Source organism: Polaromonas sp. P4_F9 (genome assembly GCF_056401235.1).
In genome coordinates this window covers 1-55203 of the sequence record NZ_JBFUJT010000007.1, presented here as the reverse complement: position 1 = coordinate 55203, position 55203 = coordinate 1, and the positions used below count along the sequence as shown (strand labels likewise).

The 55203-nt window shown below is 64.3% G+C and carries 53 protein-coding genes, 1 other RNA gene and 2 pseudogenes (1 of these 56 only partly in view); 33 read left to right on the top strand and 23 right to left on the bottom strand.

The genetic code is table 11. The features are described from left to right. Positions 1 to 67 carry the 5' portion of a tripartite tricarboxylate transporter substrate binding protein gene (locus tag AC1DUB_RS08205; protein ID WP_477729129.1) on the bottom strand. 935 nt of this gene lie to the left of the window's left edge, so only the first 67 of its 1002 coding nucleotides appear in the window; it begins with the start codon at positions 65 to 67; its stop codon lies beyond the left edge, outside the window. A 161-nt stretch (positions 68 to 228) separates the two neighbouring features. Between AC1DUB_RS08205 and AC1DUB_RS08200 the strand changes: the two genes are divergently transcribed. Further along, positions 229 to 1881 carry an MBL fold metallo-hydrolase gene (locus tag AC1DUB_RS08200; RefSeq protein ID WP_477729128.1) on the top strand — a complete coding sequence of 551 codons (1653 nt, stop codon included), beginning with the start codon at positions 229 to 231 and terminating at the stop codon, positions 1879 to 1881. 18 nt (positions 1882 to 1899) lie between these two features. Here the strand turns inward: AC1DUB_RS08200 and AC1DUB_RS08195 are convergent. Next, a pseudogene (locus AC1DUB_RS08195) lies at positions 1900 to 2189 on the bottom strand (ATP-binding cassette domain-containing protein); the annotation flags it as partial. Between the two features lie 324 nt (positions 2190 to 2513). Here AC1DUB_RS08195 and AC1DUB_RS08190 point away from each other — a divergent pair. The 4 genes from AC1DUB_RS08190 to AC1DUB_RS08175 all read left to right on the top strand — a co-directional run bounded on the left by AC1DUB_RS08190 (position 2514) and on the right by AC1DUB_RS08175 (position 5936). Further along, positions 2514 to 3440: a polysaccharide deacetylase family protein gene (locus AC1DUB_RS08190; RefSeq protein ID WP_477729127.1), complete on the top strand. Its 927-nt coding sequence runs from the start codon at positions 2514 to 2516 to the stop codon at positions 3438 to 3440. Next, entirely contained in the window at positions 3437 to 4189 is a 753-nt protein-coding gene (locus AC1DUB_RS08185) for a GntR family transcriptional regulator (protein ID WP_477729126.1), read from the top strand. Before AC1DUB_RS08190 ends, AC1DUB_RS08185 begins: the two co-directional genes overlap by 4 nt. A 108-nt stretch (positions 4190 to 4297) precedes the next feature. Further along, positions 4298 to 4939, top strand: a complete 642-nt coding sequence (locus AC1DUB_RS08180) for a flavin reductase family protein (protein ID WP_477729125.1) — start codon at positions 4298 to 4300, stop codon at positions 4937 to 4939. A 133-nt stretch (positions 4940 to 5072) separates the two neighbouring features. After that, positions 5073 to 5936 carry a basic amino acid ABC transporter substrate-binding protein gene (locus tag AC1DUB_RS08175; protein ID WP_477729124.1) on the top strand — a complete coding sequence of 288 codons (864 nt, stop codon included), beginning with the start codon at positions 5073 to 5075 and terminating at the stop codon, positions 5934 to 5936. A gap of 60 nt (positions 5937 to 5996) precedes the next feature. Here AC1DUB_RS08175 and rnpB read toward each other — a convergent pair. Next, positions 5997 to 6337, bottom strand: an RNA gene (gene rnpB / locus AC1DUB_RS08170) — RNase P RNA component class A. A gap of 86 nt (positions 6338 to 6423) precedes the next feature. Here rnpB and AC1DUB_RS08165 point away from each other — a divergent pair. From AC1DUB_RS08165 to AC1DUB_RS08115, 11 genes are all read left to right on the top strand, one after another. After that, complete coding sequence (locus AC1DUB_RS08165) at positions 6424 to 8121, top strand: NAD(P)/FAD-dependent oxidoreductase (protein ID WP_477729123.1); 1698 nt, start codon at positions 6424 to 6426, stop codon at positions 8119 to 8121. 431 nt (positions 8122 to 8552) lie between these two features. Further along, positions 8553 to 9521, top strand: coding sequence for an ABC transporter substrate-binding protein (locus AC1DUB_RS08160; protein WP_477729122.1), 969 nt, complete (start codon positions 8553 to 8555; stop codon positions 9519 to 9521). 16 nt (positions 9522 to 9537) lie between these two features. Further along, positions 9538 to 10374: an ABC transporter permease gene (locus tag AC1DUB_RS08155; RefSeq protein WP_477720540.1), complete on the top strand. Its 837-nt coding sequence runs from the start codon at positions 9538 to 9540 to the stop codon at positions 10372 to 10374. Further along, positions 10374 to 11153: an ABC transporter ATP-binding protein gene (locus AC1DUB_RS08150; RefSeq protein WP_011482000.1), complete on the top strand. Its 780-nt coding sequence runs from the start codon at positions 10374 to 10376 to the stop codon at positions 11151 to 11153. The genes AC1DUB_RS08155 and AC1DUB_RS08150 overlap by 1 nt, the downstream gene beginning before the upstream one ends. Positions 11154 to 11192: 39 nt before the next feature. Further along, the gene (gene hutC / locus AC1DUB_RS08145; protein ID WP_477729234.1) at positions 11193 to 12002 is read left to right on the top strand and encodes a histidine utilization repressor; all 810 of its coding nucleotides are present in this window, start codon (positions 11193 to 11195) and stop codon (positions 12000 to 12002) included. A gap of 98 nt (positions 12003 to 12100) precedes the next feature. Next, positions 12101 to 13645, top strand: coding sequence for a histidine ammonia-lyase (hutH, locus tag AC1DUB_RS08140; protein ID WP_477729121.1), 1545 nt, complete (start codon positions 12101 to 12103; stop codon positions 13643 to 13645). A 58-nt stretch (positions 13646 to 13703) separates the two neighbouring features. Continuing rightward, positions 13704 to 15431, top strand: coding sequence for a urocanate hydratase (hutU, locus tag AC1DUB_RS08135; RefSeq protein WP_477729120.1), 1728 nt, complete (start codon positions 13704 to 13706; stop codon positions 15429 to 15431). A gap of 4 nt (positions 15432 to 15435) precedes the next feature. Then, positions 15436 to 16032, top strand: coding sequence for a HutD/Ves family protein (locus AC1DUB_RS08130; RefSeq protein WP_477729119.1), 597 nt, complete (start codon positions 15436 to 15438; stop codon positions 16030 to 16032). A gap of 133 nt (positions 16033 to 16165) precedes the next feature. Next, on the top strand, positions 16166 to 17443 hold the full coding sequence (hutI, locus tag AC1DUB_RS08125) for an imidazolonepropionase (protein WP_477729118.1): 1278 nt from the start codon (positions 16166 to 16168) through the stop codon (positions 17441 to 17443). Further along, complete coding sequence (locus AC1DUB_RS08120) at positions 17440 to 18891, top strand: formimidoylglutamate deiminase (protein ID WP_477729117.1); 1452 nt, start codon at positions 17440 to 17442, stop codon at positions 18889 to 18891. The genes hutI and AC1DUB_RS08120 overlap by 4 nt, the downstream gene beginning before the upstream one ends. A gap of 169 nt (positions 18892 to 19060) precedes the next feature. After that, on the top strand, positions 19061 to 19825 hold the full coding sequence (locus AC1DUB_RS08115) for a ProQ/FINO family protein (protein WP_477729116.1): 765 nt from the start codon (positions 19061 to 19063) through the stop codon (positions 19823 to 19825). Between the two features lie 115 nt (positions 19826 to 19940). On the opposite strand, the gene htpX is transcribed toward AC1DUB_RS08115, so the two are convergent. Together htpX and AC1DUB_RS08105 are read right to left on the bottom strand one after the other, a co-directional pair. Further along, on the bottom strand, positions 19941 to 20816 hold the full coding sequence (gene htpX, locus AC1DUB_RS08110) for a protease HtpX (RefSeq protein ID WP_477729115.1): 876 nt from the start codon (positions 20814 to 20816) through the stop codon (positions 19941 to 19943). A 147-nt stretch (positions 20817 to 20963) separates the two neighbouring features. After that, positions 20964 to 21767, bottom strand: coding sequence for a DUF3025 domain-containing protein (locus AC1DUB_RS08105; RefSeq protein ID WP_477729114.1), 804 nt, complete (start codon positions 21765 to 21767; stop codon positions 20964 to 20966). 169 nt (positions 21768 to 21936) lie between these two features. Between AC1DUB_RS08105 and AC1DUB_RS08100 the strand changes: the two genes are divergently transcribed. The 3 genes from AC1DUB_RS08100 to AC1DUB_RS08090 are packed head-to-tail and all read left to right on the top strand — an operon-like array spanning position 21937 to position 24024. Next, on the top strand, positions 21937 to 22650 hold the full coding sequence (locus AC1DUB_RS08100; RefSeq protein WP_477729113.1) for a GntR family transcriptional regulator: 714 nt from the start codon (positions 21937 to 21939) through the stop codon (positions 22648 to 22650). Between the two features lie 44 nt (positions 22651 to 22694). Next, a complete protein-coding gene (locus tag AC1DUB_RS08095) occupies positions 22695 to 23558 on the top strand; it encodes an isocitrate lyase/PEP mutase family protein (RefSeq protein ID WP_477729112.1) in 864 nt (287 codons plus the stop codon). Continuing rightward, the gene (locus AC1DUB_RS08090) at positions 23548 to 24024 is read left to right on the top strand and encodes an HIT family protein (RefSeq protein WP_477729111.1); all 477 of its coding nucleotides are present in this window, start codon (positions 23548 to 23550) and stop codon (positions 24022 to 24024) included. The genes AC1DUB_RS08095 and AC1DUB_RS08090 overlap by 11 nt, the downstream gene beginning before the upstream one ends. A 161-nt stretch (positions 24025 to 24185) precedes the next feature. Here AC1DUB_RS08090 and AC1DUB_RS08085 read toward each other — a convergent pair whose 3' ends face one another. Then, entirely contained in the window at positions 24186 to 25340 is a 1155-nt protein-coding gene (locus tag AC1DUB_RS08085; RefSeq protein WP_477729110.1) for an ABC transporter substrate-binding protein, read from the bottom strand. A gap of 125 nt (positions 25341 to 25465) precedes the next feature. On the opposite strand from AC1DUB_RS08085, the gene AC1DUB_RS08080 reads away from it, so the two are divergent. Further along, on the top strand, positions 25466 to 26902 hold the full coding sequence (locus AC1DUB_RS08080) for an FAD-binding oxidoreductase (RefSeq protein ID WP_477729109.1): 1437 nt from the start codon (positions 25466 to 25468) through the stop codon (positions 26900 to 26902). A 46-nt stretch (positions 26903 to 26948) separates the two neighbouring features. Here AC1DUB_RS08080 and AC1DUB_RS08075 read toward each other — a convergent pair whose 3' ends face one another. The 8 genes from AC1DUB_RS08075 to AC1DUB_RS08040 form a co-directional block, all read right to left on the bottom strand. Next, a complete protein-coding gene (locus tag AC1DUB_RS08075; protein WP_477729108.1) occupies positions 26949 to 27731 on the bottom strand; it encodes an NYN domain-containing protein in 783 nt (260 codons plus the stop codon). Beyond that, positions 27731 to 28798, bottom strand: a complete 1068-nt coding sequence (pyrC, locus tag AC1DUB_RS08070) for a dihydroorotase (protein ID WP_477729107.1) — start codon at positions 28796 to 28798, stop codon at positions 27731 to 27733. The genes AC1DUB_RS08075 and pyrC overlap by 1 nt, the downstream gene beginning before the upstream one ends. Positions 28799 to 28906: 108 nt before the next feature. Further along, a complete protein-coding gene (locus tag AC1DUB_RS08065; protein ID WP_477729106.1) occupies positions 28907 to 29644 on the bottom strand; it encodes an amino acid ABC transporter ATP-binding protein in 738 nt (245 codons plus the stop codon). A 60-nt stretch (positions 29645 to 29704) separates the two neighbouring features. Continuing rightward, the gene (locus AC1DUB_RS08060) at positions 29705 to 30373 is read right to left on the bottom strand and encodes an amino acid ABC transporter permease (protein ID WP_477729105.1); all 669 of its coding nucleotides are present in this window, start codon (positions 30371 to 30373) and stop codon (positions 29705 to 29707) included. Position 30374: 1 nt separating this feature from the next. Further along, the gene (locus AC1DUB_RS08055; RefSeq protein ID WP_477721927.1) at positions 30375 to 31097 is read right to left on the bottom strand and encodes an amino acid ABC transporter permease; all 723 of its coding nucleotides are present in this window, start codon (positions 31095 to 31097) and stop codon (positions 30375 to 30377) included. A gap of 105 nt (positions 31098 to 31202) precedes the next feature. Continuing rightward, positions 31203 to 32102: an amino acid ABC transporter substrate-binding protein gene (locus AC1DUB_RS08050; RefSeq protein WP_477729104.1), complete on the bottom strand. Its 900-nt coding sequence runs from the start codon at positions 32100 to 32102 to the stop codon at positions 31203 to 31205. A gap of 557 nt (positions 32103 to 32659) precedes the next feature. Then, entirely contained in the window at positions 32660 to 33622 is a 963-nt protein-coding gene (locus AC1DUB_RS08045) for a LysR substrate-binding domain-containing protein (RefSeq protein ID WP_477721925.1), read from the bottom strand. A 99-nt stretch (positions 33623 to 33721) separates the two neighbouring features. Next, positions 33722 to 35578, bottom strand: coding sequence for an ABCB family ABC transporter ATP-binding protein/permease (locus tag AC1DUB_RS08040; RefSeq protein WP_477729103.1), 1857 nt, complete (start codon positions 35576 to 35578; stop codon positions 33722 to 33724). 67 nt (positions 35579 to 35645) lie between these two features. On the opposite strand from AC1DUB_RS08040, the gene AC1DUB_RS08035 reads away from it, so the two are divergent. Beyond that, positions 35646 to 36125 (top strand): acyl-CoA thioesterase, encoded by a 480-nt coding sequence (locus AC1DUB_RS08035; protein ID WP_477729102.1) that lies wholly within the window; start codon positions 35646 to 35648, stop codon positions 36123 to 36125. A gap of 277 nt (positions 36126 to 36402) precedes the next feature. Beyond that, positions 36403 to 36987: a YdeI/OmpD-associated family protein gene (locus AC1DUB_RS08030; RefSeq protein ID WP_477729101.1), complete on the top strand. Its 585-nt coding sequence runs from the start codon at positions 36403 to 36405 to the stop codon at positions 36985 to 36987. A 31-nt stretch (positions 36988 to 37018) separates the two neighbouring features. On the opposite strand, the gene AC1DUB_RS08025 is transcribed toward AC1DUB_RS08030, so the two are convergent. After that, entirely contained in the window at positions 37019 to 37462 is a 444-nt protein-coding gene (locus AC1DUB_RS08025) for a hemerythrin domain-containing protein (protein WP_477729100.1), read from the bottom strand. Between the two features lie 197 nt (positions 37463 to 37659). On the opposite strand from AC1DUB_RS08025, the gene AC1DUB_RS08020 reads away from it, so the two are divergent. The 9 genes and pseudogenes from AC1DUB_RS08020 (at position 37660) to otsA (ending at position 46622) form a co-directional block, all read left to right on the top strand. Beyond that, positions 37660 to 38616: a complex I NDUFA9 subunit family protein gene (locus tag AC1DUB_RS08020; RefSeq protein WP_477729099.1), complete on the top strand. Its 957-nt coding sequence runs from the start codon at positions 37660 to 37662 to the stop codon at positions 38614 to 38616. A 405-nt stretch (positions 38617 to 39021) separates the two neighbouring features. Next, on the top strand, positions 39022 to 39714 hold the full coding sequence (locus AC1DUB_RS08015; RefSeq protein ID WP_477729098.1) for a glutathione S-transferase family protein: 693 nt from the start codon (positions 39022 to 39024) through the stop codon (positions 39712 to 39714). Between the two features lie 22 nt (positions 39715 to 39736). Further along, positions 39737 to 40042 (top strand): NIPSNAP family protein, encoded by a 306-nt coding sequence (locus AC1DUB_RS08010; RefSeq protein ID WP_477718313.1) that lies wholly within the window; start codon positions 39737 to 39739, stop codon positions 40040 to 40042. Between the two features lie 24 nt (positions 40043 to 40066). Continuing rightward, positions 40067 to 40190, top strand: a pseudogene (locus AC1DUB_RS08005) (glutathione S-transferase); the annotation flags it as partial. A 67-nt stretch (positions 40191 to 40257) separates the two neighbouring features. Further along, a complete protein-coding gene (locus AC1DUB_RS08000) occupies positions 40258 to 40764 on the top strand; it encodes a hypothetical protein (protein ID WP_477729097.1) in 507 nt (168 codons plus the stop codon). A 59-nt stretch (positions 40765 to 40823) separates the two neighbouring features. Continuing rightward, positions 40824 to 42191 (top strand): multifunctional CCA addition/repair protein, encoded by a 1368-nt coding sequence (locus tag AC1DUB_RS07995; RefSeq protein WP_477729233.1) that lies wholly within the window; start codon positions 40824 to 40826, stop codon positions 42189 to 42191. Between the two features lie 138 nt (positions 42192 to 42329). Beyond that, positions 42330 to 43112: a trehalose-phosphatase gene (gene otsB / locus AC1DUB_RS07990; RefSeq protein WP_477729096.1), complete on the top strand. Its 783-nt coding sequence runs from the start codon at positions 42330 to 42332 to the stop codon at positions 43110 to 43112. Then, positions 43109 to 44965: a glycoside hydrolase family 15 protein gene (locus tag AC1DUB_RS07985; protein WP_477729095.1), complete on the top strand. Its 1857-nt coding sequence runs from the start codon at positions 43109 to 43111 to the stop codon at positions 44963 to 44965. The genes otsB and AC1DUB_RS07985 overlap by 4 nt, the downstream gene beginning before the upstream one ends. A 274-nt stretch (positions 44966 to 45239) precedes the next feature. After that, positions 45240 to 46622, top strand: a complete 1383-nt coding sequence (otsA, locus tag AC1DUB_RS07980) for an alpha,alpha-trehalose-phosphate synthase (UDP-forming) (RefSeq protein WP_477729094.1) — start codon at positions 45240 to 45242, stop codon at positions 46620 to 46622. A 60-nt stretch (positions 46623 to 46682) separates the two neighbouring features. Here the strand turns inward: otsA and AC1DUB_RS07975 are convergent, their stop codons facing one another. Together AC1DUB_RS07975 and AC1DUB_RS07970 are read right to left on the bottom strand one after the other, a co-directional pair. Beyond that, positions 46683 to 47189: a thioesterase family protein gene (locus tag AC1DUB_RS07975; protein ID WP_477729093.1), complete on the bottom strand. Its 507-nt coding sequence runs from the start codon at positions 47187 to 47189 to the stop codon at positions 46683 to 46685. Positions 47190 to 47200: 11 nt separating this feature from the next. Beyond that, a complete protein-coding gene (locus AC1DUB_RS07970) occupies positions 47201 to 47884 on the bottom strand; it encodes a TetR/AcrR family transcriptional regulator (RefSeq protein WP_477729092.1) in 684 nt (227 codons plus the stop codon). Positions 47885 to 48438: 554 nt separating this feature from the next. On the opposite strand from AC1DUB_RS07970, the gene AC1DUB_RS07965 reads away from it, so the two are divergent. Together AC1DUB_RS07965 and AC1DUB_RS07960 are read left to right on the top strand one after the other, a co-directional pair. Continuing rightward, positions 48439 to 48714 (top strand): DUF4242 domain-containing protein, encoded by a 276-nt coding sequence (locus AC1DUB_RS07965; protein ID WP_477729091.1) that lies wholly within the window; start codon positions 48439 to 48441, stop codon positions 48712 to 48714. Positions 48715 to 48757: 43 nt separating this feature from the next. Then, entirely contained in the window at positions 48758 to 50551 is a 1794-nt protein-coding gene (locus AC1DUB_RS07960) for a BTAD domain-containing putative transcriptional regulator (protein WP_477729090.1), read from the top strand. A gap of 301 nt (positions 50552 to 50852) precedes the next feature. Here the strand turns inward: AC1DUB_RS07960 and AC1DUB_RS07955 are convergent, their stop codons facing one another. The 6 genes from AC1DUB_RS07955 to AC1DUB_RS07930 all read right to left on the bottom strand — a co-directional run bounded on the left by AC1DUB_RS07955 (position 50853) and on the right by AC1DUB_RS07930 (position 54948). Further along, on the bottom strand, positions 50853 to 52154 hold the full coding sequence (locus AC1DUB_RS07955) for an RNA polymerase sigma factor (protein WP_477729089.1): 1302 nt from the start codon (positions 52152 to 52154) through the stop codon (positions 50853 to 50855). Positions 52155 to 52164: 10 nt separating this feature from the next. Continuing rightward, positions 52165 to 52587, bottom strand: coding sequence for a VOC family protein (locus AC1DUB_RS07950; RefSeq protein ID WP_477729088.1), 423 nt, complete (start codon positions 52585 to 52587; stop codon positions 52165 to 52167). Between the two features lie 77 nt (positions 52588 to 52664). Further along, positions 52665 to 53195 (bottom strand): SRPBCC family protein, encoded by a 531-nt coding sequence (locus AC1DUB_RS07945; protein WP_477729087.1) that lies wholly within the window; start codon positions 53193 to 53195, stop codon positions 52665 to 52667. 11 nt (positions 53196 to 53206) lie between these two features. Then, the gene (locus AC1DUB_RS07940; protein WP_011484809.1) at positions 53207 to 53632 is read right to left on the bottom strand and encodes a YciI family protein; all 426 of its coding nucleotides are present in this window, start codon (positions 53630 to 53632) and stop codon (positions 53207 to 53209) included. A 121-nt stretch (positions 53633 to 53753) separates the two neighbouring features. Further along, on the bottom strand, positions 53754 to 54110 hold the full coding sequence (locus AC1DUB_RS07935) for a YciI family protein (RefSeq protein WP_477729086.1): 357 nt from the start codon (positions 54108 to 54110) through the stop codon (positions 53754 to 53756). Between the two features lie 10 nt (positions 54111 to 54120). After that, positions 54121 to 54948 (bottom strand): SDR family oxidoreductase, encoded by an 828-nt coding sequence (locus AC1DUB_RS07930; protein WP_477721910.1) that lies wholly within the window; start codon positions 54946 to 54948, stop codon positions 54121 to 54123. Positions 54949 to 55203: the final 255 nt, after the last annotated feature.

The window sequence follows — 55203 nt, the reverse complement described above, 5'->3', positions numbered from 1 at the left end:
TGAGACTGCAGGCACACAGCGTGGTGGCGGCCAAGGCCAGTGCGGTCCTGAAAATGGGATGCGTCATGGGTTGAAACCTGCAAATTGAATGGCTGCCAGTATCAGGACCGCCCCGCCGCCGCGCCATTGCGGTTAACACTTAGCACGCTACCAATCGGACGCCGCTGGCCGGACCCGAAGTAAGCTGGCGGGACAGCGCCTTCCCCTCTTTCACTGCAAAATCAGGCCATGACCAGACCCACCCAACTCCTTTATCCCCAGCGCGACCCCGTCCCCACCCGCCCGGCGGCCACGGTGCTGTTGCTGCGCGACACAGCGCAGGGCATGGAAGTGCTGATGACACGGCGCTCGATGACCGCCAGCTTTGCCCCCGGCGCCTATGTGTTTCCGGGCGGCGGCATTGATGCGGCGGATGCCCAAGCGCATGGCCAGTCCACGCGGCGGCCCGGCCAGAGTGACCTGCACCTGACGCAGGCGATTGCCGCCATCCGGGAGAGCTTTGAAGAACTGGGCGTGCTGCTGGCGCGCCATGCCGACGGCCGCTATGCCAGCACGGCCGACATCGCTGCGCTGGACCGCAAGGCCCCGTTTGCCGCCCAGTGCGGCCAGCGCGGTCTCACGCTGGCCGGTGACCAGGTGTTTGTGCTGGCCCACTGGGTGACCGACCGCGATTTGCCGCGCCGCTTTGATGTGCCCTTTCTGGTGGCGCGCATGCCGGAGGGCCAGAGCCCGGTGGCGGACGAAACCGAGCAGTTCGAGCCGGTCTGGGTGCGCCCGGCCGAGGCACTGGCCCGGCACCACGCCGGCAGCTTCTTCATGATCTTCCCGACCCTGCGCACGCTGGAAAGGCTGCAGCATTACCCCGATGTCGATGCGGTGCTCCAGGCCTGCGCGATGGAGGCGCCGCTGTGGACATCCTGCCCGCGCGCCGGCTTGCTGGCCGGCAAGGAGGCGCGCTACATGGAACACGAAGCGCCCTATGGCGAACTGGCGCTCACCTCTCCCGACGGGCAGATCGTGCACACGCTGGACTGGCAAACGGCGCAGCCCGTGATGCTGTTGAGAAACCTGATGCGCCTGACCGCGCCCAACCCCGGCGTGATGACCGGCCCGGGCACCAACAGCTACCTCGTTGGCGAGCCTGCCACCGGCTACATCGCGATTGATCCGGGACCTGCCGATGCGGATCACCTGGACCGGCTGTACCGGGCAGCCGGCGGCGACATCCGCATGATTGTGTGCACCCATTCGCACCCCGACCACTCCCCGGGCGCGAAACCCCTGCAAGCCCTGTGCAACACCCGGCCCGCCATCCTCGGCTTGCCCTCGGAGCCCACCGCGCGCGCCCACAGCGCGTTCACGCCGGACCGAGCGCTGGAGCATCAGGAGTTGCTCGCGCTGATGGCGCCCGGGCCCGAGGGCGACATAACACATACCCTGAAAGTACTGCACACCCCCGGCCACGCCGCCAACCATGTGTGCCTGGTGCTGCTGGAAGACGGCATCCTGTTCAGCGGCGACCACATCCTGAACGGCAGCACCACGGTGGTGGACCCGCCGGACGGCAACATGAGCGCCTATCTCGACTCCCTGGATTTGCTGAGCAGCGCCTGCGACCAGCACCAGATTGAATTCATCGCCCCGGCCCACGGTTATGTACTGGGGCACGCAAAAGCCGCCATTGCCCAGCTCAAGGCGCACCGCCTCAAGCGCGAGGCCAAGATCATCGGCGTAATGCAGGCGCAGCCCGAGGGCACACTGGACGACTGGGTCGCTCAGGCCTACGACGACGTCGATGCACGCATCTGGCCGGTGGCCAAGCGCTCCCTGCTGGCGCATATCGAGCGGGTGCGCGAACTGGGGCTGGCCGGTCCGCTTTAAAACCCTTTAAAACCAGATTCAGGCCGCACCGCCCGGGTAGGCCTTAACCAGCGAGCCATCGGCCATCAGCGACTGCGCCGCACCCCGCGCCACCACGCGCCCGACTCCAGCACGTAGGCACGGTTGGCCAGCGACGGGGCCAGCACGGTCATGGATTCCTGGCGCAGGGCGTCCAGCGCGGCAAACAGCTCTTCAATGATCTTGGGTGCCAGGCCCGGCGAAGGTTCGTCCGGCAGCAACACCACCGGCTGGCCCATCAGGCCGCGCGCCACGGCCAGCATCTGCTGCTCGCCGCCCGAGAGCAGGCCGGTGAATGAACGTCAAAACAAGAACATGGCGTTTCTCTTGAAGGAAGGGTTCAATCGTCCTCCCTCGCCAACGCAAGCTTCGTACCACGTCGTCAAAATTGTTAACATTCACCAGTAAATTTTATATACAATTAATTATTCATATTGGTTACAATTAATAAAACATCTTGATACCAAAATTTCTCAAGCCAGTCCATTGATTCCCCCTTCCCGGCATCCCATGCGTCCACACCAAAACCAGACAGCCAGACACAAAATCCGTGCAGCAGCCCGCACCAGGCCGCCGCAGGGGAGTCTGAGCGCCTGCATCAGGGGCCTGTCCCGATGAGCCCGGCATCCGCCAGCGACATGGCGACCCGCCCGCTTCCCGGACACGGCCTGTTCGACTTCCAGGGCATCCATCACCGGCCGGACTACCACTGGCCGGGCGGCCGGCGCCTGGCGGTCTACCTGGGCTTTAACCTGGAGCATTTCGCATTTGGCGAGGGCCTGGGCTCCAACCTGGGCCCGGCCTCGCCGCAGCCCGACGTGCTGAACTACGCCTGGCGCGAGTATGGGAACCGGGTGGGCGCGTGGCGCTGCCTGGAGCTGTTTGACGCGCTCGGCCTGCCGACCGGCACACTCATCAACACCGCGCTGTACGACCACTGCCCCGAACTGGTCGCCGCATTCGCGGCCCGGGGCGACGAACTCATCGGCCACGGCCACACCAATGCCGAACGCCAGGCTGACATGGCCGAGCCGCAGGAGCGGGAATTGCTCGCGGCGTGCAGGGCGCGCATCGCCCAGTGCAGCGGCACGGCGCCTGCTGGCTGGCTGTCGCCGTGGATTTCCGAAAGCCGGGCAACACCGCACCTGCTGGCGGAAACCGGCTACCGCTACACCCTGAACTGGTGCCATGACGACCAGCCGGTGCGCCTGCGCACACGCGGCGGCCCGCTGTGGTCCATCCCCTACCCGCAGGAGCTCAATGACATTCCAATGATCATCGCGCGCCAGATGGACGGCAAGGATTTCGCCCAGATGGTGATAGACAACGTGGATGAAATGCTGGAGCAGTCCTCCCGCCAGGCGCTGGTCATGGGCATTGCCCTGCACCCTTACATCGTCGGTCAGCCCTACCGCTTGCGCCATCTGCGCCGGGCGCTGGAACATCTAGCGCGCCTGCGCGATGAGGGCCGCATCTGGTTCACCACGCCCGGCGCCATCTGCGCTCACATGAACGAGGTTTTCCCCGGAGCAGCCGCATGAGTACCGCCAGGAAACGCGCACCCGCACCCGCACCCGCCACCGGCATGCCGGCCGACGCCGCAGCTCCCCTGCTGCCCGGCCTGTCGGAAACGGAAAGCCGCATCTACCACTCGGTGTTTGAGAGCGTGATGAACCAGCGCATCGCGCCGGGCACCAAGCTGCCGGAGCAGGCGCTGTGCGAGCTGTTCTCGGTGAACCGCGCCACGGTGCGCAAGGTGCTGCAGCGGCTGGCCCATGATCACATCGTGGATCTGCGCCCGAACCGCGGCGCGGTGGTGGCCGCGCCCACGCCTGAGGAAACGCGCCAGATCTTCCAGGCGCGGCGCCTGCTCGAGGCCGCCATCGTGCCGCTGGTGGCACAGCGCGTCACCAAGGCCGAGATTTTGCTGTTGCGCAAACAATTGCGCGACGAGCATGAAGCACTGCACCGCGCGGACCAGCCGGCCTGGGCGCGCCTGGCAAGCGCCTTCCACCTGCAGCTGGCCGAACTGTCGGGCAACGCCGTGCTGCACGGCTACCTGCACGAACTGGTGTCCCGCTGCTCGTTGATCGTCGCCCTGTACGAGCCGCCCGGCAACACCGCCTGCGAGCATGACGAACACGCGCGCATCGTGGACTACCTGGAAAACGGGGAACCCGCCAAGGCGGTGCGCGTCATGAACGAGCACCTGCTCGACCTGGAACGCCGCATCTGCCTGGACAAACCCCAGGCCGAAAAAAACCTGGCCCAGATGCTGGGACTGGCCTGACATGCGGCGCCTCACGCGGGCGGCCCCGCCGCTATACCGGCCGCTAAATCGCCCGGCGCGTGGCCCGGGTCCACTCGCCATCACCAGCCAACCGACAAAGAACTGACCATGGACATCGATTTTTCAGCCATCACCGAATACCAGCGTTACAAACTCATGGCCAGCCTGATCGTGCCGCGGCCGATTGCGCTGATCACCACACTCAGCGAGGACGGCGTCGTCAATGCGGCGCCCTTCAGCATGTTCAACATGCTCGGTGAAGAGCCGCCCATCGTGATGGTCAGCATCAACCGGCTGCAGGACGGCCAGCTCAAGCACACGGCGGCCAACATCGTGCGCACCGGCGAGTTCGTCGTCCACCTGACCGATGAAGCCATGGCCGGGCAGATGCACCGCTGCGGCGAGCGCTTTCCGGCCGATGTCAGCGAGCTGGCCGAGGTAGGACTCAGCACGGCGCCCTCACGGCATGTGAAGCCGCCGCGCATCGCAGAGGCGCCCGCGGCCTTTGAGTGCACGCTGTACGAGCTGCTGGAGACGCCCAGCCGGCAGATCTTCATCGGACAGGTGCACTGGCTGCATGCCCGCGACGGACTCATTGACACCGAGCTGTGGCGCGTCCGCTTGCAAAACTACTTTCCGGTGGCGCGCTTTGGTGCCAGCTTCTACATCAACACACGGGAACGCTTCTCGCTGGAAGCGGCCAGTGCACAGGCCCAGCCCGCGCTGTCCACCAGCATTGACGAGATCTGACAGCGCGAGACCTGGCAGCGGACCTGACAGCGGGGGGAGCCGCAAGGCGCAGGGGGTAAACCCGGGGGATGGCCGGTTTATACTTTTTTGACCTGGCCTGCAGGCCCCATCAACTCAACCCAACGAGGTCTTCATGCCTTTCATCACGACACGATATTTCCTGCAAACTGCCGGCACCCTGCTGGCCAGCCTGGTGCTGGTGGCCTGCGGCAAGCAGGAGCCGCCGGCACCGACAGCCACCGCGCCAGCACCCGCCGCCTCGGCTCCGGCACCGGCAGCCCGGGCCTATGTAGTCGGCACCGATGCCGCCTATGCCCCTTTCGAATCACAGAACGAAAAAGGCGAGATCGTCGGATTTGATATCGACGTGGTCAAGGCCGTGGCGCAAAAAGCCGGCATCGAGGTGAAATTTGTGAACACGCCCTGGGAAGGCATCTTCAACTCGCTGAACCAGGGCGATCGCGACCTGCTGGTTTCGGCAATCACGATCACCCCCGAGCGCAAGCAGACCATGGATTTTTCGTCACCTTACTTTGACGCGCAACAACTGATTGCGGTGAAGAAAGACTCCAAAATCGCCGACTTCAGCCACCTGAAAAAACTCAAGGTGGGCGTGCAAAACGGCACCACCGGCGACGAGGTGGTCACCAAGCTGCAGGGCAAGGCCAGCCCCAACATCAAGCGTTTCGAGTCCACCCCCCTGGCCCTGAAAGAGCTGGAAGCCGGCGGCGTGGACGCCGTAGTGGCCGACAACGGCGTGGTGGTGCACTACGTCAACAACAACCAGGACGCCAAGTTCAAGACCATCAGCGACGCCAGCTTCGCGGCCGAACAATACGGTCTGGCGGTGAAAAAAGGCAATGCCGACTTGCTGGAAAAACTCAACAAGGGCCTGGCCGACATCAAGACCGACGGCACCTACAACAAGATTTACGCCCAGTATTTTGGCGCGGCGCCTGCTGCTGCTGCTGCCCCTGCACCCGCAGCGTCGAAATAAGCGAACCGCAAGCAGAACGGGCCCCGTTCGCTTCGGCGTACGGGGCCCGTTTTTTTATAAGTGTGAAGCCCGCCGATAAGCCGGATTCTGTGCGCCGGATTTGCCTTGCGGCAAACCCGGTGTGACCGCCATTAATCTGGGCCGGGGGTCGCCCACCCGGCTCGGTGCTACCTACCCGCCAGCTCTGCGGAGCTACATCAACGCTGGCCTACTTGGTGTTGCTGCGCGTAGAGATTGCCCGTTTCACCCGCTTTTGAGTTACCCAAAAGCGACTCGTCTCTGTTGCTCTGATCCTCACCTCACGGTGGAGAGGTATTACCTCCTACGCTGTCCTGTGCAGTCCGGACGTTCCTCCAGTGCCTGGTTTCCCAGATTGCACCAGCGGCGGTCTGGCAGGCTTCACGGGGCCTATTATCCGTTATCCGCCAGCGCGGCGTGTGACGGGGACCCTTTAAAATATGGGCTGCTTGATCAACACGAGCCCCTGATGATTCGCCTGACTGAACTCAAACTTCCGCTGGACCACGCGGAAGACGCCCTGCCTGCCCTGATCGCCCGCACGCTGGGCATCGCCGCCTCCGATATCGCGACTTTCCAGATCCACAAGCGCAGCTTTGACGCCCGCAAGGCGGAGCTGCTGCAGGTGTACATCGTCGATGTGAAGTTGGCCCCCACGCTCGGCGCTGACGCGTCCTCGCTGCCCCCCGAGGGGGCCCTCCCGGCTAGGGGCGGCCCGTCGCCGGTCGAGGCTGCTCTGCTTGCGAAATTTGCCGGCCACCCGCACATCCTGCCCTCACCCGACATGGCCTACCACCCGGTGGGAACGGCACCGGAAGGCCTGCCGCTGCGCCCGGTGGTGATCGGCTTTGGCCCGTGCGGCATCTTTGCGGCCCTGCTGCTGGCGCAGATGGGCTTCAAGCCCATCGTGCTCGAGCGCGGCAAAACCGTGCGCCAGCGCACCAAGGACACCTGGGGCCTGTGGCGCAAGAACGTGCTGAATCCGGAATCCAATGTGCAATTCGGCGAGGGCGGCGCGGGTACGTTTTCCGATGGCAAGCTCTACAGCCAGATCAAGGACCCGCGGCACCTTGGTCGCAAGGTCATGAATGAATTTGTCAAGGCTGGGGCGCCCGCCGACATCCTCTATGAAGCCCATCCCCACATTGGCACCTTCAAACTGGTCAAGGTGGTGGAAAACATGCGCGAGCAGATCATCGCGCTGGGCGGCGAAATACGCTTTGAGCAGCGGGTAACGGACGTGCTGATCGAGGCCGGCCCCGGCGGCAAGCACCTGCGCGGCCTCACGATACTCGACCAAGCCACCGGAGAAATGCACGAGTTGCGCGCCGACCACGTCGTGATGGCGCTGGGCCACAGCTCGCGCGACACCTTTGCCATGCTGCACGCCCGCGGCGTGTACATCGAGGCCAAGCCCTTTTCCATCGGCTTTCGCGTGGAGCACCCTCAGGGCATCATCGACCGCGCACGCTGGGGCCGGCATGCCGGCCACCCGGCCCTGGGCGCTGCCGAATACAAGCTGGTGCACCACGCCAGCAATGGCCGCTCGGTCTACAGCTTTTGCATGTGCCCGGGCGGCACGGTGGTGGCCGCCACCTCGGAGCCCGGACGCGTAGTGACCAACGGCATGAGCCAGTATTCGCGCAACGAGCGCAATGCCAACGCCGGCATCGTGGTGGGGATTGACCCGCGCGATTACCCGGGCGATGCGCTGGCCGGCATCGACCTGCAGCGCCGGCTGGAGTCGCATGCCTATGTGCTGGGCGGCAGCAATTACCAGGCACCGGCGCAGCTGGTCGGCGACTTTGTGGCGGGCCGCCCGTCCACAGCGCTGGGCAGCATCACGCCCTCGTACAAGCCCGGCGTGACCATCGGTGATCTGTCGTCAGCCTTGCCCGGCTACGCGATCGACGCCATGCGCGAAGCCTTCCCCGCCTTTGGCCGCAAGATCAAGGGCTTTGACACGCATGACGCCGTACTGACCGGCGTGGAGACGCGCACCTCCTCCCCCATCAAGATCAGCCGCGGCGAAGACCTGCAGAGCCTGAATGTGCGCGGCCTCTATCCCGCCGGCGAAGGCGCCAGCTATGCCGGCGGCATCCTGTCGGCCGGCGTGGATGGCATCAAGGTGGCCGAGGCCGTGGCGCGCAACCTGCTGAGCGCCTGATCAGCAGACTGCCGCCTGGACTACAGCCCCGTCGCCCGGCACGGCACGGCGCGGGCGATGATGGTGCGCTGATTTCAGACGGGCCTTCCTGCTTCGTCAACACGCGATATGCGGGCATCGCGCGCGCAAAACATAGTCGCCGGAATCCACAGGGCCTTTCCAGCTGGCCCCGAAATTGCTCTACCCTCTCCGCCAACATAGAATACCTGTATAGACAGCGTATCGCGCTCAGAACGAGGCGGATTTGCACCAGTTTCATGGGAATAATCCCAAAACAGTGCATTTTCCGATCGCGTTTTCCGTGACTTTCTTGAAATTATGGTTTACCTGTATATACAGGTTACTACATGTTGGCAAAATCTCCCTGCCCGGACTTTGCTGTGCAGGGATCTTGGGATCAACCGATTTTCTGAATCAAACAGGAGTACGCAATGGGTAAGACAACCGTCAAGAAATTGGCTTCGCTGCTGGCGGCAGGCGCTTGCGCGGCTGGCATGGCCTCAGCCGCCGGGGCACAGGAAACCAAGCTGACGCTGGGCATGTCTGGCTGGACGGGGTTCGCCCCGCTGTCGCTGGCTGACAAGGCCGGGATTTTCAAGAAAAACGGCCTGGATGTGGAAATCAAGTTCATTCCGCAGAAAGACCGCCACCTGGCGCTGGCCGCCGGGGCCATCCAGTGCGCAGCCACCACCGTGGAAACCCACGTGGCCTGGAACGCCAACGGCGTGCCCATTGTGCAGATCTTCCAGATGGACAAATCCTACGGTGCCGACGGCCTGGCCGTGCGCGGCGACATCAAGAGCTTTGCCGACCTCAAGGGCAAGACCATCGGCGTGGATGCGCCCGGCACCGCGCCCTACTTCGGCCTGGCCTGGATGCTCAACAAAAACGGCATGACGCTGAAGGACGTGAAGACCACCACCCTCTCGCCCCAGGCGTCTGCCCAGGCCTTTGTGGCGGGCCAGAACGACGCGGCCATGACCTATGAGCCCTATCTCTCCACCGTACGCGACAATCCGGCCTCCGGCAAGATCCTGGCCACCACGCTGGACTACCCGATGGTGATGGACACCGTGGGCTGCGCGCCGACCTGGCTCAAGGCCAATGCCAAGGCGGCGCAGGCGCTCACCAACTCCTATTTCGAGGCACTGGCCATGATCAAGGCCGACCCCGTCAAGTCCAATGAATTGATGGGCTCGGCCGTCAAGCAGACCGGCGAGCAGTTTGCCAAGTCGGCAGCCTACCTGCGCTGGCAGGACAAGGCGGCCAACCAGAAGTTCTTCGCCGGCGAGATCACCGCATTCATGAAAGACGCCGAAAAGATCCTGCTGGAGTCCGGCGTGATCCGCAAGGCGCCCGAGAACCTCGCGGTCACCTTTGACGCCAGCTTCATCAAGTAACGCCATGGAACACGTCATGGAACATATCCAGGCACCGCCTCACCTGCCCGAAGCACCGGTGCGCCAGCGCAGCCAGTGGCTGGCGCCGCTGGAGCCTGTGGGCACCAACTCGCGCTGGCTGCTGGGCCTGGGCTTCTTTGTGCTGTTCGTGCTAGCCTGGGCGATCTTCACGCTGGGCGGCTTTGTGTCGCCCACCTTCCTCGCCAGTCCCGTGACGATGGCCAGGGAAGGCTGGCTGCTGTTCACCGAGCTCAACTTCATCCACGATATCGGCATGACGGTGTGGCGGGTCTTCGGCGGCTTCATCCTGGCCAGCCTGATCGCCGTGCCGCTGGGCATTGCGATGGGCACCTACAAGGGGGTCGAGGCCTTTTTCGAGCCCTTCGTGTCGTTCTGCCGCTACCTGCCCGCGTCGGCCTTCATCCCCCTGCTGATCCTGTGGGCCGGCATTGGCGAGACCCAGAAAATCCTGGTGATCTTCATCGGCTCGGTGTTCCAGATCGTGCTGATGGTGGCGGTCACCGTGGGCGGCGCGCGGCGCGACCTGGTGGAAGCGGCCTACACGCTGGGCGCTTCCGACCGGGGCATCATTAACCGGGTGCTGATTCCCGGCGCCGCACCCGGCATTGCCGAAACCCTGCGCCTGGTGCTGGGCTGGGCCTGGACCTATGTGATCGTGGCGGAGCTGATCGGCTCGTCCAGCGGCATTGGCCACATGATCACCGACAGCCAGGCCCTGCTCAATACCGGGCAGATCATCTTCGGCATCATCATCATCGGGCTGATTGGCCTGGTGTCCGACTTTGCCTTCAAGGCGCTGAACCGCCGCCTGTTTGCCTGGAGTTCAATCTGATGAGCCAACTGTCCATTCAAGGGGTGTCGCGCGTTTTCGAAACCGCCAAAGGCCAGCGCACCCAGGCGCTGCTGCCGGTCGACTTCGAAGTGAACGACAACGACTTCGTCACCATCCTCGGCCCCTCGGGCTGCGGCAAGTCCACACTGCTGCGCATCGTCGCCGGGCTGGAGCGGCCCAGCACGGGCCGGGCCATCCTCGACGGCCGCCCGGTCGAAGGCCCGGGCGCCGACCGCGGCATGGTGTTTCAGAGCTACACGCTGTTCCCGTGGCTGACCGTCGCACAGAACATCCGCTTCGGCCTGCGCGAGCGCGGCATGAGCGAGGCCGACCAGAAGGACCGCAGCGCCTACTTCATGGCCAAGGTGGGCCTGCGCGGTTTTGAAAACCACTTCCCCAAGCAGCTCTCCGGCGGCATGCAACAGCGCACGGCGATTGCCCGGGCGCTGGCCAACGACCCCAAGATCTTGCTGCTCGACGAGCCCTTTGGCGCACTCGACAACCAGACCCGCGTGCTGATGCAGGAGCTGCTGCTGGGTATCTGGGAGTCGGCGCGCAAGACCGTGCTGTTCGTCACCCACGACATCGATGAGGCGATCTTCATGGCCAACCGGGTGGCGGTGTTCAGCGCGCGCCCCGGACGCATCAAGTCCGACATTGCGGTGAACCTGCCGCACCCGCGGCACTATACGATCAAGACCTCGCCGGAGTTCATGGAACTCAAGGCGCGCCTGACCGAAGAAATCCGCGCGGAGTCGATGGCGTCCGCCGAACATTGACATGCCTTGACCCGCGCCACCCACCGCCCCAACCACACGATGAACTCCAATCTGCATATCCTGCCCAAACCGGCACGCGAAGCCGACCCCAAAATCGGTACCCCCGCCGGGGCCGACCGCCTGTCGCCCAATGTCGCGCGCTACCAGCAGGTCAAGGACTTTGTCTCGCGCAAGATCCAGGACGGCACCTGGAAGGCCGGCGACCGCCTGCCGTCCGAGCACGAGCTGGTGGTGCAGTTTGGCCTGTCGCGCATGACCGTCAACCGGGCCTTGCGCGAACTGGTGGAGCAAGGCCGCATCAAGCGCATTGCCGGGGTGGGCAGCTTCGTGGCCGACGACAAGCCGCAAGCCAACCTGCTGCAGATCGCGCGCCTGTCCGATGACATCCGGCGCCGCGGCCACGATTACCAGTGCCGGGTCATCACGGTGGAGCGCATTTCGGCCTCGCTGGACATTGCCTCCTCGCTGGGCCTGCATACCGGCGAGTCGGTGTTTCACTCGGTCTGCGTACACCTGGAAGACGGCGTGCCCATGCAGCTGGAAGACCGCTATGTCAACCCGCGCATGGCGCCCGCTTTCGGGCAGCAGGATTTCACGCTGGAGCAGCCTTCGGACTTCCTGGTGCGCACGGTGCTGTTCGACCAGATGGAACACGTGGTCGATGCCGTGCTGCCCACGCGCGAACAGGCGGCGCTGCTGCAGATGGACCCCGGCCAGCCCTGCCTGCTGCTGACCCGCCGCACCTGGATGCGGGAGGACCCCATCACCCTGGTGCGCTGCCTGCACCCAGGCATGCGTTACCGGCTGGGCAGCCGCTTCCGCACCGACGGCAATGCCGTCACCGGCTGACGCGACGGGCCACCCCGGCGAGCCAGCCAACAAGTAAACAAACGAATAAAAACATCTTTATCATCGATTCCGACAACTTGTATATACAGGACTAGACAATGACAACATCCACCCACACCCTGCACCCCGGCCGCGTCAGCCTGGCCCTGTTACGCAGCATCCATGCCGGCGGCGTGCAGCTGGCCCTGGCGCCCGAGGCCCGCGCCGGCCTGCTGGCAGCCCAGGCCACCGTGCAGCGCATCGTCGATGAAGACCAGGTCGTCTACGGCATCAACACCGGCTTCGGCAAACTGGCCAGCACCAAGATTGCGCCCAACCGCCTGGTCGAACTGCAGCGCAACCTGGTGCTGTCGCACAGCGTAGGCACCGGCGAGCCGCTGCCGGCCGCCGTGGTGCGCGTGATCCTCGCCACCAAGGCGGTGAGCCTGGCGCGCGGCCACTCCGGCGTGCGGCCCGAGCTGGTGGACGCCTTGCTGGCGCTGGCCAACGCGGGCGTGATGCCGCGCATCCCGGCCAAGGGTTCCGTGGGCGCCTCCGGCGACCTGGCGCCGCTGGCGCACCTGGCCTGCGTGCTGATCGGTGAAGGCCAGGCCACCACCGCCGACGGCGAAGTCATTTCCGGCGCCCAGGCCATGCGCCGCATCGGCGTGGCGCCGTTTGTGCTCGGCCCCAAGGAAGGCCTGGCGCTGCTCAACGGCACCCAGGTCTCCACCGCGCTGGCGCTGGCCGGCCTGTTCGGCGCCGAACAGGTATTTGCCGCGGGCCTGGTGTCCGGCGCCTTGTCGCTGGAAGCCGTGCAGGGCTCGATCAAGCCGTTTGACGCACGGGTGCATGCCGCGCGCGGCCAGCCCGGCCAGATGGCCGTGGCGGCGGCGGTGCGCGCCCTGCTGGAAGGCAGCGAGATCGTGCCGTCGCACCCGGACTGCGGCCGCGTGCAGGACCCGTATTCGATCCGCTGCGTGCCCCAGGTCATGGGCGCCTGCCTGGACAACCTGCAGCACGCCGCCCGGGTGCTGCAGATCGAGGCCAATGCCGCCTCCGACAACCCGCTGGTCTTCGACAACGGTGACGTGATCTCCGGCGGCAACTTCCACGCCGAGCCGGTGGCCTTTGCGGCCGACATCATCGCGCTGGCCGTGGCCGAGATCGGCGCGATTGCCGAACGCCGCCTGGCGCTGCTGCTCGACACCGGCCTCTCCGGCCTGCCGCCTTTCCTGGTGCGCGATGGCGGCGTCAACTCCGGCTTCATGATTGCCCAGGTCACCGCCGCCGCGCTGGCCTCGGAAAACAAATCCCTGGCGCACCCGGCCAGCGTGGACAGCCTGCCCACCTCGGCCAACCAGGAGGACCATGTGTCGATGGCGACCTTCGCCGCGCGCCGCCTGGGCGAGATGGTGAACAACACCGCCGTCGTCGTCGGCATCGAAGCCATGGGCGCGGCGCAGGGTATTGAACTCAAGCGTGGCCTGAAAAGCTCCCCGCTGATCGAAGCCGAGTTCGCCCGCATCCGCGGGAAGGTGGCCTTCCTCGACCAGGACCGCTTCCTCGCGACCGACGTCGAAGCCATGCGCCAGTGGGCCTTGCACAGCGACTGGCCCGCCGCCCTGCAACAGATCCTGCCAAGCCACGCCACCGCGGCCTGACGCCGGGCCTGAACCCTGACCTGAACCTCATTCCAACCGTTTTATCCAGGAGATCGCCATGAACGCCAAGGATTCCTTCATCGCCCCGACCGACACCCTTGCCGACCCACGCGTCGACCCCACCCGCGTGATCCGTGCGCCGCGCGGCAGCCAGCTCCATTGCAAAAGCTGGCTCACCGAAGCCGCCTTTCGCATGATCCAGAACAACCTCGACCCCGAGGTGGCCGAGAACCCGCAAAGCCTGGTGGTCTATGGCGGCATCGGCCGCGCCGCGCGCGACTGGGCCTGCTTCGACCAGATCCTGGCTTCGCTGAAAGAACTGAACGATGACGAATCGCTGTTGGTCCAGTCAGGCAAGCCCGTGGGTGTGTTCAAGACCCACGCCAACGCGCCCCGCGTGCTGATCGCCAACTCCAACCTGGTGCCCAAGTGGGCCAACTGGGAACACTTCAACGAACTCGACCGCAAGGGCCTCTTCATGTATGGCCAGATGACGGCCGGCAGCTGGATCTACATCGGCAGCCAGGGCATTGTGCAGGGCACCTTCGAGACCTTCGTCGAGGCCGGCCGCCAACATTACAACAACAGCCTCGCCGGCAAATGGATCCTGACCGCCGGCCTGGGCGGCATGGGCGGCGCGCAGCCGCTGGCCGCCACGCTGGCCGGCGCGGTGTCGCTCAACATCGAATGCCAGCAGAGCAGCATCGACTTCCGCCTGCGCACCCGCTACGTGGACAAGCAGGCTCGCGACATCGACGACGCGCTGGCGCTGATCAAGTACCACACCGAACGCCAAGAGGCCGTGTCGATCGCGCTGCTGGGCAACGCCGCCGACATCCTGCCCGAGCTGGTGAAACGCGCCAAAGCCGGCGCCATCAAGCCTGACCTGGTCACCGACCAGACCTCGGCCCACGACCTGATCAACGGCTACCTGCCCCGCGGCTGGAGCGTGGCGCAGTGGAAGGCCGCGCAACAGGATCCGGCGCAGCACAAGCGCCTGACGGACGAAGCCGCCCAAAGCTGCGCCGTCCATGTGCAGGCCATGCTGGACTTCCAGGCCATGGGCATCCCGACCGTGGACTACGGCAACAACATCCGCCAGGTGGCCTTCGACCAGGGCGTGAAGAACGCCTTCGATTTCCCCGGCTTCGTGCCCGCCTACATTCGCCCGCTGTTCTGCGAAGGCAAGGGCCCGTTCCGCTGGGTCGCGCTCTCCGGCGACCCGGAAGACATCTACAAGACCGACGCCAAGATCAAGGAACTGTTCCCCGAGAACAAACATACGCACCGCTGGCTCGACATGGCGCGCGAGCGCATCGCCTTCCAGGGCCTGCCCGCGCGCATCTGCTGGCTGGGCCTGGGCGAACGCCACATTGCGGGCCTGGCCTTCAACGAGATGGTGAAGAACGGCGAGCTCAAGGCCCCGATCGTGATCGGCCGCGACCACCTGGACACCGGCTCGGTGGCCAGCCCGAACCGCGAGACCGAGGCCATGAAGGACGGCACCGATGCCGTGTCCGACTGGCCGCTGCTCAACGCGCTGCTCAACGCCTCGGGCGGCGCCACCTGGGTCAGCCTGCACCACGGCGGCGGGGTGGGCATGGGTTACTCGCAGCATGCGGGCATGGTCATCGTGGCGGACGGCACCGATGCCGCCGCCGAGCGGCTGGCACGCGTGCTGGTCAACGACTGCGGCTCGGGCGTGATGCGCCATGCCGATGCGGGTTACGAGATCGCCATTGCCACCGCGAAGAAGCAGGGGCTGAACCTGCCCATGGTGAAATAAGCCCATGACCGTGCTGCAGCGCTTCGCCATCGACGACCTGAAGCCCATGCCGTGGAAGAACGGCGGCGGCACCACGCGCGAAATCGTCTGTCAGCCGCCAGACGCCGGCATGGACGGCTTCGACTGGCGCGTCAGCATCGCCACCATCGCCGCGGCCGGGCCGTTCTCGGCCTTTCCCGGCGTGGACCGTGTGATCATGCTTCTGGAGGGCGCGGGCGTGCGCCTGCACGCCGGCACGGCAGGCGTGGACCACCGGCTGGACACACCGCTGATGCCCTTTGCCTTTGCCGGCGATGTGGCGCTGGACTGCGACCTGCTGGGCGGCCCCTCGACCGATTTCAACGTGATGACCCGGCGCGGCAAGCTGCGGGCTGAGGTGCAGGTGTTGCACGCGGCCGGCGACATCGACCCGGCCGGGCGCGGCCTGCTGCTGGCACTGCGCGGCGCGTGGCATTTGCAGGCAGGTGCCGAGTCCTCCTTGACATGCGAGGCCGGCACGGGTGTCTGGTGGGACGGCACGACGCAAGGCTGGCAGGCGACGCCGCAGACATACGATGCGGCACTGGTCGTGGTGCGGCTGCTGCCGGTACAGCAGCCTTGAACACGACCGGCCACAGGCATCAAAATAGCCTCCAGACGAGATATCGGTCCAACAAGCAGCTATTTATTTCATAGCAAGTCGATTTTCAAAGTACGTTTCCATAGCCCGTTTCAACAACCCGCTGGTGAACCCCATGACCACAGCCCCTTACCCTGCTGCCGACGGCATCTGGGAGCATTTGCGCCTGATGCCCGGCGCGCTCGCCGACGGCAACGAGCTGGCGACAGGCACCAAGGCCGCCATCGTCGTCACGCAAGGCCAGATCCGCTGGATAGGCGCCAGCACTGCGCTGCCCGCCGGGTTCAGCGCGCTGCCGCGCTTTGACGGCGGCGGCGCGCTGGTGACGCCCGGCCTGGTCGATTGCCACACCCATCTGGTGTACGGTGGCCAGCGCGCCAACGAGTTCGCGATGCGCCTGGCTGGTGCCAGCTACGAAGAGGTGGCGAAGGCCGGCGGTGGCATCGTCTCCAGCGTGCGCGCCACCCGTGCGGCCGGTGAAGACGAGCTTTTTGCGCAGGCCGCGCCTCGCCTGGAACAACTGCTGGCCGATGGCGTGTGCGCGATCGAAATCAAGTCCGGCTACGGTCTCGCCCTCGAACACGAGCGCAAGCAGCTGCGCGTGGCCCGCCGGCTTGGTGAGGCCTACGGCGTCACCGTGCGCACCACCTTCCTCGGCGCGCACGCCTTGCCGCCCGAGTACGCGGGCCGCAGCCAGGACTACATCGACCTGGTCTGCCGCGAGATGCTGCCCGCGCTCGCCGCCGAGGGCCTGGTCGATGCGGTGGACGTATTTTGCGAACGCATCGCGTTTTCGCTGACCGAGACCGAGCAGGTGTTCCAGGCCGCGCAGCGCTTAAGCCTGCCGGTCAAGCTGCATGCCGAACAGCTCTCCGACATGGGCGGCGCCGCGCTCGCCGCACGTTACGGCGCGCTGTCGTGCGACCACATCGAACATCTGTCGCAGGCCGGCATCGACGCCATGCGCGCGGCCGGCACGGTGGCCGTGCTGCTGCCCGGCGCCTACTACACGCTGCGCGACACCCACCTGCCTCCGATCGATGCGCTGCGCGAAGCCGGCGTGCCCATGGCCGTCTCGACCGACCACAACCCCGGCACCTCGCCCGCACTCAGCCTGCTGCTGATGGCCAACATGGCCTGCACGCTGTTTCGCCTGACCGTGCCGGAAGCGCTGGCCGGCATCACGCGCCACGCAGCCCGTGCGCTCGGGCTGCAGGACACACACGGTGCGCTCGGCGTGGGCCGGCCTGCCAACTTCGTGCTGTGGCGTTTGAATGACAGCGCCGAGCTGGCCTACTGGCTGGGCCAGCAGGCGCCGCGCACCATCGTGCGGCAGGGGCGCGTTGCGCTCGACGGGCTCCAGATCGCCCCCAACGCCAGGATCACCCCATGAGCGACATCGCCCCCTTCGCTGCCCCGACATCCCACGCCCCAGCCACGGGCAGCCTGTTTGCCACCGATGCCCTGCTGCCCGACGGCTGGGCGCGCAACGTGCTGCTGGAATGGAACGCCGCCGGCCAGCTGCTGGCCGTCACGCCGGACAGCAGCGCCCCGCGCAGCACGCCCCGGGCCACCGGCCCCCTCATCCCAGGCATGCTCAACCTGCATTGCCACGCCTTCCAGCGGGCCTTTGGCGGCCTGACGGAATTTCGCGCCGAGGCGCAGGACAGCTTCTGGAGCTGGCGCACGCTGATGTACCGCTTCGCCGCGCAGGTCACGCCCGAGCTGCTGGAAGACATCGCCACCTGGCTCTACATCGAGATGCTGGAGGCCGGCTACACCTCGGTGTGTGAATTCCACTACGTGCACCACGACCTGGACGGCCGGCCCTATGCCGACGACGCGACGCTGGCCCAATGCCTGTTGCGTGCTGCGGAACGCGCCGGCATCGGCATCACGCTGCTGCCCGTGCTCTACCAGACCAGCGGTTTTGGCGGCACGCCGCCGAATGCGGGGCAACGCCGCTTCATCCGGTCTACCGACTCGATGCTGCGCCTGCTGGAGCGCCTGCAGCCTTGTTGCGAGGTGCAGGGCGCACGCCTGGGACTGGCGCCGCACTCCCTGCGCGCGGTGCCGCCCCACAGCCTGCGCGAGGCACTGGCCGGGCTGGACGCCCTCGACCCCACGGCGCCCATCCACATCCATATTGCCGAGCAAACGGCCGAGGTGGATGCCTGCCTGGCCTGGAGCGGCCAGCGCCCGGTGGAGTGGCTGCTGGACCATGCCGCCGTCGATGCACGCTGGTGCCTGGTGCACGCCACGCACATGACCGACGCCGAATATGAGCGCGCCGCCCGCACCGGCGCCGTGGCCGGCCTGTGCCCGACCACCGAAGCCAACCTGGGCGACGGCATTTTTGACCTGCCGCGCTGGCGCGCCGCCGGGGGCGCCTGGGGCGTGGGCTCGGACAGCAACGCCTGCGTCAACGCAGCGGAAGAACTGATGCTGCTTGAGTATGGTCAGCGCCTGCAGGGCCGCCAGCGCAACGTGCTGGCCACCGCCCGGCAACCGCAGGTCGCCACCGCGATGATGCTGCAGGCCGTGCAGGGCGGCGCCCGGGCCTCGGGTCGCGCTTTGCCGCGTGGCGCTGCCGGCCTGGTACCCGGCCAGCGCGCCGATTTTGCGGTGCTGGACGGCCAGCACCCGGCCTTGTGCGAGCTGAGCGCGCCAGACATGCTGTCGGCCCATGTGTTCGCCAGCCACCGCACATCCGCACTCGATACAGTCTGGGTCGGCGGCGTTCAGCAAACCCGCCAGGGCAGCCGCCATCCGCTGCGCGAGACGGCCGCCGCGGCCTTCATCGCCGCCCGCTCACGCCTGCTGGCGCAAACCCAGGCCTGACCCGACGGGCCGGAGGTTGGCGGTAACGCAGTCCGGCAACCCGGTCAGGTGGCCCGGGTTATCCGCGACAATCTCCCCTATTGCCAGGATTGCCAGGGTGCGCATGGAAGGGGGTGAAGCTTTGCCCCGCGACCCCGCGCCCAGGCCCAAGACTTCACAAAGCCCATTGATGACCGACACCGACACCAACACCCCTCCTGCCCCCTCTACAGTGGCTACCCCGGTGATCCCGGCCAGCCCGGATACACCCGCCACCCCCACACGTCCCCCAAGGGCCGCTGGCCGGGCGCGCGGCAGGCAGGCCGGCAAGCAGCCCAGCACGCCACCGCGGACCCGCCAGGTGCACCCGGCGCTGGAGAAACTTTTCGAGCTGTATCCGAAGATGTTCGGTGCGCAGTTCCTGCCGCTCAAGCTTGGCGTGTTCCAGGAACTGCTCGCCCAGCACCCTGATGCATTCAACCGCGACGAACTGAAAGTCGCGCTGGGCCTGCATGCGCGGTCAACGCGCTACCTCGAAAGCGTGGCGGCGGGCCATCCGCGCCACGACCTGCAGGGCGAGCCCGTCGAGCCCGTGGCGCCCGAGCATGTGCACCACGCCATTCTCGAAGTGTTCCGACGGCGCCAGGCGCGCTCGCGCGAGGACTTGCGGCCCGCGCTGCGCCAGCGGCTGATGCAGGCCATTGAAGCCTCGGGCCTGAACCGGGAAGACTATTCGCTGCGCGTGCAGACGCAGGATGAAGCGTCCAACGCGCTGCTGGACGATGCCTTCACCGAACTGGGACGCCAGGCCGCGAAACGCGAGGCCCTGATGAAGGCCTTCGAAGCCAGCGGGCGCACGGTGGAGCAGTTCGCCGACATGTACGGCATGGACCTGGCGGAAGTCACCCAGGCCCTGGAAGGCGCGCGCCGGGACCGGGGCGGCCAGGCGGCATAGCGCCATCACGTATCAATGCCACGAAAAAAGCCGGTGCATGCACCGGCTTTTTTATTGCGGTTTTGTTGCGGTTTTGTTGCGGGATATCGAACCGCTCAGCCGAACCGCTCGGCGCTCAGGCTTGCGCGTTCTGCAGCGCCGCAATGCGCTCTTCAATCGGCGGATGTGTGGCGAACCATTTGCCGATGCCGCCGGTGATGCCCATGGCTTCCACGGCCTTGGGCAACTCGCCGGGCTGCATGCCGCCGAGGCGGGCCAGCGCATTCATCATGGGCTGCTTGCGGCCCAGCAGCTGGGCGGAACCCGCATCCGCGCGGAACTCGCGCTGGCGCGAGAACCAGGCCACCACGATGGCGGCGGCAAAACCCAGCACGATGTCCAGCACGATGGTGCTGACGTAGTAGCCAATGCCGGGGCCGGAGTTGCTGTCGCTGCCGCGGCGCAAAAAGCTGTCTACCGCATAGCCGATGACGCGCGACAGGAACACCACAAAGGTGTTCATCACGCCCTGGATCAGCGTCATGGTGACCATGTCGCCATTGGCGACGTGGGCGATCTCATGGCCGATCACGGCCTCGATTTCTTCGCGGGTCATGCCCTGCAGCAAACCGGTGGACACCGCCACCAGCGATGAATTCTTGAATGCGCCGGTGGCAAAGGCGTTGGGCGCGCCGTCGAAAATGCCCACTTCGGGCATGCCGATCTGCGCCTTGTCAGCCAGTTTGCGGACGGTCTCGACTATCCAGGCCTCGTCGGCGTTCTGGGCATCGTTGATGATGCGCACACCGGCGCTCCACTTGGCCACGGGCTTGCTGATCAGCAGTGAAATGATCGCGCCGCCGAAACCCATGATCAGCGCAAAGCCGAGCAGCGCCGAGAGGTTCAGGCCATTGGCCGTGAGGAAGCGGTTGACGCCGAGCAGGCTGGCCACAATGCCCAGCACGGCCACGACGGCAATGTTGGTCAGGATAAACAAAAAGATGCGTTTCATGAATTCTCCGTGGGGGGGTCGATAACCAGGGGCAAGGGCAGCAGCCATGCTGCCGTGAGAGTTGCGTTCCGGACAAATTGGGGGACTTCCTCCCAAATCAAGCCGTTCGGGCCGGCTGCCGGCGCAGGATTTTTTATGTGTTGTTTTCTACCTGCGTGGACGGAATACAAGGGAGTCATCATAAAAGGAAAAGTTCTCGTTTTCCGGCCACCAGCCCGGCACGCCCAGTACCGGCAAGGGTGCAAAGGGTTTGCCGGCCAGCTTGTCGGCGCTCAAATCAGCGGCCACCCAGGCATCCAGCTCTGCTATTGAATGAATAGCTGGCTGCGCCCGATACACATGGGCCGTGATCGGTTTTCGCGGATATACCAGCTTTTCGAGCAATGCATGGCCAAACAGCACCAGTTGCGTGTCAGCCCACAGCGGGCGCAAGCCGATGAAGAGTTGCGGCCAGTCCCGGGCGATCAAGGCATCCCACAGGGCTTGCGGCGCCAGCAGGAAGGCGGCGTTTTCATCAAACAGCGTCAGCGCGTCGCGCACCGGGCCGCGCACCGGCCGGATGCCTGCCGACGCTATCTCGGCCGCCTGCAGCTGGTTGAGCCGGGTCTTGGTCTCGGGAAACTGCAGCCAGCACAGGCCATTGAAGAAGTCGTGCAGCCCGTCGCGTGTCGGGCAATCGCGTGTGTTGAAGATATAGCGCTCATAGGCCTCGCCGGGCGGCAAATCGCCCTGCGGCACAAAGCGCACGGGGCAATGCCCCCCATCACCCGCCCGGATGACATTCGCATTCGCCGCCGCCGCGCCATGCGTCCGGCCCACGGCATTGAGGGCTTGCGCAACACCGGCGCCCTGCAGCGCCAGCGCACCGGCCGCCTCGCCCGCACGGCGCAGAGGCGCAAACCAGGGTTGGGTCCAGTCGATGGCGACCAGCGGGCTCACGGCGTCAGGCATGGGGGCTCCGCATCACGCCGCAACGCCCGCAGCACCGCCCTGGCGCCTGGCTCCCTGTACCGACAATAGCCCTTTCCGCATCTTGCATACAGAACCTTACGCTCAATAAAAATTACAATGCGGGGGTGCTGCGGCAATGTGACGCGCCTTTTTCAGGATTCGAGGGTTCATGGCTAAAAAATTCGAAATAGAGATGCCGAAGTCGCTGACGGAGATTGTTGCGCAGCGCGTGCGGCAGGCGATTATTGACGGAGAGTTTGCCTTGGGCCAGATGATTTCGGAAGAAACCCTGGCCGAATCGTTTGGCGTCAGCCGCACGCCCGTGCGCGACGCGCTGACGCTGCTGCAAACCACCGGGCTGGTGGACATCCGCTCCAAACGCGGCAGCTTTGTCTTCCAGCCGGATGAAGATGACGTGCGCGCCATCTGCGACTTCCGCGCCACCCTGGAGCTGCACGCCGCCAAGCGCTCCCGCACCATGAACCGGCAGGCCACCATTGCCGCGCTGGAAGCGGTTTTTGCGCAGATGGTGGCCGCCAGCGAAGCCGACGACGAGATCGGCTATGGCCACTGCGACTCGGCTTTTCACGAAGCGCTGTTCACGCATTGCGGCAACCCTTATGTGGTCAATGCCTACGCACTCGTTTCCAGCAAGATCGCCGCCCTGCGCACCAACATGGCCAAGCAGTTTTCCGATGCGCGCAAGGTGTCGCTGCAGGAGCACCGCGAAATGATCCAGTACATCGACGACGGCGACTTTGACCGGCTGGAGCAACTGATCCAGAGCCATGTGGGCAGGACGGTCGAAGCCTTTCGCCTGGCCAGTGCTGCGGCACTGAAAGCCGCCCCCGCGCCCCTCAAGCTGAACGTCGCAGGCACCTGACCCACCTGAGCCGCCTCCTTTTTAAAGCTCACCATAAGACCACCATGACACCCGCCCAACAACTCCAGCAACTGCTCAAAACCGGCAACATCGTGATGGCGCCGGGCGCACCCGATGCCATCACCGCACGCCTGATCCAGAAGGCGGGCTTTCCGGCCATTTACATGACGGGTTTCGGCGCAACCGCCAGCCGCCTGGGCACGCCCGACATCGGCCTGCTGAGCCAGACCGAGATGACCACCCATGCGCGCGACATGGCCCGGGTGGTTGACATCCCCATCATTGCGGATGCCGACACCGGCTACGGCGGGCCGTCCAACATCCACCGCACGGTACGCGAGTACATCCAGGCCGGCGTGGCCGCCATCCACCTGGAAGACCAGGTCGCGCCCAAGCGCTGCGGCCAGATGGCCGGCATCCGGCTGATGGATGCGCAGGAAAACGTGCTGCGGCTGAAATGCGCCATCGAAGCCCGTGGCCGGGATGAGCTGCTCATCATCGGCCGCACCGATGCCCTGCCCGCGGCCGGTATCGACGAAGCCATCCGGCGCGCCCATCTGTACCAGGAGGCCGGCGTGGACCTGGTCTTCGTCGACGGCATCAAGAAAATCGCCGAAGTCGAGGCCGTTGCCAGAGCGGTCCAGGGACCCAAGGTCGTCTCCATTGTGGACGGCAATGAAACCACCGCACTAACGGCCAAGGACCTGCAGGACATGGGTTTTTCCGTGGTGTTTTATGCGGTGACGGCGCTTTTCACCGCGGTGAAAGCGGTCTCGGATACGCTCGCCGAACTGCAGCGTGCCGGCACACCCAAGGCGAGCGAGCGCGCCATGGTGAGCTATGCCGAATTCAGCGCACTGGTGGACCTGGATTTCCACAAGGACCTGGATGACCGGTTTGGCGCCTGAGGCAGGCACGCGGCCGAACGGGGTGACGCCACCTGTCGACCCCACCTGCCGCTACTGCACGGCGACGGTGGCGGAACTTGAGGACGTGATGTTCCATGTCGCCGACCTGGACCGTTCGCGGGTTTTCCTGTTCAGGGACCAGACGCACAAGGGCCGCTGCGTCGTGCTGCTGAAAAAACACGTGCGGGAGCTGTTCGAGCTGGAGGACGAAGACCTGCGCATTTTTATGCGCGAGGTCGCCCGGGTGGCGGCCGCGGTGGCGCAAGTCAGCGCCTGCGACAAGGTGAACTACGCGCTGTATGGCGACAAGGCCGACCACCTGCATGTGCACGTCGTGCCGAAGACGAAAGGCGGCCCGGCCTGGGGCCAGCCCTTCATCCTCAATGCGGACGTTCCGGTGGCGCTTGCACCGCCAGAGCGGCAGGCCATGCTATTAAAACTGAAGCACCCCCTGCAGGCTGAATAAGCGCTACAGCCACTTTTATTTAAATTTTCGTAACTGCTCAGCTCAATGCATGCGATACGCTTTTCTTGCTCCCTCGCCCTTTGGGAGAGGGTTGGGGTGAGGGCCAGCGGCGTATAAAAAGCTGCAGTCTTTTGCATCGGTCGCGGCCCCCATCCCAATTTTCAGTTCTTGCCCAGAGGCGGCAGGACTTCCTTGACCACGGGCTTGCCGCCCTTGATCTCGATGAGGAAACTCTCGCGATCGATGTCGCCCTTGTCATCGAAGGTGACATCCATCAGCACGCCGGGTTCGTCCGCCACCTTGATGGTCATGCCGTGCAGTTGTTTGGCCACCGCCACGCGGTCGAACTTGCCGACTTTCTGGATCGCTGCCTTGAGCATGTAAACACCCTGGTAGCCCTTGATGCCATTGTGATCGGGAATGAAGTTGTATTCCTTGACGAACTTGTCGCGCACCATTTTCACGCCGGCAATCGGCGCGTCGGCCGACATTTCGGAGTGCCCGACCACGCCGTTGGCCGCGTCGCCCGCCAGGTCAATCACCTTCTGGCTCAGCAGCGTCACGTCGCCCACGATCGGCTTGTCCCAGCCCTGCTTGCGCAGTTCGCGCACCGCCCGCGCCGACTCTTCTTCGTTCAGATAGACGAACACCGCCTCGGCGCCGGCCTGCTTCACCTTGATGATGGGCGCCGAGAAATCGAGCTGGCCGGCTTCGGTGGAAATATCCGCCACCACCTCCACGCCATGGGTTTTCAGGGCACTGACGATGGCATCACGCCCGGGTTTGCCGAAGTCGTTGTTGACGAACAGCACGGCGATTTTCTTGACCTTCAGGTTACGCGCGATGTAGCGCGCGGCCTTGGGCATGCTGTTGATCTGCGTCAGGCCGGTGCGAAAGATGTAGGGGCTGCCCTGCTGGGTCACCAAAGCCCCGGCAGCGGCCGTGAAATTGGGCACCTCGGCACGCCGTGTCTCGGTCTGGCTGATCAGGATGGAGCCGCTGAAGACAGGGCCGAAGATGGCAAACGCGCCGTCATCAATGGCGCGCACCACCAGCGCCTTGGCAATGCCGGGATTGGTCTGGGTGTCCATGTTGGTCACCTCAAGCTTGCGTCCCAGGATGCCGCCGGAGGCATTGACGTCCTTGACCGCCAGTTCAATGCCGGACTTGAACATGGTGCCTGCCGTTGCCCCGGTGCCGGAGAGCTCGACCACGTTGAAAATTTTGATGGGCTGGGCCTGCGCCCACAGTTGAGGGCTGAGAAAAAGGGCCGAGGCCGCTACCGTGGCGATCATGGCTCTGCGCTTGAAGGTCATGCTTGTCTCCATTGAGGGTCTGAAAGTTATCGGAATGCCGGAAATGATGGCTCTCTACCAGCTTCGCCACAATAGTGTACAGTACTCGGTACCTTACATACATCATTTAATTTTGGTCGATTCTTATGTCCACTAATGTCACTGCCGTCACTGTCGCTATCCCCAACACAATGGAACAAGCCTTGCAGGAGATTCGCAACCAGCTGGGCGAGGCCTGCGTATTCACCGCGGACGCCGTGCCCGCCCGAAACCGCAATGACTACAGCGGGATGAGCGCCACGCAGCCGCTGGCCGTGGTTCGCCCCGCCGACACGGCGGGCGTTGCCACCGCCCTGCGCATCTGCCAAGCGCACGGCGTTGCCGTGGTGCCGCAAGGCGGCCTCACCGGGCTGTGCGGCGGGGCCCGCGCCGGCGCACAGGAGGTCGCACTGTCACTCGAACGCCTGGTTGGCATCGAGGAAATCGACCCGGATTCCGCCACCATGACGGTTCTCGCTGGCACACCGCTGGAGGTGGTGCAACAGGCTGCCGCGGCCGCCGGCTTCTTTTGCCCGCTGGACCTGGGTGCGCGCGGCTCCTGCGCCATTGGCGGCAACCTGTCGACCAACGCCGGCGGCAACCGGGTGATCCGCTACGGCATGGCCCGGGACATGGTGCTCGGGCTGGAAGCGGTGCTGGCCGACGGCACCGTCATGACCAGCCTGAACAAGATGATCAAGAACAACGCGGGCTTCGACCTGAAGCACCTGTTCATCGGCAGCGAAGGCACGCTGGGCATCATCACGCGCATCGTCCTGCGCCTGTTCCCCAAACCGGCCTCCACCATGGTGGCGCTGTGCGCGGCAGAGGACTACGGCACCGTGCTGAAGCTGCTGGCAGCAGCACGCGGCGAGCTCGGCCCGATGCTGTCTGCCTTTGAAGTCATGTGGCCCGACTACTGGGACATGGCCACCGAACGCGTCAAGGGCGTGCGCAATCCGTTCGCGGGCGACGCCCGCCGCTACGGCGCCTATGTGCTGGTGGAGGCCCTGGGCACCGACCCTGCCATCGACGGCCCGCGCTTTGAAGCGTGGCTGGAGCGGCTGCTGGAATCAGGCACCGTGCCCAATGCGGTGGTGTCGCAGTCGCTCGCCGATGAAAAGGCTTTTTGGGGCGTGCGCGATGCCTGCGCCGAATTCCACCAGCTCTGGCCCGGCCACCTGGCGTTCGACATCGGCCTGCCGGTGGCTGCCATGGACACTTACGCCAAACGGTGCAAGGCCGTGCTCAGCGAGCAGGTGCCAGGCTGCGAAGCGGTGTTTTATGGCCACATCGGTGACGGCAACGTGCACATCGTCGCCTACCAGCCCGGCGTGGCCGTGCAACCCAAGGATGCGGTGGAAGAAGTCGTCTACGGCCTGGTGCGCGAATATGGCGGCACCGTCTCGGCCGAACACGGCATCGGTACCCTCAAGCGCCGCTGGCTGGCCCATGCACGCTCGCCGGAGGAAATCGCGTTGATGCGTACGCTGAAAGCGGCCCTGGACCCGAAGAACATTTTGAATCCGGGCAAGGTGATTTGAAAAAGCTGCAGGGTGATCCAACCCTGCAACCTCACCCGGCTCAACGTCAGGCCCGGGCCGTTTTGTTCAGCCGCTTGTCGCGCACCGCCACGGTGGACTTGCCTTCGTCGGCGATTTCAAACAGCTGCGTGGCGACCAGCAGTTTGGTCAGCGTCGCATAACCATAGTTGCGATGGTCAAACGAGGCCTGGTTGGCAATCTGGGTGCCGACCGCTCCCACGCGCGCCCAGCCCTCGTCATCGGCCGCCGCCTGCACGGCATTGCGCAGCAGCATGACGAGCTTGGCGTCCTGCTTGAGCTGCGCCGGCGTGGCACGCAAGGGAGCCGCAGTCACCGCCTCGCCGTCATCGCGGGTGTCTCCGGCAGCGCCGCCTACGGCATCGCTCGCAGCCAGGGGACGCAACTTGTCCAGGAACAGGAACCTCGAACATGCATTCACAAAAGGCTCGGGCGTCTTCTGCGCGCCAAACCCATAAACGGCAGCACCCTTGGCACGCAAATGCATCACCAGCGGCGTGAAGTCGGCGTCCGACGACACAATGCCAAAGGCATCGGGCCGGTCGGTGTAGAGCAGCTCCAGCGCGTCAATCACCATGGCCATGTCACTGGCATTTTTGCCTTTGCTGTAGTCGAACTGCTGCATGGGCCGGATGGCATGCTCATGCAGCGCTTCTTCCCAGCCCTTGAGTTCGCTCTTTTTCCAGTTGCCGTAAGCGCGGCGGATATTGGTCTCGCCAAAGGTCGACAACTCGTTGAGGATCAGGTCGATTTTGGACGCCGGCGAATTGTCGGCGTCAATCAGCAGGGCAACGCGCGGCTTGTGGTCCATCATTCGCTCCCGGTGGTGTCAAGCTTCCATGGCAGGCTTTCACCCGAGCGCAGCGGCTTGAGTTCGGCCTCGCCAAACGCATAACTCTCGGGCGGCGTCCAGCTTTCCTTCTTCAGGGTAATGGTGCCCTGGTTGCGCGGCAAGCTGTAGAAGTCTGCGCCGTTGAAACTGGCAAAAGCCTCGAGCTTGTCGAGTGCGCCGGCTGCTTCAAAGGCTTCGGCATACAGCTCCATCGCCGCATGGGCGGTGTAGCAGCCGGCGCAGCCGGTGGCATGCTCCTTGAGGTGGGCCGGGTGCGGCGCGCTGTCCGTGCCGAGGAAAAACCGGTTGTTGCCACTGGTGGCCGCCTCGACCAGCGCGACGCGGTGCGTTTCGCGCTTGAGCACGGGCAGGCAGTAATAATGCGGCCGGATGCCGCCGGTGAAAATCGCGTTGCGGTTGTACAGCAAGTGGTGCGCCGTGATGGTGGCCCCCGTGAAACGGTCGGCGTCATGCACGTACTGCGCGGCTTCCCGCGTGGTGATGTGCTCCAGCACGATTTTCAGTTCCGGGAAATCACGGCGCAGCGGAATCAGCTGCGTCTCGATGAACACCGCCTCGCGGTCAAACAGGTCGATGTCGGGCGAGGTCACCTCGCCATGCACCAGCAGCAGCAGACCTTCACGCTGCATCGCTTCGAGTGTTTTGTAGGTCTTGCGCAGGTCGGTCACGCCGGCGTCGCTGTTGGTGGTGGCGCCGGCCGGGTAAAGCTTGGTGGCAACCACGCCGGCCTCTTTGGCCCGCTTGATCTCGTCGGGCGGCAGGTTGTCGGTCAAATACAGCGTCATCAGCGGCTCGAAGCTCACACCCGGCGGCACGGCCGCCTGGATGCGCTCGCGGTAGGCCACGGCCTGGGCCGCGGTGGTCACCGGCAGGCGCAGGTTGGGCATGATGATGGCGCGGCCAAACTGGGCGGCGGTATGCGGCACTACCGTGCTCAATGCGTCGCCGTCCCGCACATGCAGGTGCCAGTCGTCCGGGCGGGTGATGGTCAGGGTGGAAACCGGGGTGCTGATCGCTGAAGTCATGACCTGAATTGTCGCACCGGTCGCTATCCCTAGACATCATGAGACGGGTCAACGCCATGAAAAAAGCCCCGGGGTTGCGGGGCTTTTTCAGGAGTCTGGATGGGTTTCTCAGTGCGACAGGATCTTGTTGAGGAAATCCTTGGTGCGCGCCTGGCGGTTTTCGGGGTGGTTGAAAAACTCGTCCTTCGAGCAGTCTTCCAGAATCCGGCCGCCTACGTCCATGAAAATGACGCGGCTGCCGACCTTGCGGGCAAAGCCCATCTCATGGGTCACCACCATCATGGTCATGCCTTCGACGGCCAAGCCCATCATGCAGTCCAGCACTTCGCCGACCATTTCGGGGTCGAGTGCCGAGGTAGGCTCGTCAAACAGCATGGCAATCGGGTCCATGCTGAGCGCGCGGGCGATCGCCACGCGCTGCTGCTGGCCGCCTGACAGCTGGCCGGGAAATTTGTCCTTGTGCGCCATCAGGCCGACGCGGTCGAGGTATTTCAGCCCGTGTGTCTTGGCTTCATCGGCCTTGCGGCCCAGCACCTTGACCTGTGCCAGCGTCAGGTTCTCGGTAACGCTCAGGTGAGGAAACAGCTCAAAGTTCTGGAACACCATGCCCACGCGGCTGCGCAGCTTGGGCAGGTTGGTCTTCGAGTCATGCACGGCCTGGCCGTCCACGAAAATCTGGCCCTTCTGGAAGGGCTCCAGCGCGTTGATGACCTTGATCAGGGTTGACTTGCCCGAGCCGGATGGCCCGCAGACCACAACGACTTCGCCTTTTTGGATGGCGGTGGTGCAGTTGTTCAGAACCTGCACGTCACCGTACCATTTCGAAACTTCTTTCAATTCAATCATCTTGTTCTCCAGTGTGCGTCATGGTTATGTATGTTGCGTCATGACGCCTTGATACGATTTTCAGCGAATGATGGCGATCCTGCTTTGCAGCCGTTTGACCATGAAGGACAAGCCGTAGCAGATCACGAAATACACCACCGCGGCCAGCAGGTAGGCCTCTTCGGGGCGGCCGTAAATCTTGCCGGCGGTGGTGAAGCCCTTGAGCAGATCGTAGGCGCCAATCGCATAAACCAGCGAGGTGTCCTGAAACAGGATGATGGTCTGGGTCAGCAGGATGGGCACCATGTTGCGAAACGCCTGGGGCAGGATGATCAGCCGCATGTTCTGGCCGTAGGTCATGCCCAGGGCACGCCCGGCGTTCACCTGCCCGCGCGAAATCGACTGGATGCCGGCGCGCATGATCTCGCTGAAATAAGCCGCCTCAAAGGCCACAAAGGTGATCGTGGCCGAGAGTTCGGCGCCAATGGGCCTTCCGATGATGGTGGGCACCAGCAGGAAGAACCACAGGATCACCATCACCAGCGGAATGGAGCGCATGCCGTTGACGTAGATGGTGGCGGGAATCATCAGCACCTGGTTGCCCGACAGGCGCATCAGCGCCAGAAGGGTGCCCAGCACAATGCCGCCCAGGGTGGCAATCGCCGTCAGCTGCACGCTGAAGAAGAAGCCGTTGACGACGAACTTGGAGATGATCTCCCAGTTCAGAAAGGTCAGGTCGAGTCCCAGCATGTCAGTGCCCTCCGCCTGCGGTCCCGGCAACGATGTAGCCGGGAATCTGCACTTTTTTCTCGACCACGGCCATCACGCGGTTCACGGCAAATGCCGACATCGCGTACAGCGCCGTGACGGCGATGTAGATCTCGACGCCGCGAGAGGTCTCTTCCTGGGCCTGCATGGCGAACATCGTGAGTTCGGCAATGGATACCGCGAACGCCACCGAGGAATTTTTCAGCAGGTTCATCGACTCGCTGGTGAGCGGCGGGATGATGATGCGAAAGGCCATCGGCAAAATCACATAGCGGTAGGTCTGGGCCGTGGTGAAGCCCAGGGCCATGCCGGCATAGCGCTGGCCGCGCGGCAGGGCCTGCACGCCGGCGCGCACCTGCTCGGCAATACGGGCGGAGGTAAAGAACCCGAGGGCCAGCACCACCAGGACGAAACCCGGGACTTCCTTCATCGGGGGGATCACCTTGGGCACCACGAAGTACCAGAGAAAAATCTGAACCAGCAGCGGGATGTTGCGAAACAGCTCCACCCACGCATCGCCGAGCCGTACCAGCCACGGGCTGTTGGGCAGGGTCCGGCAGGTCCCCATCAGGGCGCCGATCAGCATCGCCACGACCCACGCCAGGCCCGCGACGGACAGCGTCCAGCCCCAGGCATCAAACATCCACTGCAGATAGGTGCGACCRCTCCCATCGTCGTTTAAAAAAACTTTCCAATCCCAGCTCATGGCAACTCCAGCCTGTTGTTGTACTTCAGTGACTCTTTGCGCTTGACTAAAAACAAACCCCGCCAGAACAGTCCCCGGCGGGGTTTGTGATCTCAGTGGCCGGAATTACTTCTTGGCGTAGTCTTCCATGGGTTTGTCATTGGGCGCATTCCACGCAGCCTTGGTGCTTTCGCTGGCGGCATAGCCCACTTTGGTGTTTTTCGGGGGAATCGGCTGGATGAACCACTTCTCCCACAGCTTGGCGATTTCACCCGACTTCATCAGGCCCTTGACCGTGTCGTCACCGAGCTTTTTGAACGCGGGGTCATCCTTGCGGATCATGATGGCGATGGGCTCCACGCTCAGCACTTCACCGACGATCTTGAAGTCGGCCGGGTTCTTGGCGGTGGCAATGTTGCCGGCCAGGATGGCGCCGTCCATCACGAAGGCGTCGGCACGGCCGGACTCCAGCAGCAGGAAGCTGTCGGAGTGGTCCTTGCCGAAAACTTCCTTGAAGTCGATGCCGCTGGCGCGCTCATTCTTGCGCAGCGTTTGCACCGAAGTCGTGCCGGTGGTGGTTGCCACGTTCTTGCCATTGAGCTGGGCAATCGAGGTGATGCCGGAGCTGGCCTTCACGGCGATGCGGACCTCTTCGACGAAAGTCGTTGGCAGGAAAGACACGTCCTTGGCGCGGGTGGCGTTGTTGGTGGTCGAGCCGCACTCAATGTCCACGGTGCCGTTTTGCACCAGCGGGATGCGGTTTTGCGAGGTGACAGGCTGGTATTTGACTTCCAGCTTGCGGCCCACGGCTTTTTCCAGGTCGGCGATGACGCGCTGGCAGATCTCGACGTGGTAACCGGTGTACTTGCCATCGCCCAGCGTGTAAGACAGCGCCCCGGAAGAATCACGAACCCMCATGGTCACCACGCCTGAAGCCTTGACCTTGGCGATGGTGTCGGTAGCCTGGGCGATGGCACCGCCGGTTGCGAGCAAGGCGATGGACAGAGCGGCTAGTTTGAGTTTCATGGAATCTCCTGTGTTGAAATGAAACGGTGAGTAGATACTATTTTAGAGAGTTGGATACAAGGCCATGCCTAGGTTTACCCGGCTCTCGCAGCGGCTCAGGCGGGACGGACACAGGGGACCGTGCCTGAAAATACTGCCTTGAAAGCCTCGGTACAAACGACGATTTCTCTGGCTTCCAAAATGGTGCATGTATAAAAATCCAGCGCTATCAATTTCATATGTAAGCAGTCTTTATGCCACACCTTAGCCGGGCGTCCCTGATTTTTCAACCCGGGCGTGCAGCGAGCGTCGCGATGCGGAGCCGGCAGCGGGCAAGCTGCGGGGCCGCCAACCTCCAGACTGCCTCATGCCGCCGGGCGGCGCTGCATCCCGTCAGAAAGCGGATGTTCCAGCGGGGTCCGGGATGCGGGGGCAGCAGGGCTTGGGAATTCGGTCATGGTCAAAATTTGAAGGTGACGCACTGTAAGTTTGCGGGTGCAAAAACACCAATGCTGTTTGAGTGGACAACTATGCATTTTATTTATAACCACTAAGGGTTGCTACCTAGGCCACCCAGGCTATCGGGGCGGCGGCTGGATTCCACCCCGGCCCGCCGCTTTGTCCCGGGGCCCGGTTGAGGTCTGCAAATAGGTCCACAGGGCCTGCGCATGGCTTTTGGCCGCCTCTTTGGAAGTGGGCCGTGCGCGGTAAAGACGGACATCCATGGTCATCTCCAGGTTGCTGCCCGCGCTCACCAGCTTTTTGGCCCGGAGTTCTTTCCTGACGGCGCTGAGCGGCAAAAATGCGATACCGTGACCCTCGAGCGCCATGGCCTTCAAGCCTTCGGCCATGTCGGTTTCATACACCCGGTCCAGGTGAATCGCGGTACTGGACTGTTTGAGGATCAGGTCGACCACCCGCCCCAGATAGGCGCCGGGCGCGTAGCCCAGGTAGGGCAAGGGCTGCCCGGCTCGCCCCGGCAGGCTGAACTCGGGCTCGCCGGCGGCATTGGCCTTCACAAACGGCGCGAGTACTTCCTGGCCCAGCGACACCATCTCGTAGCGTTCAGGGTCCAGCTGGAACGGCTGGGAGTCATGGTGGTAAGCAATCAGGAGATCGCAACTGCCTTCGACCAACCGCATCACCGCGTCATGCACGTTGAGTGCGATCAGCCGGCTTTTGATCGGGCCGAACTTCTCGCGCAGGCTGCTGACCCACGCCGGGAAGAAGGTGAAGGCCAGTGTGTGCGGCACGGCGAACTCGATGACATCCTGCCCGGCCGAGGTATGGCCGCGCAGCATGGCGCGGGTGGACTGCAGGCCCTGCAGCATTTCCAGCGACTGGCTGTACAGCGTCTCGCCGGCAGGCGTCAGGCGCGTGGGATAGGAGCTTCTGTCAACCAGGTCGGTGCCGGCCCAGGCTTCGAGCGCCTGGATGCGCCGCGAAAAGGCCGGCTGGGTCACATGACGCAGTTGGGCCGAGCGGCTGAAACTGCGGGTTTCAGCAAGACTGACGAAATCTTCCAGCCATTTGGTTTCCATAGGTCCTTTGATTATGCGAGCCCCGCGAGGACCCGGCGCTACGGGGATTCCCATGGGCCCCGGCGCCCGGAGGGGCGGCAGGGTCTTGCGGAGGCCGATTTACGCGTAAGCCTCTGAGGAATTCTGCTGCAGCGCCCACATGCGCGCATAAGCACCTTCCATCTCGAGCAACTGAGCGTGCGTGCCGCGCTCCACAATGCGCCCGCTGTCCATCACCAGAATCTCGTGCGCCTCCACGACGGTAGAAAGCCGGTGCGCGATGACCAGCGTGGTCTTGTTCTGCGCGGCGGTGCGCAGCTCGGCCTGGATGGCGCGCTCGTTGGCCGAATCCAGCGCCGAGGTGGCCTCGTCAAAAATCACCACCGGAGGGTTTTTCAGCAGCGTGCGGGCGATGGCCACGCGCTGCTTTTCGCCGCCCGACAGCTTGAGCCCGCGCTCGCCCACCATGGTTTTGTAGCCCAGCGGCGTGGAGGCAATGAAGTCGTGGATGCGCGCCGCGCGGGCCGCCTCCTCCACCTCGGCGTGGCTGGCGCCCGGCTTGCCATAGGCAATGTTGTATTCCACCGTGTCGTTGAAGAGCACCGTGTCCTGCGGCACGATGCCGATGGCCTGGCGCACGCTGGCCTGGGTGACGTGCCTGATGTCCTGCCCGGCAATGGTGATGCGGCCGCCCTCATGCGGGTTGCTCACGTCGTAGAAGCGAAACAGCAGGCGCGCCAGCGTCGATTTGCCGGCGCCCGACGACCCCACCACGGCCACCGTCTTGCCCGGCGGTATTTCAAAGCTGACCTTGTGCAGGATGGGGCGGGCCGGCTCGTAGGCAAAGCAGACATTTTCAAAACACACCGCCGGCGACGCGTCGATGCGAATCGGCTGTGCCGAAGGCTCGTCGGCGATTTCCCGCTCCCGCTCCATCAGCGTGAACATTTTGTCCAGGTCGGTCAGGCTCTGCTTGATCTCGCGGTAGATCACGCCCAGAAAACCGAGCGGAATATACAGCTGGATCATGAAGGCGTTGACCATCACCAGGTCGCCCAGCGTCATGCGGCCATCGACCACGCCCTGCGTGGCGCGCCACAGCATGGCCATCAGCCCGATCGCAATGATCAGCTGCTGCCCGGTGTTGAGCAGGCTCAGGGTGTTCTGGCTCTTGATGGCGGCCTTGCGGTAGCGCTTGAGGTTCTCGTCGTAGCGCGCGGCCTCAAATTCCTCGTTGTTGAAGTACTTGACGGTTTCGTAGTTCAGCAACGAGTCGATGGCGCGGCTGTGGGCCGATGAGTCCAACTCGTTCATGGTCTTGCGGAACTGCGTGCGCCAGTTGGTCACCGTGACCGTGAAGAAGATATAGAACACCAGCGCGATGCCGGTGATGGCGGCAAACCAGACGTCAAACTTGACGCCCAGCAGGGTCAGCACCAGCGTGACCTCGATCAGCGTCGGGATGATGCTATACAGCGAGTAGGAGATGAGCGAATGCACGCCGCGCGTGCCGCGCTCGATGTCGCGCGTCATGCCGCCGGTCTGGCGCTCGAGGTGAAAACGCAGGCTCAGCGCATGCAGGTGCCGGAACACTTCCAGCGAAATGCGCCGGGCCGCGCCTTCCGTGGCCTTGGCAAACACCAGCTCGCGCAGCTCGGTGAACAGCGTGGTCGACAGGCGAAGCAGGCCATACGCCAGCAGCAGCGCGGCCGGCACCACCAGCACGGCCTGCACATCGCCGGGTTTGAAGCTCATGGCGTCGACCAGGTTTTTCAGCAGCAGCGGCACGCCCACATTGGCCAGCTTGGCGCCCACCATGAAGGCCAGGGCCGCCACGACGCGCCATTTGTACTCCCACAAATACGGGAAAAGCCGCTTCAGCGTCCCCAGGTCCGAGCGCCCCGCGGCGGCCGCCGGGGAGCCGGCCGGAGCAGGCAGATGAAGGGAAGAATCGACAGTGGAAGCTCGGGAGCGCATGAGTGACAATCGTGACAAGAGCCCGACGGGCTCCTGGTTGTTTAAATTCCTACTCAAGATTGTGCCTATGTCTTTCGAATCAAGCGCCAACCCGGGTATACACGCCAAAGCCGCCGCCGTTGCAGCGGCCGCCGAGGCCGCCGAGGCTGCAGACGCCCTCAGCGTCCAGTTGCCCACCGACAAGGAACTCGTTCTCAAGGTGATTCCGATGCCGGCCGACTGCAACGCCAATGGCGACATTTTTGGCGGCTGGGTCATGGCCCAGGTCGACCTGGCGGGCTCCGTGGTACCGGCGCGCCACGCGGGCGGGCGCCTGGCGACCGTGGCGGTCAACCAGTTCATCTTCAAGCAGCCGGTCCGGGTGGGCGACATCCTGTCTTTCTTTGCCAGCCTCACCCGCATCGGCACGACCTCGATCACGGTGCAGGTCGAGGTGTATGCCGAGCGCTTTCGCGCACAGGGCCGCTACATCAAGGTCACCGAGGCCAGCCTGACCTACGTGGCGATCGACGATTTTGGCAAGCCCCGCAAGATTGCCAGTACCTGACCCCCGCCCCCGCTCCTTTCCGCTTTTCCCTTCTCCCCTTCTCCATTTGCTCCAATACGGTTCAGCTAAGGACCCGTGAAGCTCCCTCCCCTTCCGGGGGAGGGTTGGGGTGGGGGTGGGGGGCCAGCGACGACCAAGTCAGCACGGTGGCCCTACGTCCACGCCGCGAGCCCCCCATCACCGGCCTTCCCCCAGCGGGGGAAGGAGATGAGCGGCACTGCACGCGGTGTGCTAACTGAATGAACCGTATTGCCATTTGCTCGCGCAAAATGGCAGCATGACCCAACCCGTCGAAGCCATCGCGATCCTTGCCTGCAAGAACAGGAAATGCTGGACGAACTGGCTGGCCAGACACCATGCCAGCAGCCCGGGGGTCTGGCTGCAGATGGCCAGGAAGGATTCGGGCCTGGCGTCCATCTCCCACCCCGAAGCGCTGGAAGCGGCCTTGTGCCAGGGCTGGATAGATGGCCAGCGCAAAAGCCTGGACGCGCAATACTTCCTGCAGAAATTCACGCCGCGCCGGGCCAGGAGCACCTGGTCCAAAATCAACCGTGAGAAGGCATTGGCGCTGCTGGCTGCCGGGCACATGCAAGCCGCCGGCCTGGCCGAGATCGAACGCGCCAAAGCCGATGGCCGCTGGGATGCGGCCTACGACGGGCAGGCAAAGGTGACCGTCCCTGACGATCTGGCAGCCTTGCTGGCCAGGGAGCCCCACGCGAAAGCCTTTTTTGAAACCCTCGACTCACGCAACCGCTATGCCATCTTGTTTCGGCTCCAGACGGCGAAAAAGCAGGAGACCCGGGAGCGCCGCCTCCTGCAATTCGCAGGGATGCTGAGCCGCGGAGAAAAAATTTATCCCTGAACGGGGCCCACGCCGGCCTGCAGCGAAGGCCTCAGCTCCCGACACGCTGGGAGACGAACTCACCCTCGTAGCCTTTGGCCAGCGACAGCTTCTCGGCCTCGGTGAGCACCTTGCCCGCCAGCTGGAAGATGCCCTGCTCCTCGTCCTCCAGGTGGTGATAGATCTTGTGGTGCAGCTCTTTCGCCGTGACCAGCCAGCCCGGTGACGTGAAATCCGTTGCTTCCAGCTGCTCCACCATCTCGTCCATCTCATGATGCTCTGCGATACCGTGGCGCGACGGCGCCTGTGTCATGTCGTGGGCAATCAGCGGCACATAGAAAAAGCGCTCCTCGGCGGCCGCGTGGGCCGCCAGCTCCTGCTTGAGCTCCCGGAAGAGACTGTGCCTTTCGGGGCTGTCGCCCTCGGTCTTGATCAGGTGGTCCACCAGGCCTCGCTGGGTTTCGTGGCTGATGCGCAGTGCTTCGAAGATATTCATCCGGCAATTGTCCGGACCCTGCCTGTCCGCGCGTGTAGGCAAATGGCGGTTTTTGCCTACAGAGGATTCGACGCCAGCATGCGAATATGCTATTAATTTAATAGCTTACAGCCCCGAAAAAACGGCACCAAAACCGTTTAAAAGATAAAAGTCGTTTTTTTAAAGCAAAGTTGCCCAAACGCGCTAAATTAAGGTCTATGAAACAAGTTCTCATCCTCGGCGGCACCGGTTTTGTGGGCCGCCATGTCTGCGAGAAACTGGCCCAGCTTCAATGCCGCGTGACCGTGGCGACACGCCGGATTGACAACGCCCGCCACCTCCAGACGCTGCCAATGCTGGACGCGATCGAGATCGATGTGCATGACACCGCCGCCCTGACATCCCTGCTGGCCGGGCATGACGCAGTGGTGAACCTGATCGCCATCCTGCACGGCACGGAGGCCGCGTTTGAAAAAGCCCACGTGCAGTTGCCGCTGGCGCTGGTGCGTGCGTGCGAGGCCGGTGGTTTGCGGCGCATTGTTCACATCAGCGCGCTCGGCGCGTCCATCAGCTCGGCATCGATGTACCAGCGCAGCAAGGCCCGCGGCGAGGCCGTGCTGCTCAGCGCCGGGCTGGATGTGACGCTGCTGCGCCCGAGCGTGATCTTTGGCGCCGAAGACAAATTCCTCAACACCTTTGCCCGGCTGCAAAAGCTGTTTCCGGTGGTCCCGCTGGCCGCCAGCCAGGCGCGCTTTCAGCCGGTCTGGGTGGAAGACGTGGCCAGCGCCGTGGTTCGCTGCCTGCAGGACGGCGGCTCCATTGGCCAGGTCTACGAAGCCTGCGGGCCCGACGTGTTCACGCTGCGGCAGCTGGTGGAGCTGGCGGGCCGCTATGCCGGCATCGATGGCGGGAAGGGCCGGCCGGTCATCGCACTGCCGGCACCGCTGGGACGCCTGCAGGCGCGCCTGATGGAATTGCTGCCCGGCGAGCCCCTGCTCAGCCGCGACAACCTGGACGCCATGCAAACCGACAATGTGGCCAGCGGCAAGCTGCCAGGCCTGAAGGCGCTGGGCATCACGCCCGCCGCCTTGAGTGCCATCGCCCCGTCCTACCTGGGCAGGCAGGGCCTGCGCGGCGGCCTGACGGCCAAGCGCAAGACGGCTGGAAGGTCTTGAAGGCCCCCACGCCTGAATGGCCCCCACGGTCGCTCACTGCGTGTAGCTCCCTGCCCCCCGAGGGGGCCGCTGCGCCTGCGGTCTGGCAAAGCCAGTCCCGCGGCCCCTGCTGGGATGAAGAGCCCCCACGCTCGTCACTGCGTGTAGCCGCTGCCCCCCGAGGGGGCGCTGCGCCTGCGGCCCCTGCTGGGTGGAGACCCTCGGTCGCTGCGTGTAGTTCTCCGAGGGGGCCAATTTCCCTTGGGGCCGCCCGGCGCTGCGTTCGTTGGCTCCCACGCGCGCCCTCGCTCAGGGTGCGTGTAGCATCAATCCGGCGATTTTTTTGCATCAATGGTGTGCTGGCGTACCTGTAGCATCGCCTGTCGTTTCATTGTGACCTTCATCGTCAGCAGATCGGGGATTTCCATGCTCAAGCTCTATATCGGCAACAAAAACTATTCCTCCTGGTCCATGCGGCCCTGGGTGCTGCTCAGGCAGGCCGGCATTCCTTTTGAAGAAATCAAGGTGCGCTTTGATTCGTTTGACGCCGATTCGGGCTTCAAGCAAAAGATCAGCAGCGTGAGCCCGGTGGGCAAGGTGCCGGCCCTGGACGACGATGGGTTTGTGGTGTGGGACAGCCTGGCGATTGCCGAATACCTGGCCGAGCGCTTCCCTGACAAAAACCTCTGGCCCCAGGACCTGCAGGCACGTGCCCGGGCGCGCAGCGTCTGCGCCGAGATGCACAGCGGCTTTGGCGCCCTGCGCTCGGTCTGCCCCATGAACATTGAAGCCAGCCTGCCCGAAGTGGGCCAGTTGATCTGGCGCGACAAGCCCGCCGTGCGCGCCGACGTGCAGCGCCTCATCGCCATGTGGAGCGAGCTGCTGGCGCAGCATAAGAACGTTCAGGAGCCCATGCTTTTTGGTGAGTTCAGCATCGCCGATGCGTTCTTCGCCCCAGTCTGCATGCGCCTGAAATGCTACGCCCTGCCTGTTCCTGCTGAGATCACGGCCTACATCCAGCGCCTGAGCGCCCTGTCTGGCGTGAAAGCCTGGACCGACGACGCGCTGGCTGAAAACGATTTCCGCGATTTTGAAGAACCGTACCGGCTCAAACGCTGATCCACAGAAAGCAAGCCTCCTCATGGTCACCATTTACCTGCGCTACGTACTCGATGCCACCAAGCTCAAGGAATTTGAGCACTACGGCAAACTGTGGATTCCGCTGGTCGAAAAATTCGGCGGCAAACACCACGGCTATTTCATGCCCAGCGAAGGGGCCAACAACATCGCGCTGGCGCTGTTTACCTTTGACAGCCTGGCCGCCTACGAAAGCTATCGCCAGCGCTCCTTTGAAGATGCGGACTGCCAGGCCGCCTTCAAATACGCAGAAGCCACCGGCTGCATCATCAGTTACGAACGCAGCTTTTTCCGCCCCGTGTTTTCCTGACCCCCACCCGCAGGAGCGAAGAGATATGTCGCTCGCGTGAGCACGCTGCCCGGCGTCAAGGCGTGGATTGACGATGCACTGGCAGAAAAAAGACTTCCGGGACTTCGAGGAACCGTACCGCCTGGTACCAGGCCCCGATCCTGTCTGATTGCGCAGTCCCGATTTATGGCCTAGCATGAATTGTCCCGTCAACAACTTCAAGCGAGGGGTTCATCATGATTCGACTGGCCTGGTTGTCTTCAGTCGCAAGCGCGGCTGTTCTGGTCGCGGCCTGCGGCGGAGGCGATGGCGGCACGGCTGCACTGATATCTTCCGAGCCGATCGACAAATACGTTGGCAACTGGACCAACTGCCAGGCCACCGTCGTTAGCGGCGTCAGTGTCTCCGCCCTGACGAGCTTCACGGCCGCCAAGATCGACGCGACCCATGGCTCCTTCACGACGACGGTCACCATTTTTGCCACCTCCAGCTGCGACGTTCTCAAGCTCTCGGGTCCCACCGCGGTCCCGAAACTCTCGGGAAGCGTGGCCATCGACAGCCCGGGATCGGGGCCCTCCGGGTCTGACAAGATCACCATCACGCCATCGACCCTCCCGAGCTTCAAGGACCTCGCACTCGTCACCGGCAGCCAGTTGCAGTTTGGCGATGCAGGCAGCGCCAAGGACGCCCAAGGCTATCCCACGGCCCTGGACAGCAGCTTCATTCTGATCAAGCAACCGTGAACAGAAGGGCCGCGCGGCCGCCCCTGCCGCGTGGGCCGGGCAAGGCCTACACTTCGGTCATGCAGATTTACATGGTCGGCGGTGCGGTGCGCGATGCCTTGATGGGCCTGACGGTGCAGGACCACGATTGGGTGGTGGTGGGCGCAACGCCCGAGGACCTGGCGGCCCTGGGCTATCAGCCGGTGGGCAAGGATTTTCCGGTGTTTCTGCACCCCGAAACCCGCGAAGAGTACGCGCTGGCGCGCACCGAGCGCAAGACCGCGCGCGGCTACCACGGCTTTGTGGTGCATGCCGATCCGGACGTCACGCTCGAGCAGGATCTGGCACGGCGCGATCTCACCATCAATGCCATCGCGGCTCCCGCCCGTTCGGCAGGCGCCGCAAGCGGTGCCACGCCCGCCTTTGAAGCTGATTTTGCGGCGCTGATCGACCCTTATGGCGGTCAGCAGGACATCCGGGCCAAGGTCTTGCGGCATGTGACCGACGCCTTCCGCGAGGACCCGGTGCGCATTCTGCGGCTGGCCCGCTTTGCCGCCCGGTTTGCGGATTTTTCCGTGGCGCCCGAAACCCTGGCGCTGATGCGGGGCATGGTGGAGGACGGCGAAGTCGATGCACTGGTGCCCGAACGCGTCTGGCAGGAGCTGGCCCGCGGCCTGATGGAAGACAAGCCCTCGCGCCTCTTTGACGTGCTGCGCGACTGCGGCGCATTGCACAGGCTGCTGCCGGAAGTCGCCAGGCTCTGGGGCGTGCCGCAGCGCGCCGAACACCACCCCGAGGTCGACACCGGCGTCCACCTGATGATGGTAATGGACATGGCGGCGCAGCTCCAGGCGTCCTTGCCCGTGCGCTTCGCCTGCCTGTGCCACGACCTGGGCAAGGGCACGACCCTGGCGCCAGGCGCCGGTGTCATGCCGGCGCGGGGCACGCCCCAGCCGCCGGAGTTCTGGCGCGTGAAAATGGAGGCCGACCCCCAGCTGGGACGCCACGTCGGCCATGAGGAGCGCAGTGCGCGCCTGCTCAAGGGCGTATGCGAGCGCCTGCGCGTGCCGGTGGAGTGCCGCGAGTTGGCCGACGTGGTGGCACGCGAGCACGGCAACATTCACCGCAGTGCCGGATTCGGCGCGGCGGCCGTGGTGCGCCTGCTGGAGCGCTGCGATGCATTTCGCAAGCCCCAGCGCTTTGCCGACGTGCTGCTGGCCTGCGAGTGCGACGCCCGCGGCCGCCTCGGGTATGAGCATTCACCGTATCCCCAGCGCCAGCGGCTGCTGGATGCCCTCGCCGTCGCCCAGTCTGTTGCCACGCACCAGGTGGCCGCCGACGCACAGGCTGCCGGGCAGGATGGCAGGCAGATTGGCGAGATGATTCGCCAGGCGCGTGTGGCTGCGGTGGGCAAGAACCCCGGCTTTGCTGCGGGCACTTCCGAGTAACTCCGAGTAACCCCGAGCGACCGAGTGACCGAGTGACCTGCTGCCTCTAACGAAAAAAACACAAAAAACAAAAACGAAGACGAAAAAGCGAAGCTGGCCTACATCCATATCACAAGGGTTTTGCTAAGGTGAGTGCTGATGCAGTTCTTCCATCCACCCCTGCAAATGGGCTCGCCCCGCCTGCCCCTGATCGGGCCGCAGACCGCGCTTTTTCTCGATTTCGACGGGACACTGGCCGACCTGGCGCCGCTGCCCGGCGCCGTGCAGGTGACCGCGGAATTGATCCCCACCCTGACCCAGCTCGCAGTCCGGCTGAATGGCGCGCTGGCCATCGTGTCCGGGCGCACCCTCACGGACCTCGACCGGTTTCTCGAACCTCTGCAATTGGCCGCAGCGGCCGAGCACGGGTCACAACGCCGCCAGGCGAATGGCCAGGTCATCAGCGCCGCCGCCCCTGATTTGCAGGAGGTAGTGCGCCGGGCCGCGGCGCTGGCCGCGCGCCATCCCGGCCTGCACCTCGAAATCAAGTCCGCGGCCGTTGCCCTGCACTACCGCCAGGCGCCCGACCTCGAAACGTTGGCGCTGCGGGTCATGCGGGAAGCTGCCAACAGCACACCGGGCGCAGAATTGCTGCATGGCAAGTGTGTGTTTGAAATCAAACCGGCCGGCGTCAGCAAGGGAACGGCCATTGAGGCTTTCATGGGAGAAATGCCGTTTATGGGCCGCCTGCCCCTGTTTGCGGGCGACGATGTGACCGACGAAGCCGGGTTCTCCGTCGTGCAGTTCCTCGGCGGCCAGGGTATCAAGGTCGGCGAAGGCGTCACGCTGGCCAGGCACCGTTGCGCGGCGCCGGCCGTACTGCGGCAGTGGCTGCAGGCCGCCTGCCAGGATTCGGACCACTGGCGCGGGACCAGCCCATGACGGCGCCGAACGACTCCGCGCGCTTTGTACCGCCCGCCGAACCCTCGCTCGCGATGGGCGTCATCGGCAACTGCGCGTTCAGCGCGCTGATTGACATCCGCGGGCGCATTGTCTGGTGCTGCCTGCCGCGCTTCGACGGCGACCCGGTGTTCAACGCATTGCTGCAGCCCGGCACCGGCCGGATCGATGGCAACACGCCCTCTGCCGAAACGCTGCCCAGCGCTTTTTCCATTGAGATCGAGGATTTTGCCGAATCCAGGCAGTGGTATGAGCCCAATACCGCCGTGCTGCGTACCCAGCTGTTTGACAAAAGCGGGCAAGGCATAGAGATCACCGATTTCGCGCCGCGTTTTTTCAGCCGCTCGCGTTTCTTCCGGCCCCTGACGCTGGTGCGGCGCGTGCGTCCCCTCTCTGGTGCACCGCGTATTCGCGTCTCGCTCGACATCCGTTTTGACTGGGGCCGGCGCGCACCGTTGATCACCCAGGGCAGCAACCACCTGCGTTATGTGGGTGACGCGATGACGCTGCGGCTGAACACCGACGCTCCGCTGTCGCACCTGCTGGCCCGCCAGCCTTTCGTGCTGACCCGCGAGCACAACTTCCTGCTGGGCGCCGACGAGTCGCTGGCAGAGGGCATTGCCGACACGGCGCGGCTGTTCGAGCAGGAGACGGTGTCGTACTGGCGCAAATGGAGCCAGCGCCTGCACATTCCGCTGGAATGGCAGGAGGCGGTGATACGCGCGGCGATCACGCTCAAGCTGTCCCTCTTCGAAGACACCGGCGCCATTGTGGCGGCCATGACCACCAGCATTCCCGAGGCGCCGGGCAGCCAGCGCAACTGGGACTACCGTTTTTGCTGGCTGCGCGATGCTTTTTTTGTGGTGCGTGCCCTCAACGGCCTGTCGGAGGTCGGCACCATGGAGGACTACCTGCGCTGGCTCAGCAACGTGGTGGTGCAGGCCAACGGCGGGCACATCCAGCCGCTGTATGGCATTGGCCTGGAGCGCGAGTTGCCCGAGTCGGTGATGGACCATCTGGGCGGCTACCGCGGCATGAGGCCCGTGCGTGTGGGCAACCAGGCGCAGGAGCATTTCCAGCATGACGTGTATGGCAACGTGGTGCTCGGTGCGGCGCAGGCCTTTCACGACAACCGCCTGCTGCACCGCGCCGGACTGGCCGAATTCCAGCGGCTGGAGGCGGTGGGCGAGCAGGCCGCGCGCACCTATGACCAGCCCGACGCCGGTATGTGGGAGCTGCGCACGCGTGCGCGGGTCCACACCTCGTCGGCCCTGATGTGCTGGGCGGCCTGCGACCGGCTGGCCAAGATCGCCCTGGTGCTTCACCTGCCCGAGCGTGCCGCCTACTGGCAGGACCATGCACAGCGCATGCAGGAGAACATTTTGCGGAAGGCCTGGAGCGAGGAGCGCCAGGCCTTTGCCGAGAGCTTTGGCGGCCGCGACCTGGATGCCAGTGTGCTGCTGATGATTGAAGTGGGCTTCATCGACCCGAAAGATCCGCGCTTCATTGCCACCGTCGACGCGCTGGAAACCCATTTGTGCGACGGCCCCTACATGCGCCGCTACGAAGCCCCCGATGATTTCGGCAAACCCGAGACCGCCTTCAACATCTGCACCTTCTGGCGCATTGATGCGCTGGCGCGGATTGGGCGCAAGGCGCAGGCGCGCGAGATTTTCGAAACCATGCTGGCGGCGCGCAACCATGTGGGCCTGCTGTCCGAAGACACGCATCCGACCACGGGCGAGATGTGGGGCAACTTTCCGCAAACCTACTCCATGGTGGGCATCATCAACGCGGCGGTCCGGCTCTCGGCGCCGTGGGACTCGCAGATATGACCCCCCCCGTTGAGGACTCACTGCGTGTAGCCTCCTCCCCCCTGGCAGGGGGCGGCGCCTGCGGGCCGGCGAAGCCGGACCAGCGGCCCCTGCTGAGTCGATCCGGCTCCCGGCGCCGAGAGCCGAGGTACACCCCCGTCGGAGGCTCACTGCGTGTAGCCCCTTCCCCCCTTGCAGGGGGCGGCGCCTGCGGCCCGGCGAAGCCGGTTCCGCGGCGCCTGCTGTTTGTTGGCGGCGGAGGTCCTCGTACTGCCTGTGTTGAAAGTCACGCATCATGAGCCGCCTCGTGGTGGTGTCCAACCGCGTGGCCGATCCGCGCAAGACGGCTGCCGGTGGGCTGGCTGTGGCGCTGGGCGATGCGCTCAATGCCACGGGTGGACTCTGGTTTGGCTGGAGCGGTACCGTCATCGAAGGCGGAGCGCCGGGGGAAGGCGAGCTGCATGTGCAGCAGGCGGGCAACGTCAAGCTGGCCACCGTGGACCTGTCCGCCGAAGACCATGCCGGCTATTACCTCGGCTACAGCAATGGCGTGCTCTGGCCGGTGTTTCACTACCGGATCGACCTGGCGCGCTTTGACGCCGGCTACATCCGCGCCTATCGCCGCGTCAACCAGCTGTTTGCGCGCAAGCTGATGACGCAGCTGCGGCCGGACGACATCATCTGGGTGCATGACTACCACCTGATTCCGCTGGCGGCCGAGCTGCGCGCCATGGGCGCCACCCAGCGCATCGGTTTTTTCCTGCACATTCCCCTGCCGCCGCAGCAGGTGCTGGCGGCCATTCCCCAACACGAATGGCTGATGCGGGCCATGTTTGCCTACGACCTGTTGGGCTTTCAGAGCGAGGCCGACCTGCAAAACTTTTCGCGCTATGTGCAGACCGAGGCCGGCGCCGAGGACCTGGGCGACAACCGGTTTCGGGCCTTCAACCGCACCGTGCGGGCAGGCTCCTTCCCGATTGGCATTGACGTGGACGAGTTCGCCGCGCTCACCCATGCCAAGGAAGGGCACGACATGTATGAACGCATGAAGGACGAATACTCGCGCCGCAAATTGCTGCTGGGCGTGGAACGCCTGGACTATTCAAAAGGCTTGCCGCAGCGCCTGCGCGCATTCAAGAGCCTGCTTGAAAAATACCCGGAAAACATCCGCAGCGCCACGCTGATCCAGATCGCCGCACCGAGCCGCGAAGACATGGGCACGTACACCGACCTGCTGCAGGAGCTCGAGAGCCTGTGCGGCGCCATCAACGGCGACTTTGGCGAGCTGGACTGGATGCCGGTGCGCTACATGCACCGCAACGTGGCGCGCAAACGCCTGCCCGGCCTCTACCGCGTGGCGCGCGTGGCGCTGGTCACGCCGCTGCGCGACGGGATGAACCTCGTGGCCAAGGAGTTCATTGCCGCGCAGGACCCGGCCGATCCGGGGGTTCTGGTGCTGTCGCGTTTTGCCGGCGCCGCCGAGCAGCTGAAGGAAGCCCTGCTGGTGAACCCCTACGACACGGATGGCACGGCAGACACCATCCAGCACGCCCTGCAGATGCCGCTGCAGGAGCGGCAGGGACGGCACCAGAGGCTGCTGAAAAATATCCGTGAGCAGGATGTGCACTGGTGGCGCAAGACATTCCTGGACGCGCTGCGCGACGCCGGAAGTGACTAGCCTTTTGACGGGTCTTTTTCAGGGACACCGCCGCTGGCAGCAGAAAACGGAGCAGAAAAATCAGGACACGATATAGGCGGCCGCGGCGCTGGAAAAAAGCGTTCCGTCAGCCCCCAAAAACTCCATGCGCGTATTAGCTACCCGCGACCCCAGGCGCAACACCTCGGCCCGCAGTTCAAAGTGCTCGCTGATGCCCGGGCGCAAATAGTCCACCCGCAGGTCAATCGTTCCCAGCCTGGAAAACCGGTGCAGGCGCTGCAGCGGGGTCTCGTCCATGTGGCGCGCGCCGATGGCCGCCATCACCGCGAGCCCGCCCATGGCATCCAGGCCGGCGCTGATCACGCCGCCGTGAACGCGGTTGTGGGCATAGTGGCCCACCAGTTCGTGCCGCATGTCAATGCGTGCCGTGACCCGCTGGGGCTGGATTGACGTGATCTTCAGGCCCAGCGTCTGGTTGAAAACAATTTTCTCCTCGAAGATGGTTTTCAGGCCGGTGATGAATTCTTCTTCAAACTCGACAACGGAAGGCTCGGGATTGAGGTTGGGGTGGGGGGAAGATCGGGTCATGGGGTTGATTGTCATGCGGTGACTTGTCGGGCCCGCATCGGGCCATGGAGAAAAAGGGCCAGGGCCGCATCGGTGAGGTCATCCAGCGACGCCTCTTTTCCGGCATCGAACCACTGGACCGACCAGTTCAGCGCACCGAAGATCAACAGGCGCGCCAGCTTCACCGGGCCGCGGAGCCGGCCCCGCTGGGCCAAAGCCTCGAGCACCGGCGCCCAGTTCGACTCGTAATCGCTCCGCAACCGGGCGATGGATGCACGCTGCCGCGCGGTGAGGGAGCGCGACTCATACAGCATCACGGGAACGAAGTCACTGCCCGGACCCAGCAGCACATCGAAGTGGTTGCGGATCAGCACGCGCAGCGAGGAAGACGCATCGGACTTTGAGTGGCTGGCAGACTGCAGGGCCGCGGCTTGCCGCTCCAGGGCCGAGCGCATGCCCTGCTCCATCACCGCGTGAAGCAGCGCCCCCTTGCTCTTGAAGTGATAAAAGGGCGAGCCGCTGTGCATACCCACCGCGGCGGCGATGTCGCGGGTGCTGGTGCCATCAAACCCCTTGCGGCGAAACAGCCGCGCAGCGGCGCTGACCAGCTCCATGCGGCGGTTGCCGTCGTCGCGTTCGTCCAGCGTCTTGCGTGGCCGGCCGCGCGGGCGCCTGGCCGTGTTGTCGCCGGCGGGAAGGGATGTGACTGCGTCCATGGGTGTGCACCATACCAAAGTACCTTATTTTTAACAAGCAAATGCTTGGTAAAAACATGACCCCCCATGGCCCCCACTTCCCCAGGCCGCGCGTTCAAGGGCTGCCCGCGATTAGTATTCCGCGCAATTGGAGTCGTAAACAGGTACGACGTGCCTTCTCTGTCAACAAGGCACCAATGCCCGCTTCAGACTGGAAGCGGGTCTACAACTATCGAAACTGCTTGCTCCGAACCGGACACTGAAAGTTGCGGCCTGGTTGTCGGCAATGTGGTGATGACTTCAAGAACCCCTGCACCCGCTGCCGAGCTTGGATTCAACCGGTCGATGCAACTGGCATTTCGTAAGCCTTTTGAGATTGGGAGACGATTTGCATTTGCAGTGAGTGTGCCGGTACTCGACCCCGCCAGTCCCAATTGGCGAAGCGGACTTTTATGCCCATTTCTGGCGAGCGCCCAAAATAGATCACAATTTACAGTGACCCGTCGTCCTCACACGCTTGCTCACACGTATGCGGCGTACCTTTGTGGCTCCACTTCACTTCAAAGGAAACTGTTATGCCTAAATTTGTAATCGAACGTGCCATTCCTGGAATCGGGGCCTCGAAGGCAGCCGAGTTGCAGGCCATATCTCAGAAGTCGTGCAGCGTTCTGCAGGAATTGGGCCCAGATGTCCAATGGGTGCACAGTTACGTGACGGGTGACAAGATCTACTGCGTTTACAACGCGGCGAACGAGGAACTGGTCAGGGAACATGCGCGCCTGGGAGGTTTTCCTGCGAACAGCGTCGCGCGAGTCATGACGGTCATTGATCCGACGACTGCCGAAGCCTGATGCCGTTCTTGTCAGCCTGCCGGCCCTGAGAGAGGATAGCCTCATGGGCCTTGCGATTCACCTTCTTGGGGCACCGCGGGTAGAACTCGACGGTCAAGCATTGCCAGCGCCGCGCGGCCACAAGGTGTGGGGCCTGCTCGCGTACCTGATCCGCAGCGATGTCGGTGCGAGCCGCAAGCACCTGGCGGAGCTGCTATTCCAGGACGCCGAGGATCCATTGGCAGCGTTGCGCTGGAACCTGAGCGAACTCCGACGGCTGCTTGGCAACGCGGGGTTGCGCGGCGACGTGCCAGCGCTCTCGCTTGAGCCAACGGCGTATATCGATGTCAAGGTCGTGTCACTAGGAACATGGGCCGAGGCGTTGTGCGTGCATAGCCTCGACCGCGAATTGCTTGAGGGGATGAGCTTTTCGAGCAGCCCGTCTTTTGAAGTCTGGCTCGCAACCGAGCGCCGACATCTTCAGGCAACTGCAGAGGCAGTCCTGCGGGAGGCCGCGTTGGCCCGCCTGGCTACCGGTGCGGTGACTGAAGCGGCCGATTTGGCCGGTCGTCTCGTGCGCCAAAACCCCTTGGATGAAAATTACCAGGCGCTACTCGTACGCAGCCTTGCCGCTGCGGGCTATGGCGTCGGCGCGGCACGCCAGGCCGCCGCGTGCCGCGAGCTATTCAGGCGCGAGCTTGGTGTGCAGCCGGGGGCGACGCTCGAAGCTGCGATATGCACGGTTACCGCCATGCCGACTGCTCGGCCCGCGACTGGTCGCACTGCAGCAGTCGCGCAGATTGAGGCCGGGGAGGCTGCGATCGGTGCCGGTGTGCTCGATGCAGGCTTGCAATGTTTACGGCGCGCAATTGTCGAGGCTGACGCCACCGGCGACGCAGTTCTGCGTGTGCGTGCGCGTGTCGCCCTGGGCGGCGCACTTGTCCATGCCGCCCGCGGCCGTGACGAAGAGGGCGCCACGGCGCTGCATGAGGCTCTCGCTGTCGGCCAGGACTCAACGTCGCCGTTCGCAGCTGCGGCTTGTCGCGAACTGGGTTACGTCGAATTTCTGCGCGGCCGCTATGAACGTGCCCTGGTGTGGTTGCGCCGCGCTGCGCCACTGGCCGGTGACGACTATGCAGAGCAAGCACGAATCGCAATCGTACATGGCTCGGTGCTTAGCGACACAGCACACTATGCTGCGGCGATTGCCATGCTGCGCGACGCTGAGGCGCAATCCAATAGCGTCGGAGACGTGAAGCAGGCTACATACGCGCTGTCGATGTTGGGGCGCGCGTTGCTGCTGCAAGGCGACCTCCAGGGAGCGACCGATGCTCTCGATCGATCGGTCATGCTGGCGCAACAGCGCTGGACTGCCTTTGTGCCTTGGCCCCAGTCGTTACGTGCAGAAGTTGACATGATGAGTGGCGATGTTGAGGCCGCTTCGGAGCGTTTCGAGCATGCATTCGCTCTCGGATGTCAGCTTGGCGACCCGTGTTGGGAAGGCATCGCCGGCCGCGGCCTTGGGCGCGTCGCCATCGCGCGGGGTGATTCGCAGCGCGCCGTTGAGATCCTCGTCGATGCAATTGCGCGTTGCGTTCGCCTGCCCGATGCCTACCTTTGGGGCAAAGGCTATGCACTTGACGCGCTGTGCGGTCTAGCGATCGCGAACAGTATGCCCCAGGCACCGGCATGGATTGGCGAGATGCAGACGCTTGCCGCGCGCAGTGGCATGCGCGAACTCACTGTTCGGTCACACATTCACCGTGCCGCTCTGGGTGACCACGAGAGTCAGGCCGCAGCGCAGCTACTCGCCTGCGAAATCGACAATCCATCACTACGCTCCCTCGTCGGGCGTTGAATCCTGGTGATGAAGTTTCAGATGAACTGGATTGCAAAGTCTTACAGCAATAGTTGACTATCGGTATCCCGCAGCCTTCAATGCGTTCCGCCCGCCAGACCGCTATCACCTATGGCCGCTTTGGGCACACTGCGGGTCGCCATGAACTACAGCTGACCGGCGCGCAAAACTTTGTAATTGAACTTCCAGAAAGCAGCCCCTGGCCAATACCCGGTAACGCTGCTGAGCCGTCGCTCGGCCTCTCACATTTACAGGCGTGTTTACGACTTTAATTGCTCGGAATAATTAGGGCCTGTTCACCCTAACAATCCCGCTCCGGCTTGCCCAGCCCCTGCGCACGTTCGAGCAGCAGCTCCCGCTCCCGCAGGTTGCCCGCCAGCTGCGCCGCCCGCTCGAATTCGGTGCGCGCCTCGTCCAGGCGGCCCAGCTTGGCCAGCAGATCCCCGCGCACACCGGGCAGCCACTGATATGCCTGCAGCGACGGCTCGTGGCGCAGCGCGTCAATGATCTCCAGCCCGGCCGCGGGCCCGAACGCCATGCTGACGGCGACCGCCCGGTTCAGCTCCACCACTGGCGAGGGCGCGGTCTGCGCGAGTGCGTCGTACAGCGCGGCAATGCGCGCCCAGTCGGTCTCCGCCGCCGTGGGCGCCCGCGCGTGGCAGGCCGCAATCGATGCCTGCAGCGCATACGTGCCGAGCGGATGGCCGCGTGCGCCGCACAGCGCCTCGGCACGCGCGAGCGCGGCCAAGCCTCGCCGGATCAGCAGGCGGTCCCAGCGACCGCGGTCCTGCTGCGCCAGCAGCACGGGGCGGCCCGACGCATCGACGCGTGCGGCGGCGCGCGAGGCCTGCAGCTCCATCAACGCGACCAGTCCCTGCACTTCGGATTCGTCGGGCGCCAGCTCCGCCAGCATGCGGCCCAGGCGCAGGGCCTCGTCGGTGAGCGCCGGCCGCATCCAGTCCTCGCCCGCGGTGGCGGTGTAGCCCTCGTTGAAAACCAGGTAAACCACCTCGAGCACCGAGGCCAGCCGTTCGGCCAGCGCGTCGCCGACCGGCACCTCGAAGGGCACGCGCGCTTCCCCCAGCGTGCGCTTGGCGCGAACGATGCGCTGCGCGATCGTCGGCTCGGCCACCAGGAAGGCCCGGGCAATCTCGTGGGTCGTCAGGCCACCCAGCAGCCTGAGCGTCAGCGCCACCCGTGCTTCGGTCGAGAGCACAGGGTGGCAGGCGGTGAAGATCAGCCGCAGCAGGTCGTCGCCGATCTGGTCGGCCACCCGGGCGGCGTCGAGCCCATCCACAAAGTCCGGCACGACCAGCGCCTCCTGCGCCTCTAGGTCATGGCCGATCTGGGCCAGCTTGCTGTCGAGCAGCTTGTGGCGGCGCAGGTGGTCAAGCGCCCGGTTCTTTGCGGTGGTCATCAGCCAGGCGCCCGGATTATGGGGCACGCCCTCGGTGGGCCAATGCTCCAGCGCCGCCACCAGGGCGTCCTGCGCCAGTTCCTCGGCCAGGCCGATGTCGCGCACCATGCGCAGGACAGCGGCCACGATCTTCGCGGACTCGATGCGCCAGACCGCGGCAATCGCCTGGTGCGTGGCTGAATGCATTGGAGAAGCTTCAGGCCTGGGCCGGCGCCGGTGGTGCGGCAGTCATGTCCATGTATGCCAGCTCCCAGATGTGGCCATCCAGGTCCTCGAAGCCATGACCGTACATGAAGCCGTGGTCTTGCGGCGCGTTAGGCACGGTGGCGCCGGCGGTGCGCGCCTTGGCCACGAGTTCATCCACCTCGGCGCGGCTCTCGCACGACAGGCACACCAGCACCTCGGTGCTCCTGGTGGTGTCGGCCACCGCCTTTTTGGTGAAGGTCTTGAAGAAGCTTTCGATCAGCAGCATCACGTAGATGCTGCCGTCCGCCACAACCATGCAGGCGCCCTGCTCGTTGGTGAACTGCGGGTTGAAGCTGAAACCGAGTTTGCCGAAGAACGCCTTCGAGCGTTCCATGTCCTTGATGGGGAGGTTGACGTAAATCTGGCGGCTCATGAAGTACTCCTTGGAATAGGCAATGAATGAATGAATTTGAAAATCGGGTTGAAACCGGATTGAAAAAAACGGGACGCTCAGGCGCGCTCGGCCCGGGCCTTCAGATTGGCGAGACCTGCTTCGAAGTCGCGGCCTATCATGCGGTCCATGTTGAGGAACACGCCCACCAGCCTGCCCACGAAAGGACTCGGGCCGTGCATGGCCCAGGTGACCTCCGTGGCATCGCCGCGCGGCGCCAGGCTGAACTCGACGACGTTGTGCCCTTCAAAGGGTTCGAGCATGTCCAGCTTCATCGTGACCTTGCCAGGCGGCGAGGACTCGACGATCTCGATGCTGCCTTTGCCGACATCCTTGTTGCCCTGGAAGTCGTAGCCCGCCCCGGGGCCGCTGGCCGGGCCGCGGTAGCTGCCCTTGATGGCCGGGTCTTTCTTCTCGTAGGGGTTCCAGGTGTTGAACTGGCGCAGGTCGTTGATGAGCGGGTACAGCGTGTCGGGCGCGGCCTTGATGCTGGCGCTGCGCTGCACGCGGAAGGTGTCGGGCCGGGTGGCGGCAAAGATCAGCAGCGCGCCAATGGCGGCAACGGCGACGAGAGCCAGGGTCTTGATCATGGCGCGCTCCCTCACTTCTGGCTGGGTGTGTTCATTTTGCGGAAGCGCTCGACCGACTCGCTGGGGGAAAAGTCGTCCAGCTCATACAGCTGGCGCACCTCGATCACGGCCGGCGCGTTCTCGCCCACAGGGTTGGGAAAACGGCGCGACCACTCCAGCGCCTCTTCGCGCGAGCGCACCTGGATCGTGGTGAAGCCGGCAATGAGCTCCTTGCTTTCGGCGAACGGGCCGTCGACCACGGTCCGCTTCTGGCCGTCATAGTGGATGCGCCAGCCCTTGCGGCTGGGCTGCAGGCCGCTGGCGTCCAGCAGCACGCCGGCCTTCGACAGCTGCTCGTGGTAGTCGGCCATGGCGGCCATCAGCTTTTCGTCCGGCGACTGGGGCGTGGTCTCGGCCTCGAACTCGGGGTTGGATTTGACGATGATCATGAATCGCATATCGGTTCTCCTGGGTGGTAAACGGTAAACGGCAGCCAAATTGCTGGCTTCCACTCACACGACGAACAAGTCGACGGGAAATCGACACATGACGACCAGGTATAAACCCTAGTACAGCTGATCAGCCTTCGTAACAGGGCGCCAGCGCCCGCACCTCGAGCGTGGCCCACTCCGCCGCCGGGCACTGCTTCGCGATGGCAATGGCCTCCTCCCGGCTGGCGCAGTCGACCAGGAAGAACCCGCCAACCATCTCCTTGGCCTCGGCGAACGGGCCGTCATGAACCTGGGGCCGGCCTTCGCGGACCTTAACCCGGCTGGCTTCGGCCTGCGAGCCCAGCGACTCGACGCCCAGCAGCAGGCCGCGGGCCTTCAGCTCATCGGCAAAGGTGAGCATGCGCCCGTAGACGGCGCGGCCTTCGGCTTCGGTGCGGGTGGCCCGCTGCCCGACGGGCTCGTGGATCAGCAGCATGTAGGGCATTGCAATTTCCTCAATCGACAAAGAAGTCTGGAATGAAATCTTTCGTTCCCGGCGTCACCGAATATTTTTCCAGGTCGGTGATGCCGTGCGCGGCCAGCAGTTCGTCGTCAATATAAAAATTGCCGGTGTTCGAACTCGGGCTGGTCAGGATCAGGTAGGCGGCGTCAGACAGGATCTCGGGCGTTCGGCAGCGCTTCACATCCACGCCGGGCAGCATCTGCAGCGCGGCGGTGGCAATGGCGGTGCGCGGCCACAGGCTGTTGACGGCGATGCCGTACTTCCCGAACTCGCCCGCATGCCCCAGCGTGCACATGCTCATGCCGTACTTGGCCATGGTGTAGGCCGTGTGGTGCTCGAACCAGCGCGGCTTCATCGACAGCGGCGGCGACATGGTCAGCACATGCGGGTTGCGCCCGGCCTGTGCGGATTTCTTCAGCTCGGCCAGGCAGGCCTGCGTGCACAGGTAGGTGCCGCGCGCATTGACGCCGTTCATCAGGTCATAGCGCTTCATCGGCGTGTGCTCGGTGTCGGTGAGGCTGATGGCGCTGGCGTTGTTGACCAGGATGTCGATGCCGCCAAAAGTCTCCACGGCCTTGGCCACGGCGGCAATCACCGCGTCCTCGTCGCGGATGTCCACGGCCAGCGCCAGCGCCTGGCCGCCTGAGGCCCGGATTTCTTCGGCGGCGCTGTAGATGGTGCCGGGCAGCTTGGGGTTGGCATCGGTGGTCTTGGCCACGATGACCACATTGGCGCCGTCGGCGGCGGCACGGTTGCCGATGGCCAGCCCGATGCCGCGCGAGGCACCGGTGATGAAGAGGGTCTTGCCTTTGAGATTCATGAATGTCTCCTTATATCTTTCAAATAGTTCAAACTTCAGTGGTCAGGACATGGTTGAGAGTCTTGATTGCTGAACCGGTTGACTCACCGCTGTGCAGCCTGTGTCTCCTGCGAGCCCGAGCTCGAATGACAGCCCAGGGCGCACGGTGGTGGTCTCTTTGTTCTGCTGCATCCCGAATGGTTGACCGAACACATTTCGTATTCATAAGGCTGGGAGCCGGAGAACTGCTATGAGTGAACCTGTTTACGTAGGAGG

What these genes read in the sequence shown, in the direction of transcription:
- AC1DUB_RS08200 (WP_477729128.1), top strand. Translation starts at nt 229, where the DNA reads ATGACCAGACCCACCCAACTCCTTTATCCCCAGCGCGACCCCGTCCCC.
- AC1DUB_RS08190 (WP_477729127.1), top strand. Translation starts at nt 2,514, where the DNA reads ATGAGCCCGGCATCCGCCAGCGACATGGCGACCCGCCCGCTTCCCGGA.
- AC1DUB_RS08185 (WP_477729126.1), top strand. Translation starts at nt 3,437, where the DNA reads ATGAGTACCGCCAGGAAACGCGCACCCGCACCCGCACCCGCCACCGGC.
- AC1DUB_RS08180 (WP_477729125.1), top strand. Translation starts at nt 4,298, where the DNA reads ATGGACATCGATTTTTCAGCCATCACCGAATACCAGCGTTACAAACTC.
- AC1DUB_RS08175 (WP_477729124.1), top strand. Translation starts at nt 5,073, where the DNA reads ATGCCTTTCATCACGACACGATATTTCCTGCAAACTGCCGGCACCCTG.
- AC1DUB_RS08165 (WP_477729123.1), top strand. Translation starts at nt 6,424, where the DNA reads ATGATTCGCCTGACTGAACTCAAACTTCCGCTGGACCACGCGGAAGAC.
- AC1DUB_RS08160 (WP_477729122.1), top strand. Translation starts at nt 8,553, where the DNA reads ATGGGTAAGACAACCGTCAAGAAATTGGCTTCGCTGCTGGCGGCAGGC.
- AC1DUB_RS08155 (WP_477720540.1), top strand. Translation starts at nt 9,538, where the DNA reads ATGGAACATATCCAGGCACCGCCTCACCTGCCCGAAGCACCGGTGCGC.
- AC1DUB_RS08150 (WP_011482000.1), top strand. Translation starts at nt 10,374, where the DNA reads ATGAGCCAACTGTCCATTCAAGGGGTGTCGCGCGTTTTCGAAACCGCC.
- hutC (WP_477729234.1), top strand. Translation starts at nt 11,193, where the DNA reads ATGAACTCCAATCTGCATATCCTGCCCAAACCGGCACGCGAAGCCGAC.
- hutH (WP_477729121.1), top strand. Translation starts at nt 12,101, where the DNA reads ATGACAACATCCACCCACACCCTGCACCCCGGCCGCGTCAGCCTGGCC.
- hutU (WP_477729120.1), top strand. Translation starts at nt 13,704, where the DNA reads ATGAACGCCAAGGATTCCTTCATCGCCCCGACCGACACCCTTGCCGAC.
- AC1DUB_RS08130 (WP_477729119.1), top strand. Translation starts at nt 15,436, where the DNA reads ATGACCGTGCTGCAGCGCTTCGCCATCGACGACCTGAAGCCCATGCCG.
- hutI (WP_477729118.1), top strand. Translation starts at nt 16,166, where the DNA reads ATGACCACAGCCCCTTACCCTGCTGCCGACGGCATCTGGGAGCATTTG.
- AC1DUB_RS08120 (WP_477729117.1), top strand. Translation starts at nt 17,440, where the DNA reads ATGAGCGACATCGCCCCCTTCGCTGCCCCGACATCCCACGCCCCAGCC.
- AC1DUB_RS08115 (WP_477729116.1), top strand. Translation starts at nt 19,061, where the DNA reads ATGACCGACACCGACACCAACACCCCTCCTGCCCCCTCTACAGTGGCT.
- htpX (WP_477729115.1), bottom strand. Translation starts at nt 20,816, where the DNA reads ATGAAACGCATCTTTTTGTTTATCCTGACCAACATTGCCGTCGTGGCC.
- AC1DUB_RS08105 (WP_477729114.1), bottom strand. Translation starts at nt 21,767, where the DNA reads ATGCCTGACGCCGTGAGCCCGCTGGTCGCCATCGACTGGACCCAACCC.
- AC1DUB_RS08100 (WP_477729113.1), top strand. Translation starts at nt 21,937, where the DNA reads ATGGCTAAAAAATTCGAAATAGAGATGCCGAAGTCGCTGACGGAGATT.
- AC1DUB_RS08095 (WP_477729112.1), top strand. Translation starts at nt 22,695, where the DNA reads ATGACACCCGCCCAACAACTCCAGCAACTGCTCAAAACCGGCAACATC.
- AC1DUB_RS08085 (WP_477729110.1), bottom strand. Translation starts at nt 25,340, where the DNA reads ATGACCTTCAAGCGCAGAGCCATGATCGCCACGGTAGCGGCCTCGGCC.
- AC1DUB_RS08080 (WP_477729109.1), top strand. Translation starts at nt 25,466, where the DNA reads ATGTCCACTAATGTCACTGCCGTCACTGTCGCTATCCCCAACACAATG.
- AC1DUB_RS08075 (WP_477729108.1), bottom strand. Translation starts at nt 27,731, where the DNA reads ATGGACCACAAGCCGCGCGTTGCCCTGCTGATTGACGCCGACAATTCG.
- pyrC (WP_477729107.1), bottom strand. Translation starts at nt 28,798, where the DNA reads ATGACTTCAGCGATCAGCACCCCGGTTTCCACCCTGACCATCACCCGC.
- AC1DUB_RS08065 (WP_477729106.1), bottom strand. Translation starts at nt 29,644, where the DNA reads ATGATTGAATTGAAAGAAGTTTCGAAATGGTACGGTGACGTGCAGGTT.
- AC1DUB_RS08060 (WP_477729105.1), bottom strand. Translation starts at nt 30,373, where the DNA reads ATGCTGGGACTCGACCTGACCTTTCTGAACTGGGAGATCATCTCCAAG.
- AC1DUB_RS08045 (WP_477721925.1), bottom strand. Translation starts at nt 33,622, where the DNA reads ATGGAAACCAAATGGCTGGAAGATTTCGTCAGTCTTGCTGAAACCCGC.
- AC1DUB_RS08040 (WP_477729103.1), bottom strand. Translation starts at nt 35,578, where the DNA reads ATGCGCTCCCGAGCTTCCACTGTCGATTCTTCCCTTCATCTGCCTGCT.
- AC1DUB_RS08035 (WP_477729102.1), top strand. Translation starts at nt 35,646, where the DNA reads ATGTCTTTCGAATCAAGCGCCAACCCGGGTATACACGCCAAAGCCGCC.
- AC1DUB_RS08030 (WP_477729101.1), top strand. Translation starts at nt 36,403, where the DNA reads ATGACCCAACCCGTCGAAGCCATCGCGATCCTTGCCTGCAAGAACAGG.
- AC1DUB_RS08025 (WP_477729100.1), bottom strand. Translation starts at nt 37,462, where the DNA reads ATGAATATCTTCGAAGCACTGCGCATCAGCCACGAAACCCAGCGAGGC.
- AC1DUB_RS08020 (WP_477729099.1), top strand. Translation starts at nt 37,660, where the DNA reads ATGAAACAAGTTCTCATCCTCGGCGGCACCGGTTTTGTGGGCCGCCAT.
- AC1DUB_RS08015 (WP_477729098.1), top strand. Translation starts at nt 39,022, where the DNA reads ATGCTCAAGCTCTATATCGGCAACAAAAACTATTCCTCCTGGTCCATG.
- AC1DUB_RS08010 (WP_477718313.1), top strand. Translation starts at nt 39,737, where the DNA reads ATGGTCACCATTTACCTGCGCTACGTACTCGATGCCACCAAGCTCAAG.
- AC1DUB_RS08000 (WP_477729097.1), top strand. Translation starts at nt 40,258, where the DNA reads ATGATTCGACTGGCCTGGTTGTCTTCAGTCGCAAGCGCGGCTGTTCTG.
- AC1DUB_RS07995 (WP_477729233.1), top strand. Translation starts at nt 40,824, where the DNA reads ATGCAGATTTACATGGTCGGCGGTGCGGTGCGCGATGCCTTGATGGGC.
- otsB (WP_477729096.1), top strand. Translation starts at nt 42,330, where the DNA reads ATGCAGTTCTTCCATCCACCCCTGCAAATGGGCTCGCCCCGCCTGCCC.
- AC1DUB_RS07985 (WP_477729095.1), top strand. Translation starts at nt 43,109, where the DNA reads ATGACGGCGCCGAACGACTCCGCGCGCTTTGTACCGCCCGCCGAACCC.
- otsA (WP_477729094.1), top strand. Translation starts at nt 45,240, where the DNA reads ATGAGCCGCCTCGTGGTGGTGTCCAACCGCGTGGCCGATCCGCGCAAG.
- AC1DUB_RS07975 (WP_477729093.1), bottom strand. Translation starts at nt 47,189, where the DNA reads ATGACCCGATCTTCCCCCCACCCCAACCTCAATCCCGAGCCTTCCGTT.
- AC1DUB_RS07970 (WP_477729092.1), bottom strand. Translation starts at nt 47,884, where the DNA reads ATGGACGCAGTCACATCCCTTCCCGCCGGCGACAACACGGCCAGGCGC.
- AC1DUB_RS07965 (WP_477729091.1), top strand. Translation starts at nt 48,439, where the DNA reads ATGCCTAAATTTGTAATCGAACGTGCCATTCCTGGAATCGGGGCCTCG.
- AC1DUB_RS07960 (WP_477729090.1), top strand. Translation starts at nt 48,758, where the DNA reads ATGGGCCTTGCGATTCACCTTCTTGGGGCACCGCGGGTAGAACTCGAC.
- AC1DUB_RS07955 (WP_477729089.1), bottom strand. Translation starts at nt 52,154, where the DNA reads ATGCATTCAGCCACGCACCAGGCGATTGCCGCGGTCTGGCGCATCGAG.
- AC1DUB_RS07950 (WP_477729088.1), bottom strand. Translation starts at nt 52,587, where the DNA reads ATGAGCCGCCAGATTTACGTCAACCTCCCCATCAAGGACATGGAACGC.
- AC1DUB_RS07945 (WP_477729087.1), bottom strand. Translation starts at nt 53,195, where the DNA reads ATGATCAAGACCCTGGCTCTCGTCGCCGTTGCCGCCATTGGCGCGCTG.
- AC1DUB_RS07940 (WP_011484809.1), bottom strand. Translation starts at nt 53,632, where the DNA reads ATGCGATTCATGATCATCGTCAAATCCAACCCCGAGTTCGAGGCCGAG.
- AC1DUB_RS07935 (WP_477729086.1), bottom strand. Translation starts at nt 54,110, where the DNA reads ATGCCCTACATGCTGCTGATCCACGAGCCCGTCGGGCAGCGGGCCACC.
- AC1DUB_RS07930 (WP_477721910.1), bottom strand. Translation starts at nt 54,948, where the DNA reads ATGAATCTCAAAGGCAAGACCCTCTTCATCACCGGTGCCTCGCGCGGC.